Raw genomic sequence first — 57,671 nt, forward strand, 5'->3', positions numbered from 1 at the left:
GAAGAAAATGGAGCGTATGTCGGACGATCAGGTTATCGAACGGATTTTGACTGAATTTGAAGGACAGGCGCTGAACATCCTGGCTCCAGTGGTTAAGGGGCGTAAAGGCCACTACCGTGAGTTGTTTGAACAAATCCGCAAGCAAGGCTATGTGAAGGTACGTGTGGATGGAGAAATATTGGACCTTGTTCCTAAAATGCAGGTTGACCGCTACAAAATACACGATATTGAAATCGTCGTAGATCGTCTGAAAATAGAGCGTGAAGATAAAAAGCGCTTACAGACTTCCGTGATGCAGGCGATGAAAACAGCGAAAGGTATCATCAAGGTCTCCACCAAAGATAATCAGGAGCAATTCTATAGCCGTTATCTCATGGATGCCGAATCAGGGATCTCTTATGATGAGCCACAGCCAAATACCTTCTCATTCAACTCCCCATATGGTGCGTGTCCTACATGTGATGGTTTGGGCTATATTTTTGAAATTGATAAGAATGCCGTTATCCCGGATAAAAAACTAAGTATTCAAAAAGGTGGTTTGGCCCCTTTGGGACCTACCCGGGAAAATTGGACTTCGGAAGTATTGAAAGCTGTCGCAAAAAAATTAGATTTTACCATTACAACACCGCTTGAAAAACTAACTGAAGAACAGATTGACCAGCTTTTATTTGGCAATAAGGAAGAGCCTATCGTTGTCACGGTATCTTATGGAAGTTATGGCACACGTGAATATCGTGTTGAATTTGAAGGAATCTTTAAGATGCTGGAAGAGTTTTCGGGAAAATCATCGGATGAAGCGCCCTCTTTAGATGACTTCAGAACGAAAGTGACCTGTCCAACCTGTGCGGGAGCACGTCTGAAAAAAGAGTCTTTACATTTTAAAATTGCGGATAAGAATATCCATGAGCTCTCAACGATGGACATTACATCCATCAAAGAATGGTTTGATCAGGTAGAAAGCAAACTTGATGAACGCCAGCTCATTATTGCAACGGAGATATTAAAGGAAATCCGTGCACGTTTGGGCTTCCTGCTGGACGTCGGCCTAAATTACTTGACCTTGGACCGTACAGCTAAAACACTTTCGGGGGGTGAAGCACAGCGGATCCGTCTGGCCACACAGATTGGTTCTCAACTGGTGAATGTACTTTATATTCTGGATGAACCGAGTATTGGGCTCCATCAGCGGGATAACGAACGTTTGATCAATGCGCTTAAAAACCTACGCGATATTGGCAATTCGGTCCTTGTTGTAGAACATGATAAAGACATGATCCTACATGCCGACCATGTTATCGACATGGGACCCGCTGCAGGCGTTCATGGTGGTACTGTCGTTGCCGAAGGTACACCAACAGAAATCCTAAAATCCGACTCTTTAACAGCAGCTTACCTCAACGGGACAAAAGAGGTTAAGATTCCTGAGAAACGCCGTGAGGGCAATGGAAAAAAATTGTCATTACACGGAGCAACCGGACATAACTTAAAAAACCTGTCTGTCTCTTTTCCATTAGGAAAACTCATTGTTGTATCGGGTGTTTCAGGTTCGGGTAAATCAAGCCTAATCACAGGTACTTTATACCCGATTTTGAATAAACATTTTTTCAGAGCCAAAGCAACCCCACTGCCTTTCAAAAAAATTGAAGGGCTAGAACATATTGACAAAGTCATCGAGATCGACCAGAGTCCTATCGGCCGCACACCGCGGTCAAACCCTTCGACCTATACTGGTGTATTTTCGGATATCAGAACCTTGTTTGTTCAGCTTCCAGAAGCTAAGATCAGGGGCTATAAGCCCGGAAGATTCTCCTTTAACGTCAAAGGTGGTCGTTGTGAAACCTGTCAGGGAGCCGGATTGAAAGTCATTGAAATGAATTTCCTCCCCGATGTACAGGTTCCTTGTGAAACATGTCACGGAAAACGCTACAACCGAGAAACTTTAGAGGTACGCTATAAGGGAAAATCCATTTCCGATGTACTTGATATGAGCATCAACGATGCTGTGGATTTCTTCGAAAATGTACCGAGTATTTACCGAAAGATCAAAACTCTGCAGGATGTAGGTTTGGGATACATCACCTTAGGACAGTCCTCAACAACCTTATCGGGAGGTGAGGCACAACGGGTAAAATTGGCTACTGAACTTTCTAAAAAAGACACTGGAAATACATTCTATATCCTTGATGAACCGACTACAGGCCTTCACTTTGAAGATGTCAATGTTCTTATGGGCGTTATCAATCGCCTTGTCGGGCGCGGGAATACCATTTTGATCATTGAGCATAACCTTGATGTCGTTAAGTCGGCTGACTGGGTCATTGATATCGGTCCCGAAGGTGGCAAAAATGGTGGTCAGGTTCTATTTGAAGGAACACCTGAAAACTTAATTAAAAATAATAAAAGCGAAACAGCACGTTTCTTAAAATTAGAAATGTAATGTCTTCGAAACAGCAGTCTTGAGATATTATATTTCGAGGCTGCCGTTTTCCGGGGATGGCCCGGTTATTGCAAAGGGAATATTTCTCAACTCATTAAGCTTTGGCTTGCAGGAGCAACAGATAGCACACGCTGACTTTGAAGGCCAAGGAGTAGGCCACAACAATGACCAATGTCATCCTTTTTCATTTGTATAAATGAATACATTAAGGGCTTTTATCTTTAAAGAACATACGGAATGTCCAATTGATTTTCATCGGTGTTTATACCCTGCAAATATGGATATTTCTTAACTTTGTATTATATGTCGGATATTATTCAATTACTTCCAGATAATGTTGCTAATCAGATTGCGGCGGGAGAAGTGGTGCAGCGACCAGCGTCTGCCATTAAAGAATTGATTGAGAATGCTATTGATGCTGGAGCTGACAAAATAAAACTTATTGTTAAAGACGCAGGCAAGTCATTGATCCAGGTCATTGACAATGGCTGTGGCATGAGTGTAACTGATGCTCGTCTTTGTTTTGAGCGTCACGCAACATCGAAAATTCGTAAGGCTGAAGACTTATTCGCTATCCGCACCATGGGTTTCCGTGGAGAAGCAATGGCTTCCATTGCTGCGATTGCACAGGTAGAGCTCAAAACACGCCGCATCGAAGATGAACTGGGTACTGTTGTTGAGATAGAGGGATCAAAAGTTGTCAACCAATATCCGGAAGCTGTTGCTGCCGGAACAAATATTTTAGTTAAAAATCTTTTTTACAATATTCCTGCACGAAGGAACTTTCTAAAGAGTAACTCCGTAGAAATGCGTCATATTATTGATGAATTTCAACGTATTGCTTTATCAAATCCACAGATTTTCCTAACCTTACATAGCGACGGAAATGAGATCTACCATTTGCCGGCTGAGACGCTGAAACAACGTATTGTCCATATTTTCGGGAACAATTACAATCAGCGACTTGTCCCTGTGGAAGAAGATACGTCCATCATCAAGGTAGAAGGTTTTGTTGGGAAACCTGAATTTGCAAAAAAAACACGTGGTGAACAGTTTTTCTTTGTCAACAAACGCTTTGTACGTGATCCATACCTGCACCATGCAGTCATGAATGCTTATGAAGATATTTTACAGGCTGAAACATTCCCTTTCTATGTCTTATTTATCGACATAGATCCTGCACGCATCGATATCAACGTACACCCTACCAAGACCGAAATTAAGTATGAAGACGATAAGGCTATTTACGCCATTATCCGTTCAGCCGTAAAAAGATCGTTGGGACGGTACAATATCATGCCATCTTTGGATTTTGAACAGGAAACGAGCTTCACCAATCTCATCACAAAAAAGGCATTGGATGAAATTATCGTTCCAACGGTAACTTTTAATCCGGACTTCAATCCATTTGATACAGACAAATCAAAATCTGGCTCGAGCTACACGCGCTCAGAAAGCTACGCTGAAGGACTCAGTAAGAAAACAGGTGGCATACCAAGCAATTGGGATTCCTTGTACCAAATCGTCGAAAAGGAGGAATCTGTTCAGCTGCCACTACACGCGGAGCCGGAATTGCATACGGATAGCTCACAGGCCATTCAGGTCGAAGATAAGTCATCCTCAAAGCTCTTTTTTCAGCTCCATAATAAATATATTGTTTCTCAGATTCACTCTGGATTTATTCTAATCGATCAACAGGCTGCACATGAACGTATTCTCTTTGAACAATTTCTTGCGCAACTGGACCAACATAAAGGGCTGAGTCAACAAAGTTTGTTTCCACAGACTTTGGACCTAAATGCTGCAGATAATGAATTAATGAAAGACCTCCTGGAGGACATTAATGGCTTAGGCTTTCAAATTCGTGAATTTGGAAAAAATTCCTATATTATTGACGGAATTCCTGCAGACTTAGGGACAGGATTTGACGAAATAAAGATGATTGAGAAAATATTGGAGGATTACAAAAACAATCAATCTGAGTATAAGCTCGCTAAGCGCGAAAATCTTGCTAAGAGCCTTGCCCGTAATGCGGCCATTAAACCTGGTACCGCGTTGGACAATACAGCAATGGCAGAGCTTGTGGACAGACTTTTTGCCTGTCACTCACCCAATATCTCCATCTATGGGAATCCTGTAATTGTAACATTTACATTGCAAGAATTAGCGGAAAAATTTGGTAAAAACTAGAAGATAAAATATATGTTTCCACAATTGACACCTGTTATCAAGAATTTATTGATCATCAATATCATATTTTATATTGGATCACAACTTGTACCTGTAGCATATGATTATCTTGCGGTCTATTATCCGGACTCCCCTTATTTTAAAATCTGGCAGGTGATCACGCATATGTTTATGCACGACAAGAACAGTATTAGCCATATTTTCTTCAATATGTTTTCCCTGGTTATGTTCGGTCCTATGATTGAGCAGGTACTTGGGTCAAAACGTTTTTTAAATTTCTACCTGGTTTCAGGAATCGGTGCCTGGTTTCTTTATACAGCTGTAAATGGTATACAACTCTATAATGCGACAGGTTCTTTCGCTCCACTTCACGGCATAAGCGGAAACGAACTTATTGCGATGGCCAATACCGGAAATAATGAAGCCCTAACTTACCTCATTCCGATGTTGGGGGCCTCAGGAGCCATTTATGGTGTTCTATTGGCATTTGCCTACCTTTTTCCAAACATACCGCTTCAATTTTTGTTTATTCCTGTACCAGTCAAAGCAAAGTATATGATCGGTGGATTTATCCTCATCGAAATTTATATGAGCTTGTCTAGACCAGGGGATTCTGTGGCTCACCTGGCTCATGTCGGTGGTGCACTATTTGGCTATCTACTGCTTAAACTGTGGAAGATTAGAAAAGGAATTTATTAATATCGTGCGCAATGAATAACATCGGTTTAAAAGATTTTTGGAGACAAACCTATAAAACTGGATCGCCCGTACCTTTGGTGATCAGTATTCAGGTCTGTTTATTTGTCCTCATTTATTTTTTAGATCTACTCTTCGAATTAAAAATTGTACCACAAAGCTTTCTGGAGCCTATTGTACGTCGATTGAGTTTACCGAGTAATTTCTCAGCATTTATTGCACAACCTTGGTCATTAATCACATCGAATTTTGTTTACGTCAAGCTTCTGACCATACTTTTTGATAGTCTTTGGCTCTATTGGGTCGGTCAGATCTTTTTTACCTTCTTAAACAAGCGGCAATTTCTATTTGTCTATATCGCTTCGTGGCTGCTCGGCAGCGTTCTTTATGTGGGCTTTGGGTCACTTATTCCCGTTTCTGACAGCGTTCAGCTCATGGGCGGCTCTCTCCCGTTGGCAGCAGTATTGGCGGCAATTGTCACTTTGGTTCCCAAATATGAATTACGACTTCTGCTGATTGGTACGGTGAAACTAAAGTTGGTGGCTATCATTTATTTTGGATTGGAATTCCTTGCGCTTACCCTGACTAATCGACCAGCAGCCATTTCGTATTTTGCAGTTATACTTTTTGGAATGGGATTCACTTATGCGCTAAAATCGGGGATGGACTGGTCTACAATTTTTCAAAAAAAATTAAAGAAGCCTGCAAAAATGAAAGTCGTTGTAGGTAACAATATTCCGACAAATCGGAAACATCGTTATGACTTACCCAATCAGGACGAAATCGATGCTATCTTAGATAAAATTTCTGTTTCTGGCTACGACAGTCTAACGAGCCATGAAAAAGAAACGCTCTTTAGGGCAAGCAATAGTGGTGACAAGGTTGATGGATAAAAGGACATTTTTAAGAAGAAAACTGGGCTTTATAAGTAAAACAATGTTCCTGGCAAATGTGCTTGCGATCGTTGCATTACTTATGAGCTATTCGGCGACCTTCATTAATCCTAAATCTTTTTGGCCCATTGCATTTATGGGCTTAGGCTATCTTCCGATCCTCCTTATCAATATTGGATTTATCTTTTATTGGCTACTCCGCAAACGGAAAATTGCTCTTTATTCACTCGTTACAATCCTCATTGGATGGCCTTTTTTAACTAAACATTGGAACATTCGCAAAGAGAATTCCCCTGTTTCTTCCGAGACACGTACCCTTCGCATCATGACTTTCAACGCCCATTTGTTCAAAAAAGTAAACGATGAGAAAAAAAATTTTAAAGCCGATGTCGTCCGTATTATTGACAGCATATCTCCCGATGTGATCTGCTTTCAGGAATATATTAGCAAGATTAAAGGAAAACATGTGTTCTCCGAGGAATTCAAAGATAAACTGGGCTATGATTATTTTTTCTTTGAACCTAGTTCTAAAAACGATTACGAGGCGTATGGAATGGCTGTCCTGTCCCGCTTCCCAATCTATGATTCAGGTACCATCAGAGACAACGATTACGGAATCAACCGGATTAGTTATGTCGATATCAAAAAACAGGATACACTGATTCGCATCTATAATATACATCTCCGTTCTTTTGCGCTTCAAAATGAAGACAAGGAATTTATCCAAAATCTGTCCAATACGAATGAATCGGATAATTCGAGGACACGTAAATTGAGCCGTAAACTTAAGAATGCCTTCGAGCTTCGTAGCGAACAGGCGCATTCGTTAAAGAAACACATGAATGAATGTCAATATCCTTATATTGCGGTAGGTGATTTCAATGATACGCCAATGAGCTACTCGGTCAATCTAATTGGAGACGGGCTGTACAATGCATTTAAGGAGAAAGGTAACGGCTGGGGAGTAACCCATCATGCCCTCCTTCCAATATTCCAGATCGATTATATTTTTGCCAGCCAGAAATTTCAGGTGATGAACTATCAGATTGTCAAACAGAAATTGTCGGATCATTATCCTGTATGGTCTGATCTTAGACTTAAACCTTAGGCATCTGATAGCCCAACGTTTTAAGACCTATTTCAATAAATTTATCTCTTCGGTTTTTGATTTTGTAATACGCTTCACGACCAAAATAATACCGACCTACCAAGGCCTCAATATCGGATTGAATTAAATCATGTAAGTTTTTTGCTTCTTTGGCTGTGACCGCGATCCGCTTTTGGCTATTAAGATATGAAATGAATAGATCAAATTCTGTTGCTGGCAAGTGATAGCCACTAATGAAATTCTCGATAGAATATGCCGGCAGATGTTTCGTGAAACGATCATAAACAAACTCTTCGATTGCATTGGAATGAAATATCTCACGGTACTTGGCACTGGTTTCATTGGTGTCAATCGGGATAGTCACGTCCGGAAGAATACCGCCACCACCGAATACAAGCTTTCCTTTGCTGGTTGTAAACATTTCCTTTTGGCTGAATTCGGTATCCATTGTCCATAGATCAAAGCCTGTCATGTATTTTGCTGCATCAAAATTCGCCCGTGCATATTTTCGCTGAATACATCTTCCAAGTGGTGTATAGTAGCGAGCCACTGTCAGGTTGATTGCAGAACCGTCTGAAAAATCAAATTGCTCTTGCACCAAACCTTTGCCATAGGATCTGCGGCCGACAATAGTTGCCCGATCCAAATCCTGAAGAGCACCGCTCAGTATTTCGCTCGCTGATGCTGTGCTTTCATTGATCAGCACAATGACCCGGCCATCACCAAAATCGCCCGCCTTCTCAGAATAGAAATCCTGGCGCAGTTCATTCGCACCCTCGGTATACATCAACAGTCTCTTTTCTTTGAAAAATTGACCAGCCAGATCAATTGCCGTATGTACAAATCCGCCACCATTATTACGTAAATCCAAAATAAGATCTTGAGCTCCGCTTTTTCGTAAGTCAATGAGTGACTGGCGGAATTCATCTGCTGTCTTATGTCCAAATCTTCGAATTTTCACATAAGCTGTTTTCGGAGCGATCATATACGATGCATCTAAACTCGAAACATTTACCTGATCACGAATGACTTTTATTGGATTGCCCAATACTACTCCATTGCGTTGAATGGTGATCAATACAGCTGTTCCTTTCTTTCCGCGGATCAGTTTTTCAATTTCGGATTCGGCAACCTTTCTTCCGACAAGATCCTTATTACCGATCTTTAAAATGCGGTCGCCGATACGCATACCTGCTTTCTCCGCGGGACCAGCTGCAACCATCCCAACAACAAGTAGCGTATCTTTCAGGCGAAAGTACTCTACTCCGATACCATCAAATGTTCCCTCAAGCGTTTCCTGCTTTGCTAGCACTTGATTGGGTCTCAAAAAGGTGGAAAAAGGATCCAGGCGGGAAACAACATGCTCAATGGCTTCATCCTGCACGGTGTCTATACTGACATTATCGACGTAATTCTCGGAAATTAACTGAATGAGATATTGTAATTTATCGGAATTGCCATTGGAGCGCAAGCTTGAAAAGGTGGTTTTCTGGTTACTTCCCTGTTCCTCGGCATAATTTTGTCCCAACAGCAAGCCGAGAAGCAATACTGCAGCATATGTAGCGGCTACAAAAATATTTCGTTTAATACTTTTCTGCATGGGAGATCTTCATGAATTACCGAAGATGAGACAAACTATTCAACAATTAATTACTTTATCAAAAATAGCAAGTTTATTCGGTTAAACGAGTTTTTGAACCCATATTTTTACATTAAAAACAAAAAGTTCACGTCCTTGTTTTGGTCAAGGAACAAAGCTGTCCATGATTAAAAGTCTTTATCAAAAATCATAACCAAACAGCTCGTCGGAGTGCCAAACATTTAATTTCAATACGTGACAATGATCGCTATAATTTAACTTGCAAATTCGCGTAAATTTATCTTAGTTTGAATTAAAAAGATTCCACTTTATGCACGAAATCGAACCTTATTACAATTGGCGGGACTATTACATTGCCGCTGAAGATGAACAATCCCCATTTTATGGTACAGTCTACAGCGAATTCGATTTTGACAAACAGATCTATAATTTTCTTTTGCACCCACAATGGGATGAATTCGGTTCGCTTACCTTATATCTGAAAATACTGTTTGTAGACTATGAGAAACAGTACTGTATTATCGAACTGATTGGTGAATGGAATGATGCAATCTACAATGACATCATGTTGCTCAAGCGAGAGATTATTGATGTATTGATCAGTCAAGGGATCAAGTATTTTATTCTAATCGGAGAGAATGTACTGAATTTTCATGCTTCAGACGACTCTTACTATGAGGAATGGTTTCAGGATATCGAGGACGGATGGATTGCGGGCATTGGTTTCCGTGAGCATGTTATTGAAGAATTCCAGCAGCAAAATATAGATTATTACATTAATTTCGGTGGTGCTTTGAATGAGCTCCCCTGGCGGGCATTAAAACCGAAACAGGTTTTTCACCACGTGAATGATTCCTTGACAAAACGTCTTGGTTTTTAAAACCTGCTTATTGTGTCTTTATGCTTTAATCCTTGTTCTTTACTGTATTATCCTGTAACTTTGTGAGTGATGTATGATGTGCTTTGCACATATGCTTTTAATTTTTACGTTTTACTTATACTTACATACTATGTCATTCAGAATTGAAAAAGACACAATGGGTGAAGTTCAAGTACCTGCAGACAAATACTGGGGTGCACAAACAGAGCGTTCACGCAACAACTTTAAAATCGGACCGGCAGCTTCAATGCCACACGAAATCATCGCAGGCTTTGCTTATTTGAAAAAAGCAGCTGCTTATGCTAACCACGAGTTGGGGGTATTACCTGTAGAGAAACGTGATGCGATCGCTACAGTATGTGATGAGATCTTAGCGGGCAAATTGGATGATCAATTTCCATTGGTTATTTGGCAAACGGGCTCGGGTACACAATCCAACATGAATGTGAATGAGGTTGTCGCAAACCGTGCACAAGTATTGGCTGGACATAAAATCGGTGAAGGTGAACCTGTGTTAAAAGCAAATGATGATGTAAACAAATCACAATCATCTAACGATACTTTCCCTACAGGAATGCATATTGCCGCTTACAAAGCTGTTGCTGAAGTTACCATTCCAGGAGTTGAAAAATTGCGTGACACATTGGCAAAAAAAGCTGAGGAGTTTAAAAACGTAGTTAAAATTGGCCGTACACACTTAATGGATGCCACTCCGTTGACTCTAGGTCAAGAGATTTCAGGTTATGTCGCTCAATTGAACCATGGTCTGAAAGCTTTAAGAAATACACTTTCGCATTTGTCAGAACTTGCATTGGGAGGTACTGCTGTCGGTACAGGATTAAATACACCAAACGGCTATGACGTTGTCGTTGCTAAATATATCGCTGAATTTACTGGCCTACCTTTCGTAACCGCTGAAAATAAATTTGAGGCATTGGCTGCTCACGACGCAATCGTTGAAACACACGGTGCATTGAAGCAATTGGCTGTTTCATTAAATAAAATTGCAAACGATATCCGTATGTTGGCTTCCGGCCCACGTTCAGGTATCGGTGAAATCTTGATTCCTGAGAACGAACCAGGATCATCGATTATGCCAGGTAAAGTTAATCCAACGCAATGTGAAGCATTGACAATGGTTGCGGCGCAAGTGATGGGTAATGATGTGGCTATTACGATTGGTGGAACGCAAGGTCACTATGAACTAAACGTGTTCAAACCATTGATGGCCGCAAACTTCTTGCAGTCTGCTCGCCTATTGGGTGATGCTTGTGTTTCATTTGAAGAGCACTGTGCAGCTGGTATCGAACCGAACTACAAACGTATCAAAGAATTGGTAGACAACTCCTTGATGTTAGTAACGGCACTAAACACAAAAATTGGTTACTACAAATCAGCAGAAATCGCGCAAACAGCACATAAAAATGGTACTACGCTTAAGGAAGAAGCCGTACGCTTAGGTTATGTGACTCCTGAAGATTTCGATGCTTGGGTAAAACCAGAAGATATGGTTGGAAGTTTAAAATAAGCTGTGACTTTTATTTCAATAAAAAACATACGAACAAAAACATACCTATTGGCACTTGCCATAGGTATGTTTTTCTTTTTTACTGCCTGCAAATTCAATTCGGATATGCAGAGCGAAGGCGCCCCCTTTTTACAGGGAGAATGGGTGCAAGACAGTATTCCAGGGCAACAGCAGATGATGCAATATACCTTGACCGATTTCAAGTTTACCTGTGATTCTGTTTACGCGACCATGCACGTCAACAATAAAGTACAAACAATCCCGGATAGCTGTTACAAAAATGGATCCTGGACAGAACATGCAAAGGGTATTTATGTTCTGCGTGGTGACTCCATCATTGTCGATGGTATTTATACCAAAGAAAATGGCAAGCAGAAAATTTCAGGCTGTTATCTTTCCGGACAGTATATCCCCCGCTTTAAAGTCGTTTATCATGCTGCGGACTCGGTGGTACTGGAAAGCAGGTTAGATCAACGTCAGATCATCTTAAGGAAGACTAAAAATATTACGTGTATCCCTCAAAAAAGATATCAATAATTTTTAGTACAATCTATTTATTATCTTCGTACCATTATCGTACAACCTCAACCTTAAACTACAATGAACAAAGGAATTATCGCTTTGGCATTTGGCGGACTTGCCATCGGAATGACCGAATTCACGATGATGGGTATCCTGCCTGATATTGCCAAAGATCTTCATATCGAGATCCCTACTGCCGCGCACCTGATTGCACTATACGCACTAGGTGTTGTTGTAGGTGCACCAACATTAGTCCTATTTACGGGAAAATATCCACCAAAGAAGGTATTACTTTTTTTAATGTTGCTCTTTTTTATTTTCAACGGACTATTCAGTATTGCGCCAGGCCAGTTTTTGATCAGCCTCTCCCGCTTCATGGCAGGGCTTCCGCACGGTGCTTTTTTTGGTGTTGGGTCTGTTGTTGCTGCTCGCTTGGCACCAAAAGGAAAAGAAGCCCAGGCCATATCCATTATGTTTACAGGAATGACCATTGCCAATTTGGCTGGCGTACCGTTAGGAACCTATCTCGGTCATCATTATTCATGGCGTTTGACCTATGGAATTATCAGTATATTGGGATTAATCACTTTTGCAGCAATTTATGCTTGGATGCCAAAAATTGAAGCTTCCAAAGGGAATAATATCTTTAGCCAGCTCAACTTCTTCAACAAAAAGATTGCCTGGCTATTAATGGCTATTATCGCCATCGGTACCGGTGGACTTTTTGCCTGGATCAGTTACATCGCGCCTTTAGTGACGAATGTGTCGGGCATCGCTGCTGATCGTGTACCACTGATTATGATCCTGATCGGTGTTGGTATGTTTTTCGGGAATCTTATCGGCGGAAAATTGGCCGATACAATCTCCCCAACCAAAGCTGCGATCGCTAGTTTTTCCGCCATGGCGCTATGCCTTGTGATGGTTTACTTTATATCGCCCTTGGGCTGGACAGCGTACCCTTTAGCCTTTATTACTGGACTGGTATCCTTTACCATTGGTTCGCCGACACAACTGATGTTAATTCGCGCCTCAAAAGAAGCTGCAACGCTGGCTGCGGCAGGTGGTCAGGCCGCCTTTAACCTCGGGAATACCTTAGGTGCATTTTTAGGTGGAATTCCAATAACCTTGGGTTTAGCTTATAACACACCGTCGCTTGTTGGTGTGGGTATGGCGAGCATTGGCGCACTCCTAACCCTGCTGTATTTGAAAGTCTACGACAGCAAAAGTCAATAAAAATAGCAAAATCAAATGGCGCGAACCAGTTATATCAGTGTACTTCGTATTGTTGCGATATTCCTCGTTATCTTGATTCATTCCTCTTCGGGCTACCTAAACAGCAATGAATTTGAGTCATTCGACTGGAGTTATGCCAATTGGCTCAATAGCTTCTCGCGCTTTGCAGTACCCCTGTTTGTCATTATTTCAGGCGCCCTGCTGCTACAGAAAGACGAAAGTACGGGACAGTTTTATCGGAAACGTCTGTTAAAAATTGTCCCGCCTTTTCTTTTTTGGACGATCGTCTATCTTCTCTATTATTTTATCCGCTACATTGATTTTGACTACATCGGTTTTCCACAAGTTATTAACATTGTGTTAATTCGCTTAAAGTCAGGAACGAATGCACACCTTTGGTATCTATATATGATACTTGGGCTCTACCTCGCAGTTCCTTTCATACGCAAAATTGTGGGCAACTGCAGTAAAAGAGAGCTTGAGATCTTTTTGGGGTTGTGGTTTGCAGCGTTATTTTTTACGAATAAATGGTTCAATAGTTACTTACCAAACTTTGATCTGACCTTTTTCTCTGGCTATGCGGGATACCTGGTCTTGGGGCACTATTTACGTAATTATCCAATCCCCATGGTCAAATTATCAAGTTTTACATTTTTTCTGATCTGCTGTATAATTACAGCTTTGGGAACATATTATTTAAGTGTGTCACGAAGGGAATTTGACCCAACACTTTACAACTATCTTTCACCAAATATCGCATTGAGTGCGGGCTTTTTATTCATCTTCGTGCAAGGCCTTAAACTCCCAGAACAACTCAACGCCTTCTGGGAATTTATCGACATTCACAGCTTTGGCATTTACTTATGCCATATTTTATTGCTGAATTATATCCATCCTTTACTCCCCTTATCCACTTTGTGGAAAATCCCGGCAGCAACGGTTCTCACCCTGTTGGCGAGCGCCTTACTGACGTATCTTCTCCGAAAAGTTCCCTACGGTAAATACGTCAGCGGTTAATTCAGTTATCGGAGCTTCGTTTTACAGTTTCTCTCCTTCGACCTTATTGTACACATAGAGATGTGCATTGGGACCATCAATCTCATGGCCTTCCTGATCTAGTCCAATCAGCTTATTTTCGCCGACCTTCAATTTCATATTTGTGTCTTTCCCTGTGAGATGAACAACGGATCCGTTGTCATGCCACATGACTTTGCCAGTATCTTCAACCTTGGTATTTTTATTAATATATTCACTGACAATGGCAAAGGTATTATCATTCTTCAAGGTGATATTGGTTTTGATACCTTCACAATCTGCACAGGGAATAGTAGCTTCATAGGTACCAGCCCAATCCAGTGAGTTTTGTGATGTATGGGCAGTATCTACTGCCGCAGTCTCATGTACTGAAGAATCTGCTGTAGCATGCGGACTCTCTTTTGACGTTTGATTGCATGCACTTAGCGAAACTGCTGCTAAGCAAAGAAATAATACGGATAATTTCATATCTATTGTTTTTTGATGTACGACACCGTATAGCAAGCAATTTCAGCGCCAAGAAAAATCAGGTGCCCATGCTGATGCTATGAAAGAAAAAAGGCTTCGTGAAGAAGCCTTTCTATTGTAAAGAACTGGATTGTTTACAGTTCAAATAATCTAATCTATTGGCTACCGCAAGGGCGATAGTGCATAAAATCCTATTCAGATTAGAATGGTAGATCATCATCATCTGATGAACCAGCCAAATCTACAGGAGCAGGCATATCTGCGTAACCTGGAGAAGATGGTGCTGGAGCAGCATTACCCAATTTTGTTACACGCCATGCGACCAATGAATTGAAATAAGTTGTTACGCCATCTTTATTAGTCCAAGGACGACCACGAAGATTAAAAGATACTTCTACCTCTTCACCAATTGCTAGGTTATCAAAAATTGACGTTCTGTCTTGTGTTGATTCAAAACGGATATACTCAACAAATTGTGGGTTTTCGGCATAAGCTACAATCATATCGCGTTTTTTGAATGATTCTGTCACTTGTTGTGTCGCTCCTATCTCGTGTACTTTTCCTCTAATTTCCATAATCAAAAAAATAAATATTAAAGCGTAAAATTAAGCAATTTTTGAGGAAGAGTTTAATTAACTTTGTACAAAATATGATGGAAGTTTTCAACACCCCCAATAAAGTTATTATAACGTGCAATAAGCGCTTATCTCCTTATTTGCAACAGGAAGTTAAAGAGTTAGGTTTTGACATTGTCAGGGCATTTCCGACAGGAGTAGAATTAAAGGTCAGTATAAACGATACGATCAAGCTCAATCTGAACCTGCGCACAGCATCTCAGATTTTGTATTCGTTAAAAGAGTTTAGGGCCAATAATCCGACGGAGCTCTATGACGAATTGAGTCAAATCGCATGGGAAGAACTCATTCAATTTGACGGATACTTCTCTGTCAGCTCCAATGTGGACAATGAGACAATCAGCACACCATTATTTGCAAACGTCAAGGTTAAAGATGCAATCGTGGACCGAATCAAGGAAAAAAAGGGTCTGCGTCCTAACTCAGGTCCGGACAATAATAAAGCGGTTGTGCACTTGTACTGGAAAGATGACCGTGCTGAAATTTTTCTCGATACATCAGGTGAGACATTGGCGAAACATGGCTACCGGAAGATCCCTGGAAAAGCGCCAATGTTAGAAGCTCTGGCAGCCTCTACTATTATTGCGTCCAAATGGGATGGTCATTCTCCTTTTGTGAACCCGATGTGTGGATCCGGAACTTTAGCTATCGAGGCAGCTCTCATTGCGACAAACAGAAAACCTGGATTATTACGCATGAACTATTCATTTATGCATTTTATTGGTTATGATGAAACAGTTTTCTTCCAGGAGCGTCGAATACTTAAAGATCAGATCAATAAAAAAGCAGCTCCGCAAATTATCGCAAGCGATATTTCGGAAGAGGCTATCAACGTCTCCAAGATGAACGCAAGAACTGCCGGTGTGGAGCAATTAATTTCTTTTGAAGTATGCGATTTTGCCGAAACACACGTTCCTAAAGAAGCAGGTGTCATTTTATTCAACCCTGAATATGGTGAACGTTTGGGCACACACAGCAAGCTAGAAATTACCTATAAGCGTATGGGAGATTTCATGAAACAGGAATGCAAAGGTTATAGAGGCTATATTTTTACTGGAAATCCAGATCTGGCAAAGAAAATCGGGTTGCGCGCATCCCGACGTATAGAATTTTATAACGGTAAATTAGATTGTAGATTATTAGAATACGAATTATACGAGGGTACTCGCGAAAAAACAAAAGTATTGTATGAATAACATTATTGAGCGCACAGTAGCATTTGTGCAAGACCGGTTGAAATTTGCAGAAGCAGGCCACGATTGGTCGCATATTCAACGCGTATGGAACAATACGAAGTTAATTTTAGAAGATGAAGAAGCAGATGTTATGGTGTGCGAATTGGCGGCGCTATTACATGACATCGCTGACAGTAAATTCCATGATGGCGACGAAACAATCGGCCCTCGTGTTGCCGGAGAGTTTTTGGCAAGTCTAGAAATTTCGCCTGAGATCATTGACCATGTCAAGAAAATCATCTTCAACATGTCTTTCAAAGCAAGTTTAGGTGAAGTTTCATTCCATTCAAAAGAAATGGAGATCGTGCAAGATGCTGACCGTCTAGATGCTATTGGCGCAATAGGTATTGCCCGCGCGTTTAGCTTTGGCGGAAACAAAGGCCGTGAAATGTATAATCCCAACGTTCCCGTTCAGGAATATAAGGATAAGGAAGCGTACAAGCATTCGGAAGCTCCCACAATCAATCACTTCTACGAAAAGCTACTATTGTTAAAGAATAAGATGAATACAGAAGCCGCGAAAAGAATCGCAGCGCATCGCCATGAATATATGCTCAGCTTCCTCGATGAGTTCATGGCCGAATGGAACGGTAAAAAATAAATTACACTTAACAATTCCTAAATATAAAAGTGGTACTTTAGATCTTGTACATCGAGATAAAAAGTACCACTTTTTTTTGTCCTATGTAAAATCAGCTTTTAAACAGCTTTGTAAGAAACGATCCTATCATTAGGGGTCGATTTTTTACCATAAACATCTTAATCGGTAATATAAATGCCCAAAAAGAGAAATAGAATAGGAATAAATCAACGAGTGAAACGTGCAAATTATGCCGTTGAAAACAAACACTCATACATAATTATCACATGAAAAAACATATTTTTAGCTGTCTGACACTAGCCATGGTGATCTCATCTTCGGCATTATTTGCACAAACTAAGGCCATTGCACATCGTGGCGTATGGAAAAACAGCCATCTCCCGCAAAATTCCATTGCTTCTTTAACAGCAGCCCACGACCTTAAGCTCTTTGGATCCGAATTTGATGTGCATTTGACCAAAGACAATATTCTTGTGGTCAACCATGATAATGATTTCTATGGGATCGATATTGCCACAGCAACGTACAAAGAGCTCTTAGAAAAGAAGCATCCTAACGGTGAATCCATTCCCACCTTGGAAGAATATCTTAACGCTGGAAAAAAATTGAAAGGTTTACGTCTTATCCTTGAATTAAAAATCAATAAACTAGGCGTAGAGCGTACACTTGAAGCGACAACAAAAACGGTGGAAATGGTTAAAAACTTGAAAGCAGAGAAAGTCACTGATTATATTTCCTTTAGCTTTGAGGCTTGTCAGAAGATTCACGAACTTGCGCCTAAGGCCAATATTCAATACCTCACAGGTGACAAAACTCCTGCTGAGGTGAAGGCTGCAGGAATAAATGGTTTGGATTATCACTTTTCGGTTTTCAAAAAGAATGCGACATGGCTGAAAGATGCACATCAACTTGGCATGAAAGTGAATGCGTGGACAGTAAACACAGAAGAGGAAATGACAAATCTAATTAATCAGAAAATTGATTTTATTACAACTGACGAACCTGAATTGTTGCTCCGTGTATTAAAGAAATAACAATACGGTTGAAATAATCATGGATCCCAATCAGTCGACAACTTATCAGGCCGACTTAATGAGCATGACCGTTTCAGTACCTTTTTAAAAACTAGATTCTAAATGAAAAAAAGTATTATTCTCGCTTTAGCGCTCTGTCTATCCTTTCTGTCTTATGCACAGGAATTTATTGCAGCCAGCTATAATATCCGTCAAAGAAATACCGTCGATGTTGACAACATGTGGAACGACCGTAAAGTTCCGCTAACCAATCTGATTAAATACCATGGCTTTGATATCTTTGGTATCCAAGAAGGTTTTTTTGATCAGGTTGAAGATCTTAAAAAGCTCCTCCCTGGATTTGATTACGTGGGTGTTGGTCGCGACGATGGTGCACAAGAGGGCGAACACTCAGCTATTTATTACAATACAAATCGCTTTAAAGCAATAAAGAGCGGAACTTTCTGGCTTTCGGCAACAGATACCCAACACCCGAATAAAGGCTGGGATGCAGCACTACCGCGGATCTGTACCTGGGGTATTTTTGAAGACAAGGCCAACAAAAAACGCTTCATCTTCATGAATACGCACTTTGACCATATCGGCCGTACTGCACGCACCGAGAGTGCCAAGTTGATTCTGGCGAAAGCAAAAGAGTTTGCCAAAGACCTACCTTTGATTTTAACCGGCGACTTCAATGTGGATGAAAAAGATGAGGCTTATTTCACATTAGCCAACAGCAAAGTAGTCACTGACGTACATGAACTGGCAACATTCAAATATGAGCCCAATTCTTCCTTCAATGGCTGGGGCAAAAGCATCAGACCAACAGGCCGCATTGATCATATTTTTATTACCAAACCTTTCCAGGTTAAAAAATATGGTATCCTGACGGACACGTATATGAATAAATTCCCCTCAGATCACTTTCCAGTAGCAACGACGCTCTCCTGGAAATAATATCATGTTAATTACAACAACCCTATAACACAAACAGCAGGTTCGCTTAGAATCTGCTGTTTTATTTTGTGGAACAGCTTTTTATTTATACCGCATCTGGGATAGCGATTCAGCACAATGTAGCGCATCTGCTACGATTCTTTACAATAGCTATGGTTCCTAGCAATTGCTTTAAACTTTCACATAAATTAACAGTCGATATGTTTAATTTTGACAACAAAACAATAACATGATGAAATTCCCACTATTATATTGCACACTATTTGTCTCAGGACTACTTTACTCCAATGCAAGTGAAGCGCAGATTTTTAAGAAAATCAGTGAAACATTGACAAAAGCAAATCAGGGTCAAACTGACAGTACTAAAACGACGACAGCATCAAATACTAAAGCAACAGCATCAAAATCCAATACCTTGACGTCTTTATCCAACAAAGATGCTTCATTGGGGATCAAACAGGCTTTAAGCAATGGTTTAAATCTGAGTATCGAATCTTTAGCCAAGAAGGATGGTTTTTTGGGCGATGCGGCAGTAAAGATTTTGATGCCTGCCGAAGCACAGAAAGTAGAAAAAACGCTTCGCGCTGTTGGTATGGGAAAATTATGCGATCAGTTTATACAGAGCATGAACAGAGCTGCTGAGGGAGCCGTTAAAGAGGCTGCCCCCGTATTTGTCAATGCACTTTCAAAGATGACAATTACAGATGCGACCAATATTCTTCTAGGCAGCAAAGAAGACGCCGCGACAACGTTTTTTAAAACAAATACATCGACAGAATTAACGAACAAATTTAGTCCAGTTATCAAATCTGCCATGGGTGCAAACAATGTGGACCAGTATTGGACACAATTGACCTCAGCTTATAACAACCTCCCATTAGGCAATAAAGTGGAGACAAATCTTACTGCCTACGTCACGCAGAAAGCGATAGACGGCCTGTTCATCAAAGTTGCCGACCAGGAGTCAAAAATAAGGCAGAACATAGGTGGCAGTAGAAATACCAATATTTTACAGAAAGTATTTGGTTACGCAGACGAAAAGAAATAGAGAACGATACAATAAAAAGAGGACCTGTCAACGATTTGATAGGTCTTTTTTTTGATGTGGGATCATCCAAGATTTTTTTTTCACATAGCTATGGGTAAAACTTACTGTTCAAAAGCGCTACTGCACATTATATGTAGCAACAAATTATAGTTAACAATAAATTATATATAACAATAAATTCCTTTCAGCGGGAATTAGGATCGTCCCCCTTCTATACGTTTCAGTTATTGTCAGTTTGTTTACAAATAGAATTAAACCCTTGGAGTAGGGACAAATTGTTTGTAAATGCAACCAAATTAAATTGCAAATAAAAAGCAATTTATCTAAGTTTGACCACCCTTATCACATTAAGGTTATTAGAAAATGAGCACATTTGAGATCAACAACATACGTGATTTTTCGGTATCCGAAAGATTTCAACGCTATGTACAGATTGACACACAATCTGATGCAAATTCACCAACATGTCCTTCTACGGAAAAGCAAAAGAACCTTGGAAAGTTACTTGTAGCGGAGTTGCTGGAGTTGGGTATTTCGGACGCGGCAATGGATGAAAATGGCTATATCTATGCAACTATTCCATCCAATACTACAAAGCAGGTTCCTGTTATCTGCTTCTGTTCTCATATGGATACATCTCCGGACTCTTCTGGAAAAGATGTTAAACCACTGGTTCACCCTAATTATCAGGGCCAGGATCTTGTGCTTCCTGACGACAAGAGTATTATCATCAAATACGCCGAACATCCCGATCTAGCCAATCAAATTGGCAATGATATCATTACAGCGAGTGGCACCACTTTGTTGGGTGCAGATGACAAAGCAGGTGTGGCCGAAATCATGGATGCTGCCCGTTTATTAATGAAACATCCTGAAATCAAACACGGCGATATCAAAATTCTTTTCACACCAGATGAGGAGATTGGCAGAGGTGTGGATAAAGCAGATTTGAAACGTTTAGCAGCAGATTTTGCTTATACAATGGATGGCGAAAAAGCGGGAACCATTGAGGATGAAACATTTTCAGCGGATGGAGCTACATTGACGATTCATGGTGTATCCGTACATCCGGGCTTTGCTAAGGGTAAAATGCAAAGTGCCATCAAAATCGCCAGTGCGGTAATTGATGCACTCCCAAAAGATCGACTTTCACCTGAAAGCACCAACAAAAAAGAGGGCTTTGTACACCCTGTTCATATCAGTGGATCTGTGGAAAAAGCTGAAATTCAATTTATCGTACGCGATCACGTTACAGCCAATCTAAAGAAACATGAAGATGAGCTGGAAGGCATCGCAAAATCGATTGTCGAACAATATCCAAACTGTACCTATACTTTTGTCGTAAAAGAACAATACCGTAATATGAAAGAAGTGCTGGATCAGCATCCTGAAATTATGGAAATCGGCATGGAAGCTATCAACCGTGCAGGAATGGTGGCCGAAAGAAGAAGTATCCGTGGTGGAACAGATGGCTCCCGCCTTTCGTTTATGGGCTTACCTTGTCCAAATATTTTTGCTGGAGGGCATGCTTTCCACGGAAAACAAGAGTGGGTAGCTGTACAAGATATGGAAAAAGCCGTCAAAACAATTTTGCATGTTGTATCTTTATGGGAAGAAAAAGCATAAAGGAAAAATAAATTATAATGAAAAACGACGTATTAAAAGCAATACACTACAGAAGATCCGTATTTCAAGCTTCCTTTACTGAAGAAGAAGTCAGTAAAGAAGATATCTTGAGTATCTTGGAAGCGGCCAATGCTGCTCCGACACACAAAAGAACACAACCTTGGCGTTTTGTGATCTTCCGCAAAGAGGGACTAGAACGTTTGGGCACCGAATTATCACGTATCTACAAGTCAGTAACACCCACAGAGAAATATACTGAAGCAACAGAAATAACAATGGGCAAAAAAGCAACACAATCAAACGTTGCCATTGCGATTGTTGTCAATTATACGGGTGAAGTTCCTGAATGGGAAGAATTGGCTTGTACAGCTGCTGCAGTTGAAAACATGTGGTTGGCTGCACACTCGCTAAATATTGGTGGATACTGGGCGACTCCAGGTTTAATCAATCACTTGGGTGGTTTCTTAAATCTCGAAGAAAATCAAAAATGTATCGGTCTATTTTACTTAGGACACCACCAATCTGAGGCGCGTGAACCTATCCGTACCCCTATTGCAGATAAAATTCGTTGGGAAGAGTAAATCTCTATATAGAAATACAGAGCGGTCTAGCCACACTTCTAGGCCGCTTTTGATTTTTTCTTGCTACCATTTGTATCAAATAGTATACTATTAATATAAAAAGCCAAACAACCATAGCGGAACCTTATTTTGATGACCAAACTCGATACCATCTGCTGCAATGTAGGCATTGTTCATTCCTTTAATTTGTTTATTGGATTTGTCTCTCCCTCCTACCTCAAAGGTGTACTTTTCATCGACAATAAAATCTCCTTGCTCCGCATAGTTCACCTGATGTTGAAATGCAAGTTGGTTAACAAAAAATGTTTCCCTTAGATTTCCAGGGTTAACATTTTCATGTGCAAATAAGAAGGAAAGGTTGGTATTGTCTAGAAAAATTTTCGATGGTTTTTGTAACTGACTTATACCTTCACCCACTTTATAGAGATTATGCGTTAAACTAATTTCATCCAAATAGTAGAGATAAGATAACAGAGTTGTCCGGCTAATACCAATCTTTTCACTGAGCTTACTGATGTTAGGCACAAAAGGGACAGATTCAGCAATGATAACAAGCAATTGCTTAATCTTAGTAACATAAGCGATATCTACATTTCGTAAGAGCGGCAATTCAATTTCCAGAATCATATTAATGACCTCCATTACTCGCATCTCATATAAATCAAGCTGTTCTCGGTAATAAGGATAATACCCATATTTCAAATATTTCTCAAAATACTGAAAAGGTTTAACCATGGCATTGATTTTATAGTCCACTTTGCTATGCTCTTCTAAAATTTGATCCAGGCTAAATATTGGGAAAGTAGTTTTTGTTTCCAATGAAAGAAATTCACGAAAGGAAAATCCCTGCATTTTGTAAACTACTGCCCTACGACTTAAATCAGTACGGGCATTCAAAATTTCTAAAAGGGAGGAGCCAGTAAAGATGATCTTCATCTCGGGGTAGTCGTCGTAAATATTTTTTAATATTTGGGCCCAGCCTTCATATTTATGTACTTCATCCAAAAATAGATACTTTCCTCCTTTTTGATCGAATTCATATACTAAATCCAGCAAAGACCTATTATTGAACCACACTGCATCCAAACTGACATAAAGCACTTCGTCCAACCTGTCGAACAAATTTAGCTTAATGTATTGAAGCAATAAGGTCGTCTTACCGATTCCCCTTGCTCCTTTAATTCCAATTAAACGAGCGGACCAATTAATTTCATACATTATATTTCGCACAAAATTCATATCCACAAACCGTATACGTCGTTTAAATTGTTGAACTAGTTCTTCCATATGATATCGTTTATTTTGTTTGAAAAATATCTATTTTGTTTATTATAAAAAACAAAAATATAAAAAATCGTTCACTACACTGAACAAAAACAACATATATTTATCTATTTAAAGATATTCTAATAGTAAATGGCTCGGATTCTTCCGAGCCGCCCGTTCTGTGTATAGGTTAATTAATTATACGCAATAGGCAGCTAAAATCCATTTTTATTAAATATTTAATAATGCACCCTTAACCATTTAACAATCTTGCAGGGATAATTTCGCAACATACTTGTGACAGACACTAATCAACTAAAAAGTGAAATTATTATGCAAAGACACATCATTTGGTTAATCTCATTAACTATCATTACATTTTTTCAAATTCCAACCAACAGCTGGGCTCAGGGTACCGAGGCAACCATTACAGGCCGCATCATGGACAACAACGGCCCTGTAAAAGGGACGTCCGTATCGGTAAAAAACGAATCTACCGGGTTTAAACAAACAACACTGACAAACCAAAACGGTATTTATACCTTTCCACAACTACCCTTAGGGTCACCGTACAGCATATCGGTAAACCATGTTGGCTATGCCGAACAAAAAAAGACCGACTATAAATTAAGCTATGGTGATGAGCTCAATGTGGATTTCACCTTATCATCAGCTGAAAATAAATTGGATGAAGTTATTGTTCAAGGAACTGCAGCTGATTTAAAAAACAAGATCAAGACATTGGGGGCATCTACAGCCATTACGGCCAATGATCTCAAAAAAATGCCTGTAAATGGGCGTAATTTCTCCTCACTCATAGATCTATCACCTGTTAGCAGTGGAACAAATCTAGCTGGACAGCGTGCTTCCTCGACCAATTTTACGGTAGACGGTATGAATTCACGCAGTACAGTCGCCGGCGGGAACAGCGGTGGTGCCTATTCAATCTCCATGGAAGCGATCCGGGAATTCAAAGTAGTGACCAATGACTACGATGTTACGTTCGGCCGCAGCGGTGGCGGCAGTATTACCACAGTAACCAAATCAGGTACAAATACTTTAACAGGAAGTGCGTTCACTTTTGCTCGTGCAGGCTGGCTTTCGAGCAAGTACAACCTGAATGGAACGGCACGTAAACAAAAATTTTCCACCTATCAATATGGATTCTCTTTGGGTGGGCCAATCATCAAGGACAAAGCCCATTTCTTTGTAACCTGGGACCGTCAGATGGATACCCGCCCACTTCAGATCGCTGATATTCAAACAACGGAAGATATTGCACGTTACAAAGTAACGCAGGCTACTTTAGATGAATTTACCCGCATTGCAGTGGGCAAATATGGCGCTAGTGCCGATCGTCTGTTTGGTTCTTTCGACAAAAAGAAAAAGACCGATGCTGCCTTTGCCCGCATTGACTGGCAGTTGAACGATAAAAACCTATTGACAATCCGTAATAACTTTGTCTACGACATGGACAATCAACAGGAAGGGGACAATACAGGGATCAATGCTTTTGAATCCTATACCAACAGAAGGTACATAAACAATAGCCTAATGGCCTCCTTGCGTACGTCTATCAACTCCAAACTGACCAACGATTTGAAGATACAACATTTCTATGAACGTTCAGAAGCACAACATAATGTTGCTGGATTTGATCAATCACACAGTATTCCGCGTGCCATCGTTGAATCCGTTCAATCTGTAGACGGTACAAATAAATATACCAATTCAATACAGCTTGGTGGTCAGCGTTATGCGCCAGAATGGTTCAACGGAAATATGTTACAATTGGTCAACAACCTATATTATAATACAGATAAAATCAAATATACCTTCGGTGCAGATGTCATGTATACCAACATGGACTTCCGCTACGGAAGCGAAATGAATGGCCGTTTTTATTTTACCGGTTTACAAAATTTCGACAACCTGACTCCTTATCGCTATGCCCGTGATGTATATATGACCGACAAAGAAAACACCTTGGTCAACAATCTGGCTGTAGGTCTTTATGGACAGATGGAAGCTAAAATCGCAAGAGGTCTTGATGTTGTCGGCGGCCTACGTCTGGACAATACGAAATACCTAAAGAAGGCAACGTTCAACCAAACGGTCTATGACGAGCTGGGTCTCTCGACCGATAATGGGATCAACACTTTTCAGATACAGCCCCGTGTGCAGTTCAACTGGGATATCAATGAAGAAAAGAAAAATATCATCCGTTTTGGCGCTGGTATATTCGGTTCGGCCCTCAACCCCTATTCTATGTTAAACAATATGTTGTTTGATGGTTCACGCATTGCCGGTGTAGATATTACTGACCCGACCTTAATTCCCAAGCCAAATTTTGCAGGATATCGTAAGGATCCCGATACAGCTCCGGGACGTGAATTGTTGGACAACCCAAAGATCGAAAAACTTGTCACCATCAACACCAATAGCAAGGATGTGAAAGTACCAACAGTATATAAAGCCAATGTTTCCATCAATCACTTTTTCACACCTTCATTACGTATCGGGTTAAGTGCTTATGGAACTTGGGGACGCAACAATTATATGTATGTAGATCGCAATATGGTAGAGGACCCTTACTTTAGGCTGACTGCCGAAGGTAACCGTGGGGTGTATGTTCCAGCATCGAGCATCAACACGACAAATGGCGCCGCCAACTGGACCAATAGCCGTAAAACCAAACAAATAGGCCGCGTACTGGAAATGAACAGCGAGGGGAAAAACAATTCTTATACCGTTGTACTGGACGGAACTTATCGTTATTATAAGGACGGTCAGATCACGATGTCTTACACCTGGAACGATACAAAAGACAATACCTCCTATAACGGTAATGTTGCCAACTCGGCCACCCTTTCCCTGATGGTCAAAGATGATCCTCGCGACTTGAGTACGATGACATATTCGGACAATCAATTCCGCCATAAAGTCGTCTTTTATGGTACCATGCCATCATTATGGGGTGTTTCGATGGGTTTACGTTTCAGCGGAATTGCAGGAACACGCTATTCTTTAGCAGTCAATGGAAATGTTAATGGTGATTTTGTAAATTCTAATGATCTTGCCTTTGTATACGATCCAAATAACAAAAATACACCCGATTACATCAAAACCGGCATTCAAGCTATTTTAGATGATCCAAATGCAGAGCAGAGCATCAAAAAATACATCAATGGAAACCTCGACCGCATAGCCGAACGTAACGGTGGCATCAACGGTTTTTACGGCGTATTTGACCTGCACTTGGCCAAAAATCTAAAAGTTTACAAGAAACATGGCATTGAAGCTTCAATAGACATTTTCAATGTAGCCAACCTTTTGAAAAAAACTTGGGGTGTAGGACACAATCTGGGTAAACAGAATCTATATGCCATCAAAAGCTTTGATGCAGCGAATCAACAATATGTTTATAATATGAGTTCCGGCGTTGGCGTATCTAACTTAAATGGTAATCCTTATCAAGTACAGCTGGGCCTGAGATATGCATTTTAAGTAATTCAGACCCTATAAAAGAGCGGCGAGCCATTTCCTATAAAAGAAATGGCTCGCTGCTTTTATCAGATCACTTTTATTTTTTTTCAATTCCAAAACAATGCGGAGGTTTAATGACAGCTGCTTGTGTTGGATTATTTTCCACTTTGGCAGGGAAAACAATCTTTAAACGTCCTTTTGTTCCCTGCCATTTTGGTCCGTTCTGTAGCAGGCGAACCGTTTCATTAAAGAGTGACTGATCGGGTTGCCCTTCGGCACTAATATCATTGGGCACTCCATTTTTGTCGACCGTAAAATTGACAGTAATTTCGCCACCTCCTGCAGGCGCTCCAGACTTCTGATTGAGGTACTGTTCAAAGGTTTTCCATCCTTCGCGGGGTGTTGCATCCCCCCCGTCCAGCAAAGGTTGAACAGATACCCTATTTTCAGGTTCACTTAATTCTACATCCGTTGTACGCTCAGCTTTACCGTTAAAATGTTTAAAATATAGCAGGGCCAATAAAGTCACAAACAGTACACCTGCGGTTGCACCTATGGCCAAACGCTGCCATGTGAAATACTGGGCGTGTCTTGTTGCAACAGTATCTTCCACCCTACGATTGAGGCGCTGTTGCAACAGGCTCAATTGCCGGGCATCCACCCCATTTTGTAATCGGTAACCATCGATGGCATCTTGTAAAAAGGGGTCTTCCAAGGCTTCACGTTCCAACTGAAACATCTCCTCCTTACTCATCAAACCATGGATGTAATTATGGATCCTTGATAACTGATAATTATTTTCCATTTTCTTTCCTTTCCATACAGATTTTCAGATTGCGCTTTCCATTTTGAATGGCACTTTTGACCTTATTCAAGTCATATCCAGTCAAATCTGAAATATCTTTATAACATTTTTGCTCGAGATAGAACAAACGTACACATTCCTCTTGTTCGCGGTTTAAAGTTTGCATACAGCCTTCCAGTTTCTCGAAATCCTTTTCTTCCCACTTCGCTTCACTGGTATCATTTAGCTTTTGTTCGCTTTCAAACAAATTGTTTTCAATATCAACCTGCGTCGTCCGCTTATCCTTACGTAATTGCATAAGGCAATAATTTTTACTGTAAACGTGTAACCAGCTCTTAAAATTATCGACTTCATATTGACGAAGCTTCGGTATCAGTTCTTCAAATATCTGCATCACAGCATCCTGACTACGATCGGGATCCTGTAAGTATTTAAAGCACACACCATAAAGCAAAGACATATAGGGCGAATATAGTTTCCCCAGTGTAGACAAGTCGCCGCTTGTTTTATAGTGTTGTAAAAGCTCTTTTTCGTTCATGCGCAAATCATTCACCTTAATGATGATTTAATATACAAATTTCCATATATAATAAAAGGAGCTATTGAAAATTAGTAAAAAAACAAAAAAACCGTCCCCATGATGAAATGGAGACGGTCGATAAGAATATACTATGAATTACGGATTTAATTCCCTTGTTTCCAATTGTATCGCAGTGTAACGCCATAAGTCCTTGGATCCGCAACTACACCTGCGTATTGCCCATAACTTCCCGGTGCCGCCAGCAACTGCTCGTAGTAATCTTTATTGGTTAGATTTCTACTCCACACAAACACCGAAATACCATTCGATCCCCTGAATCCTAGCCTGGCGTTCAAGACCGAATAGGCATCAATATTTAGGTATTGGGATGGTGAAGAACTGGACGAAAATTTAGAACGGTGAAATAGGTCTGCACCTAAAAAGTAAGATCCATTAATCCCGATCAGTTTACCGCTTTTATTCGCTTCGCCACCCAGCGACCAAGACCATTTGGAAACACCAGGAAGGACGCCGCCAGAGATATCTTTAAAAGCCTGAGCTCCGCCAACCTCTTCTAAAGGGACAGGTGCATTGGTAAATTTGACATACTTGGCATCTGTATAGGCCAGTGCTCCATTCAATCGGAGAAAATGTCCGATGTTGATGTTTCCATCCAATTCAACTCCCTTTACACGCACCTTCTCGGCATTGGCCAGATAACCACGGTTTACCCCCGGTTCAGGAGTCTGCACTTGGGTCTGATAGTCTTTGATATCTGTTTGGTAGACGGTCAGATTGAGCAGCGAATTGCGTGTTGGATTCGTCTTCACACCAATTTCCTTATGGCGGACAGCCTCAGGTTTTACTTCAGCGAGATCCAGCAACACTGCTCCATTAGCTGTCGGCAATCCACCGACGTTGATACCGACAGGTTTATAGCTGATGGAATACGTTGCGTAAGCATTTATCTTCGGATTGAAACGATATCTTGCGGAGAGTTGACCAGAGAAATTATCGGCATCCGCATTGACATCAAAAGTCTGATTGGTATATACACCGTTCTTTAAGGCAAGCAGTGCGGGGTCTGACGTCTGCAAACCACCATAGGTCTGCCTATCGTAGTTAGCCACCTTTTTATCATAATTATAGCGCAACCCTGGGAGGATATGTAATTTTGGAGTCACAGCATAATCAATCTGTGTATAGGCTGCCAAGCTTGTGCTTTTAATTCCGTAAACGGTCTTGATTCCAAAATTGTCAAATAATCCCGGTGTCTGCCACAAAGCACTGGTAGAGCTTTTTTGAAAACGCCAAAAGGCAGACCCTGTTTCTTCGGTATGTACGGGATCTGTACTTAGATCCTGCCAGAGGCCAAATAGTCCAACAACTCCGCTGACCTTTTCACTGATCTTTCCAGAGTATCTGAATTCCTGCGACCACTGGTTATGGACAGAATTACCTGCTGAAACAGTGTATACCGGAAGTCCCAAGTAATCGCGGTCATTGAGCGGAACCCATGTCCATGTCCGCCACGCAGAAGTTGAGGTCAGTGTCCCCTCCCCAATCTTGATATCGGCATTCAAGGCGACCCCACCCAATTTATTGTCAGCTTTGGATTGCGTATCCAAATCTATCTTACGCTCGAAAGCACTTTTATAGGGTAGCTCGTAGCCAAGATCCTTAATAATTGCATCAAACTGTCTGTAGTCCGCACGCTGTGTTTTTACGACTCCGGCAACCGCCCAGCCGTAACCATCGGGTTTTTGTGATGACACATCACCCGAAAGCACCAGTTTGATATTTTCGGTTGGAGTAAACAGCAATTGCCCTCTAAAGCCCAGGTTGTTGATATCATTGATCTTCCTATTGGTATGTACATTAAACAAGTTTCCATCCCGTTGTGTGCCGGAGAAAGAAGCTCTCGCAGCCAGGTTTTTGGCCAATGGCCCTGAGATGGACGTCTTCGCCTGAATAAAACCTTGGTTTCCGTAGCTGACTTCCACATTGGCCTCTGGTGTGAATTGTGGTAAACGTGAGGTTATATTAAATGCACCTGCTGTTGTATTCTTTCCAAAGAGTGTACCTTGAGGTCCACGTAGTACCTCTATCTGGTCAATATCAATAAAGTCCAGCCAAGTTGCGGCAGGGCGGGCAATATATACACCATCAAGATAAAATCCTACACCCGGATCGATCCCATCATTGGTGAGGCCATAAGTTGAGCCCAGTCCCCGGATATTAAGCGTCGTATTACGTGCATTCGATGCATATAACTGAACTGTAGGTACAAGCTCTTTTAGTCGATTGACATTAAATGCCCCTGCATCCTCCAATGCCGCGCCACGAATAATCGATACGGGAATCGGAACATCCTGTAACTGCTCCTTACGACGGCGTGCAGTAACCACTACTTGATCCAATGCTTCCAATCGTGGGGTAAGCTCAATCACTGCCGGAGAATGATCCACCACGATATGACGGGTTTGATAACCAACAATGGATACGATCAATGAAAACGGCAATTTTTGTCCAGTTACAAACTGGAAAACGCCTTTACTGTCTGTTTTCACCTGGTGTGTAACGGCCTCCAGCTGAACCGTTACGCCTTGCAGGGGTTCTTTTGTTACGGCGTCAATTACGGTACCTGTTAATGAGGCATTTATAATAGGTTTAGGGTTTTCTACTTGCGCGTAGGTATGGTAAGAACCTGTTAAAAGCAAGCTAAAAATGACGCTAATTCGAAAAATAGCATTTTTTTTCATAAATTTATTCAGTTTAATGGTGAATCTAAAACAAGTGCCAACGCCAATCGATACTTGCTTCATTGTTAAAACTTTGTAAAAGGGAAGCCTCGGCTTCCCTTTTCTAATATAAGAGAGTGTAAGAGAGAAATTTTAACAACACATTCGTTTCTTGTCACTTTTTAGGGTAACAACAGCTTCTTCTACCGAAGCAACCAATAAACTTGTTTTTAGAGAGTAATTTTGTTTCATTCTTTTTATCTTGTTATTTTCTTTTATTTCCTGCTGCATAAACGAATCAGTATATGCACTTATCAAGCGGCAATTTCAAACAACCTTAATCACATGTCTTTTTTATAAAATCAATGTCATGGCTAGTTCGATTCATAATCAAGTCAGTCCTTTTTGCTCGCCTTCCTATTTACCTGTAAATCAGATAACGATACAAATATATAAATATTTTTTAAAAGACTACCAATTTGATAGATTTAATAATATTTTTTTTTCAAAACCCAATTAACACTTAACTAACAGCTATTTAAATCAACAAAAAGGCTACTCGTAGTTCCCTCAGCATACAAAAGTCACGAAGCTAACCATCCTAATCACCAACTATCCAGCGAAAATCAAAAAGCAAAGCAATTTTATAAAAACGAAGATCTATGCCACGAATCTGAAAACAAACGCTACTCATAGCCCCTTGATGAAAAAGCATAAAAAAAGCCGTCCTAGTTGGACAGCCTTCTTTACAGTCATATAAAACGATCTATTTCACATTGAAACACTTAGCATCTTAGCGAAATAGCATCAGTGCAATCAATAAGGTAATAATAACATTAAAAGTCTGGGCAATCAGAAAAGCATATAGCGGTTTCTTGTTATCTTGCACAAAAAGATCCTTAAAGTTCGTTTCCAAACCAATGGATGTAAATGCCAAGGTAAACCAGAGGCCCTGTAAATTTTTCAAACTTCCTTTGACGGCATCAATCTTCTCGGGAGATATCACGAAGGAAAAGAGCAGCGATGCAAATACAAATCCCAACACAAACTTCGGGAAACGTTCCCATATAATTTTGAGCGTAGGCTTATCACGCTTGGTTTCATCATCAACCGATTTCGCATAAGTCCAATAAATACTGATTGCAAAAGCAGCCAGCCCCAACAATACGTTTTGTGAAAATTTCACAATGGTACTGATCTTCAACGCTTCTTCTCCTACCAGGGAACCTGAAGCCACAACAGCACCTGTTGTATCAATACTCCCGCCGAGCCAAGCACCGGTAACTTGTTGCGACAAGCCCATCCACTCCGCCATATAAGGCATGAAAATCATCATTGGAATCGCCGTAATAAGAACCAACGAAATGACATAGGAAAGTTTTTTGCTATCGCCTTTGATTGCTCCCGAAGTTGCTATCGCTGCGGAAACACCACAAATAGATACTGCACTCGACAGCATTAGGGACATCTCCTTGTCAATCTTTAACTTTTTACAGATCCAGAACGCAAAGTACCAAACAGACAGTACGACAGCCAGTGCTTGAATAAGCCCCAAGGATCCAGCTTTCAGGATATCCCCGAAGATCACTGTAGTTCCGAGCAGAATTAGGCCTATCTTGACATACAGCTCGGTACTGAGCGCCTCTTTAAACCAATTAGGCAGTTTAAAGCAATTGCTGATGACTAAACCGATAATCAAACTAAAAATTACAGCTTCGAGATTGTATTCTTTAACCGTTGCATTCCCTGCCAGCACCAATGCAAATACGGTAAGGATAAATACAACAGGAAATACAACGAATAAATATTTTACAGATTTCCCTAAAAGAAAAGCGCCCAATATCGCGGTAACGAATACAAAAATAAACTGCTCAAAAAGCTTCATTAAATTTGTCGGGTCGAAAACCGTTGCAACGAGTTCGGCGGAATTACTCCACGAAAAACTAGGTACCGGCGCAACAACTCCTGAGAGTGCGAGAAATATGGTAGCGATCCCCAAAATGACGACTACCCAGTCTTCTGTAAATGTAAATGATCTTGAAGATGTCATATAATGGTTAGGGTTTAAAAGGTTAAATTTAGCATAATTACAGTGACTTTCTAGGATTGTAACACAAAAATGGCCGAAGATTTCTCTCCGGCCATTAACCAAAACCAATAATCTATTATCAATCAAAAACAATATTTATTCTCATATATCAATTTCTTAGCGATTCGCTGACGTGCATCTTTCACATTAAATGGCTGTGCTTTCGTGAATCTGCGCAAACCAACCAACATCATATTCAGTTCATCACCTTCACCAAACGAATATAATGCTTCTTTACCGGCAGCGCTGATTTTATCAATAGCACCATACAGATAGATCTTAGCCATATCTTTTGCATAGTCTGCTTTATCAGATCCTGTATGCAGCAATTTTTCTGCACGTAACAAGACTGACTCGGTGATATAAACATACCCGATAATATCCGCAATATTCATGAGGATTTCCTCTTCTTTGGAAAGAGACATCATCAATTTTTGCACTGCTGCTCCCGCAATCAATAACCCAGCTTTTTTAAGGTTTGCCACAATTTTCTTTTCTGCAGCGAAAGGCGCATCGTCCTCTTCACCAAAATCCGGAATAGCGAGGAGCTCTCCAGCTACGGCTTGCGCAGGTCCCATTAGATCCAATTCACCTTTCATGGCCCGTTTTAACAGCATGTCAACGACAAGCAATCGATTCACTTCATTGGTACCTTCAAAGATCCTGTTGATCCGTGAATCCCGATAAGCGCGTTCCATTGGCGCATCTGCCGAGTAACCCATTCCACCATAAATCTGCACGCCTTCGTCAACCACATAATCCAACATCTCCGAGCACCATACTTTGATGATAGCGCACTCAATTGCAAACTGCTCCACAGACTTCAACTTTGCTTTTGCTTCATCCATACCGCCAGCAATCAATGCATCGTAGGCATCATCAATATTTTGACCGGCACGATACGATGCCGACTCCACAGCAAACAAACGTGTTGCCATCTCAGCCAGCTTATAACGAATGGCGCCAAATTTGGAAATCGGCAGATTAAACTGCACACGTTCATTGGCATACTGCACCGCATGGTTGATCACCATCCGTGCCGAACCTATCGTGGCAGCGCCTAGTTTTATACGACCAATATTCAGGATATTTACAGCAATCTTAAATCCATTTTCACGATCAGAAAGCATATTCTCTACAGGAACGGCGCAATCATTGAAAAAGATCTGTCGTGTTGAAGATCCCTTAATACCCAATTTATGTTCTTCGGGATTCATCGTGATGCCACCAAAGTCTTTCTCAACAATAAATGCTGTCAGGTTTTTATCATCATCGATTTTTGCAAATACGATGAAGATATCTGCAAAACCGCCGTTTGTAATCCACATTTTTTGTCCATTGATCAAATAATGTGTCCCCTCGGCATTTAATTTTGCGGAAGTACGACCCGAATTTGCATCCGATCCAGCATTGGGTTCCGTCAAACAATACGATGCCTTCCATTCACCGGTAGCAAGCTTTGGAACATATTTTGCCTTTTGGGCAGCATTACCATAATACAAAATAGGCAGCGTACCGATTCCCGTATGAGCAGACAATGCGACAGCAAAAGAAAACCCGCCACCTACCGCATCGGCAACAAGCATAGAAGTGTTGAAATTCTTGCCGAAACCACCATATTCTTCGGGAATAGAAACACCCAACATGCCCAGTTCACCGGCCTTATCCATCAAACTAGGCATAAGTCCTTCTTCTTGGGCATCGATACGGTCGAGCTTATTTAGTACTTCGGTATCCAGGAAATCCAAGCAGGTCTGACGAATCATTTTAGCTTCTTCATCAAATTCTTCCGGAATAAAAACGGCTGTATAGGGAGTCTCTCTAATCACGAACTCTCCGCCTTTAATTGCTTTATTTTCGCTCATTGTCTTTTTAGATTTATAGGGATCAGCAAATCACTGCTACGTGATGCTGCTGGCCACCATGTTTTTAAATACTTCTATGCGTTATGAGATCAGAGATCCATATTTCGTTTATATTGCTATTCTTAGCGGCTAATTTTAGTCCAATAACTCAAAAATACCAGCTGCTCCTTGACCAGTTCCGACACACATCGTCACCATGCCATATTTTTTGCCTCTGCGTTTCAACTCGTTTAAGACTTGGACCGTCAATTTAGCTCCTGTACATCCAAGAGGATGACCTAAAGCTATGGCACCGCCATTGACATTTACTTTCTCTTCGTCTAATCCAAGTTCACGAATAACGGCTAGCGATTGAGAGGCGAAAGCTTCATTCAACTCAAAGAGATCAATATCTTCCTGTTTAAGACCCGCTTTTGCCAAAGCCTTGGGTATGGCATAGATAGGTCCGATACCCATAATGCGAGGTGGAACACCTGCTACAGCAAAACTAACGAGCTTTGCTATAGGTTTTACACCAAGCTCTTTCACTTTTGCTTCAGACATCACCAAGACAAATGCAGCCCCATCAGAAGTTTGTGAGGAATTCCCTGCTGTCACGGAACCATTCGCTGCAAAAACTGGTTTTAATTTCCCTAAAGCCTCCAGGGAAGTATCGGCTCGAGGACCTTCATCCGTATCAACGACATATTCACGCGTTGCAATCTTGCCGTCTTTCAAATAATTTTCTTTTACGGTGATAGGTACGATACCATCTTTCAAATGACCATTTTGAATAGCTGCAACTGCCTTCTGATTTGATTTAAGGGCAAAAGCATCCTGATCTTCACGTGAGACATTGTAATCTTTGGCTACAGCTTCGGCAGTCAATCCCATACCCCAATACCAATCGGGATGCTCTTTTGCCACGACAGGATTAGGCACAATTTTCCAACCTCCAAAGGGCATTCCGGACATCACCTCTACCCCGCCGGCAATAATAACATCTGCCATCCCGGTCTTGATCTTTGCGACTGCTGTTGCAATAGTCTCCAAACCTGAAGCGCAGTACCGATTAACGGTTACCCCTGGGACCTTATCCGTATCCAATCCCATCAGTGAAATGAAACGCGCCATATTGAGTCCCTGCTCCGCTTCCGGCATGGCATTCCCAACGATGACATCGTCTATATCTTCTTTATTTAAATTTGGCACAGTGGATACAAGATGTTTAATAACATCCGTGGCTAAATCATCCGCCCGCATAAAGCGGAATACTCCCCGCGGCGCTTTGCCTACTGCTGTACGAAATCCTGCTACTATATATGCTTCCATTATTTTTAATTTTTTCGTGAGTAGTGATTTTTAGTTCCGTAAAGGCTTACCCTTGGTCAGCATAAATTGAATTCTTTCAAGCGTTTTGCGCTCGGCACAAAGCTCGAGGAAAGTTTTACGCTCTAGATCCAATAGATATTGTTCAGACACTTCGGTCGGTGACGATAAATTTCCACCACACATCACCCAGCCTAGTTTTTCTGAGATCTTTCGATCATAATCAGAAATATAATTACCTTCACGCATCGATGAAGCCCCCACATACACAATCCCTAATCCTTGGTTTCCTAAAACCTTGATATCATTGCGTGGAGCAGGCTGAACATAACCCTCATCAGCCAGTTCCAGTGCCTTTGCTTTGGCATCTGCCAAAAGGCGGGCACGGTTCATAGTAATTGCAAATTTATCTTTCTGCAAATAGCCGAGTTCATAGGCTTCATAAGCAGAAGTCGAAACTTTCGCTTGCCCAATGGTCAGGAATTTATCTTTTAAGGTGTTCTGCACAATCTGATCGTCCTTAAATTCCTCCGAGGCACGCAGTGTAAATTCTTTGGTTCCACCGCCACCGGGAATAACACCAACGCCAAGTTCAACCAAGCCCATATAGGTTTCGGCGTGAGCCTGCACAAAATCAGCATGCATGGAGAATTCACAGCCCCCACCGAGGGTCATTTGAAATGGCGCAACGACTACAGGTATTGACGAATAGCGTAAGCGCATGGATGTATTTTGAAAGGCACGAACGGCCATATTCAATTCATCAAAATCCTGTTCTACGGCCATCATGAAAATCATTCCAATGTTGGCGCCAGCAGAAAAGTTTTTTCCATCATTGGACACCACTAAACCGCGATATTCCTTTTCAGCGAGATCAATAGCTTTATTCAAGCCCTGGATAACATCACCGCCGATGGTATTCATTTTGGTATGAAATTCACAATTAATGATACCGTCGCCAAGATCAATAATAGAAACCCCCGTATTTTTCCAGATTGTTTTACTTTCCCGAATATGATCCAATACGATCAGATCTTCCGTTCCCGGAATAGCTTTATAAGATTTGGTTGCAATATCATAATAGTGACGTACACCATTTTCAATTTTATAGAATGATTCACATCCCGCTTCCAACATCTCGTGTACCCAGGAAGCAACCTCCCCATCCTGACCTGGAAGTCGTTTTTCTTCGGCCTTAATTTTAGCCAAGGTTTCGCGGACACCTAGCGCATCCCATACTTCAAATGGTCCTAACTCCCAACCAAATCCAGCACGCATGGCATCATCAATACGGAAGAAGTCATCTGTAATTTCGGGAACACGGCGCGATACATATTCAAACAAAGGATAATGCATGGCACGGAAAAGTTCCGCCGCTTTATCGCTTCCTTGTTCATAGACTTTCATCCGCTTGCGGATATCCTCCACAGGTTTGGTGGCTTCCAAAGTAGCTGATTTCACTTTTTGCTGTGAGCCAAATTCCAGTGTTTTTAGATTTAGAGACAAAATCTCCGAATTACCATCGGCAGCTTTTACTTTTTCATAAAACCCTTTCTTGGTTTTCTCACCCAACCATTTATTCTCTACCATCTTACTGATGAATGTTGGAAGTTGAAAGACACCCTTGGCTTCATCTTCAGGCGCATTCTGCGCCAGCCCATTGGCAACATTCACCAGGGTATCAAGCCCTACAACATCAGCCGTACGAAAAGTTGCCGATTTAGGATGCCCCATTGCGGGACCAGTATATTTGTCGACCTCTTCCACTGTCAACCCAAGAGGTTCCACCAAATGAGTAACCGCCAACATCGAATAAACACCGATACGGTTACCAATAAATGCAGGAGTATCTTTACATAATACAACCGATTTTCCCAGCATCTTATCGCCAAAGTGAAGAATAAAGTCAACGACCTCGGGCTTGGTGTGCGGTGTGGGAATAACCTCCAATAAAGGAAGATAGCGTGGCGGATTGAAGAAGTGTGTACCGCAGAAATGATCTTTAAAATCTTCACTTCTGTCCGCTGTCATTAAATGAATAGGAATACCAGAAGTATTGGAAGTAATCAATGTTCCAGGTTTACGAAATTGCTCAACACGCTCAAAAACAGACTTTTTAACATCAAGTCGCTCAACAACGACCTCTATGATCCAGTCCACATGAGCAATGTCTTTTAGATTATCATCAAAATTACCTGTTTTGATACGTCTGACAAATGACTTGCTATAAATTGGCGAAGGGTTTGTTTTTAAAGCCGTTTCTAGGGAGCTGTTGACAATTCGGTCCCGAACGACCTTACTCTCCAGCGTGAGACCTTTGGCTTGTTCCGCTGGCAGCAGTTCACGTGGAACGATATCCAACAATAAAACTTCAACACCAATGTTAGCAAAATGACAAGCAATTCGCGAGCCCATAACACCCGAACCGAGAACCGCCACTTTTCTAATATTTCTGTTCATCATAACATATTTATTATGCACTTCTGTACATTTGGTTTAACTTCTAAACGACTACTTCTTCCTTGTAACTGGTTGCAAGCTCATTGAGTTTCGCTAAAGAAGCAATCAATTGATCACGTTCATTTTCTGAAAAATTATCCGCTAAGTATTGATTGAAATTACGCACCACATCCTTGGCAATTCTTCTTTTCTCCCGACCCAATTCCGTCAGGTATACTTTTACTGACCGCTTGTCGGTCTCACTCGTCTCACGGTATATAAATCCCAATGACTCCAAATTATTCAACACCCGAGACAAACTAGTTGTTTTAACTCCTGTCAAATTTGCAATCTGAGAAACAGGTGTACCCTCTTTATGGATGTTAATCAAAATATAACCCGCAGCCTGGGTAAAACCGTACTGCGAAGCAATTTGATTATATTTATTGGCAATTGTCTGCCAACCTGTTTTTAAAAAATAGTCGATTGTCTGATTTTGGTTCATAAGCGTACTCACAAGCTATTTATTATGCTTGCATAACAAATATACCAGTTAGGAATCAGAATAACAAGATCCAAAATATAAATTTTGTCATATATTCGTCAGCATGACGCTGCTCTACATTTTTTAGCCGAAACGACCAATTATAGAAAATGTGGAAAACTTTTAAGCACTGAAATACAACCAAATAAAACAAAACACAAAACTTTTATTAACAGCTCCTGTTTAATAATCAAAATTAATTCCGTTAACTTTGTCCTGAACAAATATCAACATCGTATGGCTTTAGTAAACATACCTCGCTTGGACTTGCTACATTATACACAAGGAACCCAAGAACAACGAAATCAATTCATCCAAGATATTGGCAAGGCATTTAACGAAACAGGCTTTGTAACGATTGCAAATCATGGCTTATCAAAGGAGCTGATTGAAGAGTTATATCAGGTCGTTCCTGAATTTTTTGGTTTGCCGACCGAGACGAAGGAAAAATATGAATTTCCAGAACTTGCAGGTCAACGTGGCTATACAGCAAAAGGAAGAGAAAAAGCGAAAGATGCGAAGACTCCTGATTTAAAGGAATTTTGGCAACGTGGTCAAACGATCGTTGGTGAAGAATATTCCAAGACTGATTTTCCGGATAATCCTGAAGTAGCAGAGATCCCACGCTTTAATGGTGTGACCGCTGAGGTGTATAAAAAATTAGAAGATACAGGCCGGGAATTATTAAAAGCGATTGCTACCTACCTCGACCTGGAAGAAAATTACTTTGAAAAATATGTTATCAACGGTAATTCTATTTTACGTGCGATACATTACTTTCCAATCAGCGATCCTGACGCTTTAGCTCCTGATGCAGTACGTGCAGGAGCACACGAAGATATTAACCTCATCACCTTATTGATTGGTGCCAGTGCAGATGGACTTGAAGTATTGACAAAAGACGGAGAATGGTTCCCTATCAAAGCCAAAGGTGAAGATATTGTCATCAATGTGGGGGATATGCTGCAACGGTTAACAAACAATAAGTTGAAATCGACTACGCATCGTGTTGTAAACCCGCCGCGTGAAAAAATGGGCACTTCCCGTTTTTCTATTCCATTCTTTTTACATCCAAAATCCACCATGAGTCTGGCTTCATTGGATTCCTGCATCGATGCAGAACACCCAAAGGTCTACGAAGATTATACCGCTGGTCAGTACCTGGATGAACGTTTGAGAGAAATCGGATTAAAAATGTAAAACTCCGCTTCATTTAAATGAGCATAACAACATATAAAAAAGAAATGGCCGATCCTGGGATCGGCCATTTCTTTTTTATAGCTCGCTAAACTATTTCAATTTATATCCTATGCCAACATTCATAAAGATATTATGCAATCCGAAACTAATACTTTCAAATCCGGTTTTCATAATATTATTGAAACCATAATCTAACTGTGCTAACGCAAAGAACTTTTTGTCGATACTATAATGGGCTCCCAGACTCATGCCAACATCAATACTCCTTACGCTCTCCGAGAAATCATAATCGGCATTATCCACAACAATCTTATTCCCGGTGGGCTCTTCATGTCTAAGATAGCCATTGTAGGCCTCGCCATAGAATTGCTTTCTTACCGCAAAAGAAATATAAGGACCTGCCTGTACATTCCAACGATCTGAAAGCTGATAAGTCGCTTGAATCGGCACAGATAGATACAGATTATGTACTTTGGTTGTAATGTCGCCTGTATAATAACCTCGCAGCTCCTCTTTAGAATCGTTCACGGCGTTGAATGTCGTCTTGTATCCCTTCACACTCGCTTTTGTATCCATTCCCTTTCCTTCAAAGACGAGTCCCAAAGACACTCCCCATTGAGGATCAATACGATAGTTTGCCCTTGCTCCGACAAAAAAGGGAACATTCGGATTGTAGCTTTTAATTTTTCGGATTTCACGTGGCAATGAAAGCGGTGCGGCTCCGCCGATCTTACCGCCAACCATGACATCAAAACCCAATTTACCTTCATCCGCTGTATTTTCCTGCGCATTTGCAATAGATCCTGTCAAAACCAGCGCAAATAGTGCCATTGTATATTTTATCATTTTCATTATTTCTTCGTTACAATTTTGAGATCATCCACCGTCAGCTTACTACCGACAGCACCTATAAAATTATCACCATATTTACTCGAAGACATTACAATAGCAATGCTATAATCCAAATTGGCAACGTCAGCTTCGTTTACTTTCGCCGTGTACTTAAATGGCAATGTAAACTTGACAAAACCATCAGTTGTGGTTGCGCCCCCATTTTCCAGCCTAGCAATAGCCACTATACTTTGATCTTTCAGAATATTATGTCCCGTCAAATAGGAAACTTTCTTGTTGGGATCAGGCTCCGAATCCATCAGCTGCTTGCGGTTATAAAAAACCGCATAGATATCACAGGAATCTTTGGTATTGACAGGTTTCATGTTTTCATCCGTCACCGTCGCGCCAGGACTATATTTATAGTAACCTTCCAACGCCAACGGTATCTGATTGAAAGGAAGACCAAACTGTGTTGCCGAAAGTGGATCTGTCAATACAGGCCCCGTATCAAACGACCCGATAAAAAGATTTCCCGCTGCAATAGGCTTCTTGAACATCGCCCCAAAAGCACCGGTTAACTTCGTTTCCAATAAAGCTGCTTTCGATCCCGAATGTGCATCCGAACTCGTTTTAGTAGGATATGATTCAGGCTCCTTTGCACCTCCCCCTAAGCTCAATGTCAAGGAGAAACTTGGATTTCCGGAAGCCCAATTATAGAAATCCTGACCATCAATTTTATTGTAAAATATGGTGTATTTATCATCCTTATCGATCTCCGTATCTTCAAAACCATATTCTGTTGGAACAAATCCACCATCTGTTTTCACAATTTTAATCAGGTAGTTCTTTGTAAACTGACGATCTTCGGACGTAACTTTGTAATACACGCCGTTTTTTAACAATTCGTCGACAATCCCTTTATTCAGATCCTGTGTTCCGACGGGCATTTTCAAAGAATCTTTCAAAAGCTCAATGGAAGCTCCCGGAGTCAGATCAAAAGTCATATTCAACTTGGTAAGATCATGAATTTTGGGCTGGAGGTAAAGTGTAACTTGCGTATTTGAGATGACCGGATTTAGCAGGAAGACATCTTCGTCGGCATGAACACCGACAATATCCGCTTCCATATTGAGCGCTTCTTCCTTTATACAACTTCCCAAGCTGAAAAGAAGCATAAAACAGATTACCCACGAGTAATTTCGTGTTCGTTTCATAAAAATAATATTTAGTGTAAATTTAATGATCGTTGTATTGAGCAACACATCGATTTTGCAAAGCTAGCATTCCTCGCTCCAAAAACCGCCCTTTGAACAATTTTTCTCACCAAGCAACTAATTCTTTACACGTAAAATACATTTAACCCCTAATAATTTCCTGTCTGATCCTCGCGGGCAGACTTTCGACAATAAGTTGATAGCTATGCAAAATCAATTCTTCAAGCTTTCTATCGTCAAGTTCCCGGTTGGCAATAACGGTATTCCAATGCTTTTTATTCATATGATACCCTGGAAGTACCGTGTGTTCGTGCCTCTCACGCAGTTCAATTGCCCACTCCGGATTACACTTTACATTAAACCGCAGCTCATCAATCTGATCCAGCCCCACCAATAAAAAAATCTTGCCGCCAACCTTAAATACCAGTGTATCCGGACCAAATGGTGTCTCTTCCATAACTGGTCCAATAGATAAACAATACTCCCTCAGATCTTCAATGTTCATATTTTTCTAGTTTTAGTTATTGATCAAGCCAAATTAAATGTCCTCCATAAAATGGACAATAATTCATATAAAGCTAACAAAAACAGCGGGTCGTTTTACTTAAAATCTTTTAATCTTTCGCAAAGGTGATATTAAACCTATTGCCAATAAAGCAATACGGATACATAGAAAAACAATAGCCGAATAAACTGGACTTAGACAAGGAAACAAGTATAGGCCAACTTCAGCATTTATAGGGAGTATCGACGGATATGAAGCGGTGCTTGTTCGGATCTTCTTCGCTTGCAACCGAAGAAGCACCGAACAAGCACCGAGGAAGTACCGAACAAGCACCGAACAAACAGCGATAAAAGGCAGAATGTCTTATACTGTAATAGGCTTACATATACCGAAGTTAAACGCGGCTTGTTATGGCGAATTCTTTCACTTTTTCAAACCATGCTCAGGAAAGACCAGGTCTACTCCTGAGATGATTATCTGGTTAAACTTAAAAATCGCCAGTCTATTAAAAAGATGTATTTTTTCTTATTTTTCAAGCAGCGCCTGGATTTCCTTTTGGATTTCGGTTCCTTTATCGGCATTGTACCACTTTTGAATCTCCTCTTTGATTTCGGAGAAATCTGCCCCTTGCGCTTTCATAGCTAAAAACAGTTCCTGGCAGGCTTGCGGTCGTGGACCCCAGACAGCCAGATCCTGCCCCTGCTCATTCCGTATCACTAGAATTGGAATGGATTTACCGCCGTTGGTTAAATAAGAATCGATCAGAAACGGAGCGCTGTCACGCAGTTGGATATCCACCGTGACATTGGGATTTTTTGAGGCCATCTTTGCTAGCATAGGCACCGAATGCGCTGCGTCCCCGCACCAAGGTTCAGTAATAATGATCCATTGTTGCTTTTCAGTAATTGAATCCACAAACTGTTCAAAAGTCGACGTTGGTTCAAAGCGTTTTAACCAACGGCCCATTCTTGTCCAATTCATTTTTGTGTACTGATAATATTCATCATCTTGATAGGTAGGGTGATTCTCAGGATGATTTAAGATATCTTCGAATTGTTGTAGATAATTTTCAAACGTCATAATACCAATTTTGTGCAAAGGTAAATTTTACTTCTAACTTTCTCAAACAACCTTCCGCCAACAATCTGTATTGAATGCAATAAAAAATAGGGTGCTCAAAAAGCAGATATATAGCACGAAAAAAATGTGATTTCCTCTACCTTATATACCAAAGATTTTACATTCAGAAGAGATGTTTTACATTTATTAACGATTAAGTAAATTATATTTGAAAGATACAACCCGTACATGAAAAGATTAGTTCAATTAATACTTTTACTATTTATCGTCATCAACAGTGCTTACGCCCAAATAAACATCAAGGGGAGGATTCTGGATAAGGCAGATGACAAGCCCCTGACCAATGCTTCCATTATTTTACTGAACCGCGATTCAGTCCTCCGTTATTTTAACCGAGCCAATGAAGAGGGAAAATTCCAGGTCAAAAATATCAAACCCGGGAGCTACATTATTTTGGCCACGTACCCCAAGTTTGAACTCTACAGTGATACGATCCAAATTGCAGACAAAGATCTCGATCTGCATGATATCAAAATAAATTCCCAAAGAAATGTTTTGCAGGAGGTGATTGTCACCCGACGTCTTCCAATTACACTGAAAGGCGACACCATCGAATATGATGCGGCGAGTTTTGCAACAGAAAAGAATGCGAAGTTAGAGGATTTACTACGCCGTCTACCCGGTTTTACGGTTACGGGAGATGGAAGTATCACTGCCCAAGGGAAATCAGTACAGAAGGTTTTTATTGATGGGGAAGAATTTTTTGGTTATGACCCCAAGATAGCCATTCGAAACGTACGGGCAGATGCCGTTGACAAGGTGCAGCTCTATGAGAAAAAATCGGAGGAGGCAGAACTGTCAGGCATCGATGATGGCGTAAGAATCCAGACAGTTAACGTTGTACTCAAAGAGAAAGCAAGAAAGGGTGTCTTTGGAAACATGGAAGCATTGGCTGGATCAAAAGAACTGTATGCGGGAAATCTCTTTGCGGCCAAATTTAATAAGACTGAGCGGATTGGCATCACCGCGAGTCACAACAACATGGGCAGTTCAAGCGGCCGTGAGGGCTCTCTACGCATGAACAACCAAATTACGGGCGAACCACTGAACACCAACCTTGGTGCCAACTATGAAAATCAGTTCTTCAAAAAAGCCCTAAAAGTCAATGCCAACTATGGTTACGACAACAACAGCAACAGGAACCACTCCGAGACTTACAATAAAAATGTGCTGCCAGACGAGTCCATTCAGGAAAAAAACAGCAAAAACGATAATGAAAGGCATAGTCGAAGCAATGGTTTAAGGTCAAACCTTAACATGCGACTGGATTCCACGCAAACTATGGAACTTCAATCCAATGCCAATTGGGCAACCAACGCTAATCTAACCTATACAGACAGCAAAACGGGCGATGAATCAGGCAATCCAATAAGCGACTTTAGGGAGAACAATCAATCCAATTCTTCAAGCTCCAGCAGTAATTTCCGTCTAAATTATAGAAAACGATTGAAAGCGGGTCGTTCTGTCAACCTAATGATCGGAAATAACCACAAAGAGTCAAATTCAGACAGCAAAGTCTATTCGCGAACCTATTTCTACAAAACAGGAGATAGCACAATTATTGACCAGGATCGGCACGGACGAAATAAAGGAAATGACTTCAACTCGTCAATTAACTTCAACAACCGAATCAGCGATTACATTAATTTGGCGCTGGGGTATAGCTTTAATCATTCGAAGAACACCAATACACAAAATTCAATAAACAATATCACGCAAAAGTTTGATTCGCTGTATTCTCAAAATCAGATTGACAATAATACCAATCAAGGTGTTAATATTAACTTTTCTTACCGTAAAGAAAAGCTGGAAATCAATTTTTCAAACCGTACGTTCTACAAGAATCAAAAGTTAAATGATAGTTACAGGTCAATTGATCTTGCCCGGAATTTTTGGGACAACAATTTAAATGTGGATGCGAATTATCGCCTTTCAAATAGCAAAAATATACGTTTGGCTTATCAAAGTTCGAATATCATCCCATCCTTTGATCAGCTACAACCACTGCAACCTCAGACCAACCCTTTGTTTCAACAAATTGGTAATCCTGACCTGAAACGTGCGGTGAACAATAATATTTCGGCCAATTATAATGCTTTCAGTTTATTGAAAGGAACCAATATCAATATCAACGGAAACTTATCTTTCGTCAATAATCCGATTGTCAACAAAACAACCATACTGGACAACTCTGCCCAGATCAGTACTTACGAAAATCTATCCGGTAAATCCAATTGGAATGGCGGTCTGAATATCAACCATATGCAGCCTTTGGCCAATCGCCGTATCAACTTTAACAAAAGTGCAAATGTTAGATTTAACAACAGCTATAGCTATACCAAATTTGAAGGCGGACAGTCCGGCGGCGAGTTTTTGCTGAACAATGCAAAGAATACCAACTTTAGCCTAGGTTCAAGCTTAAATGAACAAGATTCAGAAGGCTTCGATTTCGACCTTTCTGCAAACGCCGGCTTTAATATCCAGCAAAACTCGATCAACACACAATACAACGCAACAAGTTTTCAAGGTGGGACTTCAGCCTATGTCAAATACTTTCTACCGAAGAAGTTTAATATCATGGCCAACATTTTCTATAGCTATACAGGACCTACAAAACTTTACAAGAAATCAATCAATCAATTTTATACCAATATCGAATTGGAGAAAAAAGTACTGAAAGATGAGAGCATGACACTTAGCGTAAAGGCCTTTGACCTTTTCAATACCTTTAACAACACACGCCGTAATTCAAATGACACCAACTATTCCGAATCTGTTCAACAGGTATTGACGCAGTATTTTTTGGTCGGTGTAAAATGGGATTTCAACAAATATCTAGGGAAAGGAAATGATTAAAAAAATATATTTAACACTAATCATCTGCTGCTTGTATGGTTTATCGCTTCAGGCGCAATACGCCTATTTTGGAAGTAGGGGTACCATTAGTTTTGACAAAGTCACCTACACAAAAGCACGCCTGCGGCAGATGTCCAACGACATGAACTCGAAAGGAATGGACAGGGGTATGGGAATGATGGAATATCTCGACAAGGTACCGGATTCACATACAGAAAAGTTAAACTTTTACTTTGATGAGAATTCTACCGTGTTGATGCCCGAGGAAAGCCAGGGTACCGAAAAACAACGTGCTGAAGTAAAAATGGCAGCACCTACAATAACTTCGGCAAATGGCCGAGGGGGCAGATCTCAGGGCGCGGCCAGAAGCGGAGGAAACCAAAGAGGACAATTTAGAGGTGGGGCCAACAAGAACGGCAAAGTCCTCTACCAGGATCTGAAAGCTGGTACAGCAGACATCCAGCTTGACATCGACGAAAAATACATTCTTTCGGAAACATTGGACAGCATCACTTGGCGTTTCACGGAGGAGTTCCGCAATATTGCTGGTGTAAACTGCCGCAGAGTCAACGGTGCCACCAAAGACTCACTCTATCTGATTGCTTACTATTCCGAAGAAATCCCAGTATCGGCAGGACCAGCCTTGAGCCACGGCCTTCCAGGAATGATATTGGGGCTCGTCATCCCAGAAATGCACATTCAATATTGGGCTACAAATATCGCCTATACCAATAAACTTGTTCCTTCTGATTGGCGGGATAAGAAATCAAAAAAAATGAAACTTGCTGAATTCTCGGAAATCTTTGGCAGATATATGCCACGCAATCGCCAAAACGAGTCAGCAAAAAAAAGGATATTAGAGCAACTGGTGTATTGAAAATGTCAGTTTGGCAGTACCTAAAGACAAATTGATGACAAATAGTGTTTTTTTTACAAAACTTTTGGATTGGCATAAGGGTTGATAATAGACTGATAGAATTTATTTAAGTAAAAAATTAAAACACAAGATATGTCTAAAATTATAGGAATTGACTTAGGTACTACAAACTCATGTGTTGCCGTAATGGAAGGTAACGAGCCTGTAGTAATTACGAACAACGAAGGTAAACGTACAACTCCTTCGATCGTAGCTTTCGTAGAAGGTGGCGAGCGCAAAGTTGGGGACCCAGCAAAGCGTCAAGCAATTACTAACCCGCATAAAACTATTTATTCCATCAAACGTTTTATGGGACTTTCATACGATGAAGCTGTGAAAGAAGCTGAACACGTACCTTATAAAATCGTTAAAGGTGACAACAATACACCTCGTGTAGAAATTGATGACCGCAAATATACACCACAAGAGATCTCTGCAATGATTCTTCAAAAAATGAAGAAAACAGCTGAGGATTTCTTAGGTCAAGAAGTAACTGAAGCTGTTATTACAGTTCCTGCATATTTCAACGACGCACAACGTCAAGCAACAAAAGAAGCTGGTGAAATCGCTGGTTTATCTGTAAAACGTATCATCAACGAACCTACAGCTGCAGCTTTAGCTTACGGTTTGGACAAAGCACACAAAGACATGAAAATTGTTGTGTTTGACTGTGGTGGTGGTACACATGACGTTTCGGTATTGGAATTAGGTGACGGTGTATTTGAAGTTAAATCTACTGACGGTGATACACACTTAGGTGGTGATGACTTTGATAACGTAATCATCAACTGGTTGAACGAAGAATTCAAAAGTGAAAACAATGGCTTTGACTTGAAAAAAGACCCAATGGCGTTGCAACGTTTGAAAGAAGCTGCTGAGAAAGCGAAAATTGAATTATCAAGCGCAACTTCTACTGAAATCAACTTGCCATATATCACTGCTGATGCAACTGGTCCAAAACACTTAGTTCGTTCATTATCACGCGCTAAATTTGAGGCTTTGGCAGCTGACTTGATCAAGAGAACAATTGCTCCTTGTGAGTCTGCATTGAAAAATGCTGGTTTCAGCAAATCTGATATTGACGAAATTATCTTAGTAGGTGGTTCTACGCGTATCCCTGCAATCGTTGATGCTGTAAAAGCATTCTTCGGAAAAGAGCCTTCTAAAGGTGTAAACCCGGATGAAGTTGTCGCTTTAGGTGCTGCTATCCAAGGTGGTGTATTGACAGGTGAAGTAAAAGACGTTTTATTATTGGATGTTACTCCACTTTCATTAGGTATTGAGACAATGGGTGGCGTGATGACTAAATTGATCGAAGCAAATACAACAATTCCAACTAAAAAATCGGAAACGTTCTCTACTGCTTCAGACAATCAGCCATCTGTAGAAATTCACATCTTACAAGGTGAGCGTCCTATGGCAAACCAAAACCGTACAATCGGCCGTTTCCATTTGAATGACATTCCACCAGCTCCTCGTGGCGTTCCTCAAATCGAAGTTACTTTTGATATTGATGCGAATGGTATCATCAAAGTATCTGCAAAAGATAAAGCTACTGGAAAAGAACAAAATATCCGTATCGAAGCATCTTCAGGTTTGTCTGACGACGAAATCAAACGCATGAAAGAAGAAGCTGAAGCAAATGCTGATGCTGACAAAAAAATGAAAGAAGAAGCTGACAAAGTAAATGCAGCTGACGCTTTAATCTTCTCAACTGAAAAACAATTGAAAGAATATGGCGATAAAATTTCAGCAGATAAAAAAGCGCCAATTGAAGCTGGCTTAACAAAATTAAAAGCTGCTTACGAAGCGAAAAACTTTGCTGATATCGACGCTGCTTCTGAAGAATTGCAAAATGCTTGGAATGCTGCCTCTGAAGAAATGTATGCTGCTTCTCAAGGTGGTGCACAACAACCTCAAGGTGATGCAGGTCAAGCTCAAGGTGGAAACCAAGGTGGTGATGATGTAACTGACGTAGATTACGAAGAAGTGAAGTAATCACTCCTCCTCATAAAAAAAGCTCCGGGATTGATCCTGGAGCTTTTTTTATGTCTATCATTTTCACGATCTCACTTCACATTCAGCGCGATCCTGCTTATGGATTTCTAGCTACTTCTTCTTCTTATAGTGACTTAATATCCCTTTATCCAATGTCGCCCATATACCTGCTGGCATAGCCGCCTTCTTTAAGGCATTATTTGTCCAGGTATTGCAAGAATAAAACATGCTATAGGCTCCCTTTGCTTCATAAAAAGCGTCTGAGTCACCATACTGTGCATCTGTTTTCACCAAAATAGTTTCCGCTTGATTTCGATCCAACGAATCTTCTATATATTTTATCAGATCCCGGTATTGGGATCTACTGATTTGATAAGCAAAACATAACTCATCCTGCTGAACCGAATTGTAATAGGTCACATGAATGGCAGACTCCCCCAATCCAAAGGCCGCAACAAAGGCCGTCGATGCTTTTAAATCCTTCCATTCTGGTGTATCCAGATAGAATCCTTTATCACCCCAACCGATCCCCACATACCGATATCCGCTATGTTTCCCAACCGTATTCCCATAAGGAAATAGTTGCGACCAATCCATATCTTCGTTAACGACAGGCAATACAATATCGGTATGAATACCATTGGACTGAACAAAAACCTGAATCGTCTTCTCTTCGTCTATATTCTTCTTTGGAGCCGAAATTCTTGACAGACTGTATTCAGCAACAATATAGAGCACACAAAAAGACAACAATCCTAAAATAATATAACCAAACACCTTAAGAATTTTTTTCATCTAAGATCTATTTCCGCTCAATTAATCTAGCGCACAGGTCAAAAAAAAACCTGTATTGCTTGACAATACAGGTGAAAGATAAGCTATTTCTTTTAGCTCTTAAAATAACTTTTCAGGATATATTCCATCAGCTACTAATTTCGAAATCGATTCTTGTACGATAGGTTTATCTTCTTTATAAGTTACGCCAAACCATTTCGAAGAAGTTGGGATCACTTTAAAATCAGCCAACTTATGTTTCACCATATAATCCGGTACGGAAGGGATGAAAAATTCTGCTTTTAAATTCTCCTTATTTTCCTCAACAAATGCAGGGAACATCGCCTGCGCCACTTCGAAAATCTTTGGTGTAAAACCCCAAAAATTCATCGAAACGCGGGTTTTTGGATCTAGGTCTGTTTCAACACCATTTTCTTCATAAACGATTTTGCGATCGTCACCTTCACCTTTGTAGTATATATTTGTACGTTCAGTCACACTTTCCATGTGACCAGAAGGGGTAACCTCACATACTCCGCGTGAAACATAACCATAATCAGACATGGTATTTCCAACCTGGAAGCCCATCAATGACATTTGCTCATCAGAAACTTCGGTTGTTAAGAATTGGGCCATTTTTTGAAAAGAATCCGAACCATAGAAATCGTCAGCATTGATCACACAAAAAGGTTCATGCACTTTATCCTTAGCGCTCATCACCGCATGGGCAGTACCCCAAGGTTTAGTTCTTTCAATAACGTGGTTAACACCGAATTTCGTTAGGTCAAAATCTTGAAAAGCGTAATCTACTTCTATTTTACCTTTCAATTTTTCATCAAATACCGATTTCATCTTTTCCAGAAATTCTTCCCGGATAATGAACACAACTTTTCCGAATCCTGCGCGAATGGCATCGTAAATTGAATAGTCAATAATTGTCTCGCCGTGTGGGCCAAAACCGTCTACTTGTTTTAAAGAACCATACCGGCTAGCCATACCTGCTGCCAAAATCAAAAGGGTTGGTTTACTCATATTTAAATTGCGTTAATAGAATTTTCTTTTCGTCCGCAAACTTAGCTAAATTTGCCCTTAAAAGCAAATTTAGCTAAGTTCAGCTCCACCTTCAAAGGTATAGTATTGAAACGAAAAGAATCAAAAAATTAGTATTATTTCTTTTTTAAGAATGCGTTTAATAATCCCGTCGCTAGTTTGCCCAAAAACTTAACTCCTTCCCGTGCGAGAGTCGTTGTCGCAGTTCGTTGTGCAGCCTCCAAAGGCGTCTGTCTCCGGGAAGAGGGCCGACTTGCCTTCTCTGCTTCTTTTTCCTGCGCCGCACGTTGTTGCTCCTGCTCCGCAGCCTGCATTCTTTCGTCTATGATTTCAGCCGCAGAACGATTTTCCTGTCGCTCCTGGTACTTAGCTTTCAAATCAGACTGATTGATAATCTGGCTGATTGTTGCATCAGCTGCAGGCCCCATAATGGCACGTGCCGGCACCAAATGCGTAGCAACAACCTCTGTCGGAATACCTTTGTCATTCAATACGGTAATCAATGCCTGTCCCGTCCCCAAAGCGGTCAACACCTGATCAATTTCATAAAAATCAGATTTTGGATAGGTTTTAACTGTCTTCTTTAAGTTTTCAGCATCGTTGGGTGTAAAGGCACGCAATGCATGCTGCACCCGGTTTCCCAATTGCGCCAATACAGACTCCGGCACATCGGTTGGAGACTGTGTACAGAAGAAAACACCTATCCCCTTCGAACGGATAAGACGAATAATCTGATCCACTTGTGTCAAAAAGGCTTTAGGAGCTCCGTTGAACAGCAGATGGGCTTCATCAAAGAAAAAGACCAGCTTCGGTTTATCCAGGTCGCCTACTTCGGGCATATTTTTAAACAATTGTGCTAACAAACTCAATAAGAATGTAGAATACAGTATGGGTTGATCTTGCACATCGGAAATATTCAACAGGCTAATCACGCCTTTCCCATCCACTTTTTGAAACAAATCGTTGATATCAAACTCTTTTTCGCCAAAGATGTGAGCCAAACCTTGCTGCTCCAAGGCGACGATCTTACGCAGGATAGTTCCCGAGCTTGCGGAACTAATCTTACCATAATCGCTTTTGATTTCTTCGCTACCAGGTCCTTCTGAAAGGTAGCTTAGCAGTTTTTTGGTATCTGAAAAATCGATCAATGGCATTTGATGATCTTGCGCATATTTAAACATTGCGGCCAATACCCCTGTTTGTGTTTCATTGAGCTCCAGGATCCGGCCCAGCAAGACCGGTCCGAAATCTTCTATGGTAATCCGCATAGGAATCCCCTTATTGCCAGAAAGTGAATACAGTTCAACGGGAAACGACGACGGCTCAAACGGCACGCCCACGGCGTTTCCCCGATCAATAAGGGCTTGATTGGTGACACCTGGTTCTGCTAAGCCTGATAAATCGCCCTTGACATCCAGCATAAATACAGGTACAGAGGCATCCGACAACTGTTCGGCGATCAATTGTAGCGTCCGCGTTTTACCGGTTCCGGTAGCCCCGGCAATAAGTCCGTGACGGTTCATCATTTTCAAGGCTAAATTCACTTTTGCCTCTGCCAAAATTTCACCATTGAGCATTCCCGCCCCCAGATAGATAAATGCTCCCTTGGGATTATAGGAGGCCTGGACCTTCTCAATAAATTGTTCTTTATTTGCCATACGAAAGGCTTAATATTTATAAATCAAAAAAAATTGAAAACTTTTCAAAAAATAATCTCTTCGTCACAATTTCGTGCCAAATTTTATTTTTAGTGCACTATTAATTTGAATTTAACATAGAATTGCTATTTTTACGATGTAAAACAGTAAGATTAAAGGTAATAAAAAATGTTAAATAAGCGGTTTAGATTTGTGGCAGCATTCTTTTGTGCTATCATCTTTTTCACAAAGATGGCCATCTCTATTTCGCCTATTTTTTCCAACAGCTTAGATCAAAGCACCATCTTACAGGTCGTTTTACAACTGGAAATCGAAAACAATAACGGTGCAAGTAACGATACACTTGAGACCGCCTCAAAATTTTTCAATACAAAAACAGAAGAACCTATTGTATTTGAAACTATAATCGTTGAGAACCAAGGAAAACAGAAGAATTATCTTAAAAATGAGAAAAGCATTTTAGCTTTCCATCCTACGGTTCCAACACCGCCTCCTAACTGTTAATAAAGGCATCCCTTGGGGATGTACTTCCATCGACCCGCATGCAAAAGATAAAGCATGTGCGGTATCCTTGATTTTTCTGAAGTAATCGATCTGCTTTAGTTCGGTTGAATCTTATCGTTGAGCTTTCTCAGCAAGACACTTTGTCAATGCTCTTGAAGGTCATAGGATATAACGATACAAAGCTATAGCTCACTAAAGGTTACCTGATGAAAACTTTATTTATAGATAAACACAAATTTTATGTTTGGAACTCGTACGTCGGCTTTTCTGAAACTATCGAAAAGAGACTTAAAATATGACTTCCCTGCTAGTGTTGTGGTGTTTTTGGTGGCACTTCCATTATGTTTGGGAATTGCAATGGCCTCTGGTGCGCCATTGTTTGCAGGATTATTGACTGGTGTAATTGGTGGAATCGTTGTCGCTTCAATCAGTAAATCACCACTCAGTGTAAGTGGGCCGGCTGCTGGCCTAACAGTAATTGTCTTAGGTGCTATTCAGAGCCTAGGCGCATATGAAACCTTTCTACTTGCCGTCGTGATCGCTGGTGTGGTGCAGGTCATTCTTGGTATATTAAAAGCCGGGATGATCGGCAATTATTTCCCTTCAGCGGTCATTGTAGGTATGCTTGCCGCGATCGGCATCACAATTATCATGAAACAGATTCCTTTGGCATTGGGCTTAGTGGAAACACATGCCTTCGAAATGGACAATGGACATGGTATTGGCGCCTATTTTGATACGATCGCCTCTGCGATCAACTTCGGTGCATTGATCATCTGTGCACTATCATTGGCAATCCTCATCTTCTGGCCATCTATTCCAAAGCTTAATAAGGTTCCGGCCCCATTGGTTGTCGTGATTCTGGGTGTAAGCTTAGCTTATTTTTTCAACGGATCAGCGCTCCAATTGCATGATAAACAATTTGTTTTGGTCCCTATTGTAGGTTCTTTTGCTGAATTCACCGGATTATTTACCCTACCGGACTTCACACAGATTGTCAACAAAGACGTGTGGATAGCTGCATTTACGATTGCAATTATTGCAAGTCTAGAAACCTTATTGAGTATCGAGGCGGTTGATAAAATAGACCCTTACAAAAGAAATACGCCAACCAACCGTGAACTCGTTGCACAAGGAATTGGTAACATGACCAGCGGACTTCTAGGCGGTCTACCCTTAACATCCGTTATCGTACGCTCATCAGCAAACGTCAATGCAGGTGGAAAAACGAGACAGTCTGCTATCATGCATGGTATGTGGCTATTGGTCGCTATGCTCGCTATCCCAACAATGCTGAATATGATTCCTTTGGCCTGTTTAGCGGCTATCCTTCTCCATACAGGATATAAATTGGCTAAACCAAGTCTATTCACCTCGATGTACAAAAAAGGCTTGGATCAATTTATCCCATTTTTTGTCACCATTGTAGCGATCGTGTTTACTGATCTCCTTATGGGTGTAGGAATAGGTATTGTCGTGGCGACATTCTATATTTTGAGAGCAAATATGAAAAATGCTTTCAAATATAATATTGAAAAAGACAATGAAGAAGATAAGGCTGTCATTACATTAGCGGAGGAAGTATCCTTTTTGAACAAGGTTCCGATCCAACAGAAATTATACAGCTTACCAAAATCGATCAGTAAGATCCGCATCGATGGAACATTCAGTAAATTTATAGACAAGGATGTCATCGAAGTCATAAAAGATTTTGAGCAGAATGCGAGAAGTAAGGGAAAAGACATCGAGCTTTTGCAGGTTGTCTATAAAAAACCCTCCCCATAAGGGAAAGGTTTTCCACGTATCGCGTAAGCCATTACCTTCCATCGTTCTACCAGCAATCCTTGGTTGAAACAAGAGGAAGGATTATTGAACATCAAGAACAGATTTTCAATAAAAAATAAGTTGTTTGAAGTAAACAATGAATTTAGACATTTGTATTATTACAATAAAATAGAAACAATGCCTTTGGGCAAGAGTGAAATAAGAAGAATATGGAAAATAAAGATTTAAAAATAGGATTTGACAATATCATAAAGGGAAATAAAGAGTGGATGGAATTCGTAAAGAATGACGCTTCGGGACGCTTCCAACAACTTGCTAAAGGTCAAAATCCGGAAATTCTTTGGATCGGTTGTGCAGATAGCCGTGTACCCGCAAATGAATTGACAGGTACAAAGCCGGGGGAAGTTTTCGTTCACCGTAACATTGCCAACATGGTCATTCACTCGGATATGAGTATGCTTTCCGTATTAGACTATGCCGTGAATGTGCTGAAAGTAAAACATGTGATTATAGCTGGTCACTATGGCTGCGGTGGTGTTGCGGCTTCTTTAAGCCGCAAGCAGTATGGTATTATCGACAACTGGTTGGGCCATATCAAGGATGTCTATCGTTTACACAGCGAAGAGATCGATGCGATCCAGGAACATGATAAAAAAGTAGATCGTTTAATCGAGCTCAACGTACAAGAACAGGTTTTCAATCTTTGTGCGACGTCGATTATCCAAAACGCATGGAAAGAGCGTAATGATCTTGCAGTACATGGAATGATTATCAATATCGGCACGGGAGAATTGATCGATCAACACTGTACCTTTACCAATAATGATGAGCTAGGTGAAGTCTTCGCTTATAAATAGAGTAGTAATAAAAATCGGTAAAAAGGGACGAAATTTCGTCCCTTTTTTGTTTCATATCCCAGCGTTATTAAGTCTCTCCATTCCAACAGATACAGCTGGCCTATTCAACCACTCACGCTAAGCCGAATATCTACGATCGCCTAGCTAATATTTCACGGCGAATAATTAACTTTGTATTATGAGTGAAGAAAAATCATTAAATTTTATCGAGGAAATTGTCGAAGAGGATCTTCGTACAGGGAAGCATGGCGGACGTGTATTGACACGTTTTCCTCCTGAGCCAAATGGTTACCTCCACATTGGTCACGCCAAATCCATCTGCTTGAATTTTGGATTAGCACAGCAGTATAATGGCAAGACTAATCTACGTTTTGATGACACTAACCCTGTGACTGAGGACACTGAGTATGTTGAAAGTATCAAGAAAGATATTCAATGGCTTGGATTCCAGTGGGCAGCGGAATTATATACTTCAGATTATTTCGAGACACTATATAGTTATGCCGTTGATCTAATTAAAAAAGGTCTAGCGTATGTCGACGACAGCACTGCTGAAGAAATTGCAGCAGCAAAAGGTACCCCAACAGAACCGGGTGTTCCAACGCCCTATCGCGATAGGTCTATTGAGGAAAATCTAACCTTATTCGCGGCTATGCGTGCCGGTAAATACCGAGATGGTGAAAAAGTGCTACGCGCAAAGATTGATTTAGCTAGCCCGAATATGCATTTGCGTGATCCTTTGTTATACCGCATCAAACATGCACATCACCACAGAACAGGGAATCAATGGTGTATCTACCCGATGTATGATTTTGCGCATGGACAATCAGATTCCATTGAGAAAATTACACATTCGATCTGTACGCTGGAATTTATTCCACACCGTCCACTTTATGATTGGTGTATTGATAAATTGGAGATTTTCCCTTCCAAACAATACGAATTTGCACGTTTGAATATGACTTATACCGTCATGAGTAAACGTAAATTGCTGCAGTTGGTCAATGAGAAGTTTGTTGAAAGCTGGG

Annotated in this window: 45 protein-coding genes (2 of these 45 running past the window's edge); 26 read left to right on the forward strand and 19 right to left on the reverse strand. The window is 40.8% G+C overall.

What is annotated here, in order from left to right; genetic code table 11:
- The 5 genes from uvrA to ACLCDV_RS23945 form a co-directional block, all read left to right on the forward strand.
- Nucleotides 1-2,437, forward strand: partial view of an excinuclease ABC subunit UvrA gene (gene uvrA, locus ACLCDV_RS23925; protein ID WP_411972418.1) — the 3' portion only. 404 nt of this gene lie to the left of the window's left edge; only the last 2,437 of its 2,841 coding nucleotides appear in the window; its start codon lies beyond the left edge, outside the window; it ends in the stop codon at nucleotides 2,435-2,437.
- Nucleotides 2,438-2,740: 303 nt separating this feature from the next.
- Nucleotides 2,741-4,627 carry a DNA mismatch repair endonuclease MutL gene (gene mutL, locus ACLCDV_RS23930; protein ID WP_411972419.1) on the forward strand — a complete coding sequence of 629 codons (1,887 nt, stop codon included), beginning with the start codon at nucleotides 2,741-2,743 and terminating at the stop codon, nucleotides 4,625-4,627.
- A 12-nt stretch (nucleotides 4,628-4,639) separates the two neighbouring features.
- A complete protein-coding gene (locus tag ACLCDV_RS23935) occupies nucleotides 4,640-5,326 on the forward strand; it encodes a rhomboid family intramembrane serine protease (RefSeq protein ID WP_317669325.1) in 687 nt (228 codons plus the stop codon).
- A gap of 11 nt (nucleotides 5,327-5,337) precedes the next feature.
- A complete protein-coding gene (locus ACLCDV_RS23940) occupies nucleotides 5,338-6,216 on the forward strand; it encodes a rhomboid family intramembrane serine protease (protein ID WP_333577177.1) in 879 nt (292 codons plus the stop codon).
- Complete coding sequence (locus tag ACLCDV_RS23945) at nucleotides 6,161-7,324, forward strand: endonuclease/exonuclease/phosphatase family protein (protein WP_333577178.1); 1,164 nt, start codon at nucleotides 6,161-6,163, stop codon at nucleotides 7,322-7,324. Before ACLCDV_RS23940 ends, ACLCDV_RS23945 begins: the two co-directional genes overlap by 56 nt.
- Here ACLCDV_RS23945 and ACLCDV_RS23950 read toward each other — a convergent pair.
- Nucleotides 7,314-8,924: a S41 family peptidase gene (locus ACLCDV_RS23950; RefSeq protein ID WP_317669322.1), complete on the reverse strand. Its 1,611-nt coding sequence runs from the start codon at nucleotides 8,922-8,924 to the stop codon at nucleotides 7,314-7,316. The genes ACLCDV_RS23945 and ACLCDV_RS23950 overlap by 11 nt on opposite strands.
- A gap of 310 nt (nucleotides 8,925-9,234) precedes the next feature.
- Between ACLCDV_RS23950 and ACLCDV_RS23955 the strand changes: the two genes are divergently transcribed.
- From ACLCDV_RS23955 to ACLCDV_RS23975, 5 genes are all read left to right on the forward strand, one after another.
- A complete protein-coding gene (locus tag ACLCDV_RS23955; RefSeq protein ID WP_317669321.1) occupies nucleotides 9,235-9,804 on the forward strand; it encodes a hypothetical protein in 570 nt (189 codons plus the stop codon).
- A 130-nt stretch (nucleotides 9,805-9,934) separates the two neighbouring features.
- A complete protein-coding gene (gene fumC, locus ACLCDV_RS23960; protein ID WP_333577179.1) occupies nucleotides 9,935-11,332 on the forward strand; it encodes a class II fumarate hydratase in 1,398 nt (465 codons plus the stop codon).
- A 48-nt stretch (nucleotides 11,333-11,380) separates the two neighbouring features.
- Entirely contained in the window at nucleotides 11,381-11,869 is a 489-nt protein-coding gene (locus ACLCDV_RS23965) for a fumarate hydratase (protein WP_317669319.1), read from the forward strand.
- 63 nt (nucleotides 11,870-11,932) lie between these two features.
- Nucleotides 11,933-13,087 carry an MFS transporter gene (locus tag ACLCDV_RS23970; RefSeq protein WP_317669318.1) on the forward strand — a complete coding sequence of 385 codons (1,155 nt, stop codon included), beginning with the start codon at nucleotides 11,933-11,935 and terminating at the stop codon, nucleotides 13,085-13,087.
- 15 nt (nucleotides 13,088-13,102) lie between these two features.
- Nucleotides 13,103-14,104, forward strand: coding sequence for an acyltransferase (locus ACLCDV_RS23975; RefSeq protein WP_333577180.1), 1,002 nt, complete (start codon nucleotides 13,103-13,105; stop codon nucleotides 14,102-14,104).
- Nucleotides 14,105-14,125: 21 nt separating this feature from the next.
- Here ACLCDV_RS23975 and ACLCDV_RS23980 read toward each other — a convergent pair whose 3' ends face one another.
- Complete coding sequence (locus tag ACLCDV_RS23980) at nucleotides 14,126-14,590, reverse strand: copper resistance protein NlpE (protein ID WP_333577181.1); 465 nt, start codon at nucleotides 14,588-14,590, stop codon at nucleotides 14,126-14,128.
- A 200-nt stretch (nucleotides 14,591-14,790) separates the two neighbouring features.
- On the reverse strand, nucleotides 14,791-15,165 hold the full coding sequence (locus ACLCDV_RS23985) for a DUF3127 domain-containing protein (RefSeq protein WP_075994416.1): 375 nt from the start codon (nucleotides 15,163-15,165) through the stop codon (nucleotides 14,791-14,793).
- A 77-nt stretch (nucleotides 15,166-15,242) separates the two neighbouring features.
- On the opposite strand from ACLCDV_RS23985, the gene ACLCDV_RS23990 reads away from it, so the two are divergent.
- From ACLCDV_RS23990 to ACLCDV_RS24020, 7 genes are all read left to right on the forward strand, one after another.
- Nucleotides 15,243-16,421, forward strand: coding sequence for a THUMP domain-containing class I SAM-dependent RNA methyltransferase (locus ACLCDV_RS23990; protein WP_411973956.1), 1,179 nt, complete (start codon nucleotides 15,243-15,245; stop codon nucleotides 16,419-16,421).
- Nucleotides 16,414-17,061, forward strand: coding sequence for an HD domain-containing protein (locus ACLCDV_RS23995; protein ID WP_075994417.1), 648 nt, complete (start codon nucleotides 16,414-16,416; stop codon nucleotides 17,059-17,061). Before ACLCDV_RS23990 ends, ACLCDV_RS23995 begins: the two co-directional genes overlap by 8 nt.
- A 266-nt stretch (nucleotides 17,062-17,327) precedes the next feature.
- Nucleotides 17,328-18,095 carry a glycerophosphodiester phosphodiesterase gene (locus ACLCDV_RS24000; protein WP_088163159.1) on the forward strand — a complete coding sequence of 256 codons (768 nt, stop codon included), beginning with the start codon at nucleotides 17,328-17,330 and terminating at the stop codon, nucleotides 18,093-18,095.
- A 102-nt stretch (nucleotides 18,096-18,197) separates the two neighbouring features.
- Complete coding sequence (locus tag ACLCDV_RS24005; RefSeq protein ID WP_317669315.1) at nucleotides 18,198-19,034, forward strand: endonuclease/exonuclease/phosphatase family protein; 837 nt, start codon at nucleotides 18,198-18,200, stop codon at nucleotides 19,032-19,034.
- A gap of 229 nt (nucleotides 19,035-19,263) precedes the next feature.
- Nucleotides 19,264-20,082, forward strand: coding sequence for a DUF4197 domain-containing protein (locus ACLCDV_RS24010; RefSeq protein WP_317669314.1), 819 nt, complete (start codon nucleotides 19,264-19,266; stop codon nucleotides 20,080-20,082).
- A 363-nt stretch (nucleotides 20,083-20,445) separates the two neighbouring features.
- On the forward strand, nucleotides 20,446-21,708 hold the full coding sequence (gene pepT / locus ACLCDV_RS24015) for a peptidase T (protein WP_411972420.1): 1,263 nt from the start codon (nucleotides 20,446-20,448) through the stop codon (nucleotides 21,706-21,708).
- A gap of 17 nt (nucleotides 21,709-21,725) precedes the next feature.
- On the forward strand, nucleotides 21,726-22,289 hold the full coding sequence (locus ACLCDV_RS24020; protein ID WP_227550060.1) for a nitroreductase: 564 nt from the start codon (nucleotides 21,726-21,728) through the stop codon (nucleotides 22,287-22,289).
- Nucleotides 22,290-22,379: 90 nt separating this feature from the next.
- Here the strand turns inward: ACLCDV_RS24020 and ACLCDV_RS24025 are convergent, their stop codons facing one another.
- Entirely contained in the window at nucleotides 22,380-23,576 is a 1,197-nt protein-coding gene (locus ACLCDV_RS24025) for an ATP-binding protein (protein ID WP_411972421.1), read from the reverse strand.
- 312 nt (nucleotides 23,577-23,888) lie between these two features.
- Between ACLCDV_RS24025 and ACLCDV_RS24030 the strand changes: the two genes are divergently transcribed.
- A complete protein-coding gene (locus ACLCDV_RS24030; RefSeq protein ID WP_411972422.1) occupies nucleotides 23,889-27,062 on the forward strand; it encodes a carboxypeptidase regulatory-like domain-containing protein in 3,174 nt (1,057 codons plus the stop codon).
- A gap of 76 nt (nucleotides 27,063-27,138) precedes the next feature.
- Here ACLCDV_RS24030 and ACLCDV_RS24035 read toward each other — a convergent pair whose 3' ends face one another.
- The 8 genes from ACLCDV_RS24035 to ACLCDV_RS24070 form a co-directional block, all read right to left on the reverse strand.
- Nucleotides 27,139-27,846, reverse strand: a complete 708-nt coding sequence (locus ACLCDV_RS24035; RefSeq protein WP_411972423.1) for a hypothetical protein — start codon at nucleotides 27,844-27,846, stop codon at nucleotides 27,139-27,141.
- The gene (locus tag ACLCDV_RS24040; RefSeq protein ID WP_411972424.1) at nucleotides 27,836-28,384 is read right to left on the reverse strand and encodes an RNA polymerase sigma factor; all 549 of its coding nucleotides are present in this window, start codon (nucleotides 28,382-28,384) and stop codon (nucleotides 27,836-27,838) included. Before ACLCDV_RS24040 ends, ACLCDV_RS24035 begins: the two co-directional genes overlap by 11 nt.
- A gap of 146 nt (nucleotides 28,385-28,530) precedes the next feature.
- Nucleotides 28,531-31,128: a TonB-dependent receptor gene (locus ACLCDV_RS24045; RefSeq protein WP_317669308.1), complete on the reverse strand. Its 2,598-nt coding sequence runs from the start codon at nucleotides 31,126-31,128 to the stop codon at nucleotides 28,531-28,533.
- A 772-nt stretch (nucleotides 31,129-31,900) separates the two neighbouring features.
- Entirely contained in the window at nucleotides 31,901-33,157 is a 1,257-nt protein-coding gene (locus ACLCDV_RS24050) for a YeiH family protein (protein WP_411972425.1), read from the reverse strand.
- Nucleotides 33,158-33,279: 122 nt separating this feature from the next.
- Complete coding sequence (locus ACLCDV_RS24055; protein ID WP_411972426.1) at nucleotides 33,280-35,061, reverse strand: acyl-CoA dehydrogenase family protein; 1,782 nt, start codon at nucleotides 35,059-35,061, stop codon at nucleotides 33,280-33,282.
- A 135-nt stretch (nucleotides 35,062-35,196) separates the two neighbouring features.
- Nucleotides 35,197-36,372 (reverse strand): acetyl-CoA C-acyltransferase, encoded by a 1,176-nt coding sequence (locus ACLCDV_RS24060; protein WP_294185297.1) that lies wholly within the window; start codon nucleotides 36,370-36,372, stop codon nucleotides 35,197-35,199.
- A 30-nt stretch (nucleotides 36,373-36,402) separates the two neighbouring features.
- Complete coding sequence (locus ACLCDV_RS24065; RefSeq protein WP_411972427.1) at nucleotides 36,403-38,832, reverse strand: 3-hydroxyacyl-CoA dehydrogenase NAD-binding domain-containing protein; 2,430 nt, start codon at nucleotides 38,830-38,832, stop codon at nucleotides 36,403-36,405.
- Nucleotides 38,833-38,872: 40 nt separating this feature from the next.
- Nucleotides 38,873-39,313: a MarR family winged helix-turn-helix transcriptional regulator gene (locus tag ACLCDV_RS24070; protein ID WP_120335065.1), complete on the reverse strand. Its 441-nt coding sequence runs from the start codon at nucleotides 39,311-39,313 to the stop codon at nucleotides 38,873-38,875.
- A gap of 276 nt (nucleotides 39,314-39,589) precedes the next feature.
- On the opposite strand from ACLCDV_RS24070, the gene ACLCDV_RS24075 reads away from it, so the two are divergent.
- Entirely contained in the window at nucleotides 39,590-40,552 is a 963-nt protein-coding gene (locus tag ACLCDV_RS24075; RefSeq protein ID WP_317669304.1) for an isopenicillin N synthase family dioxygenase, read from the forward strand.
- Nucleotides 40,553-40,642: 90 nt separating this feature from the next.
- Here the strand turns inward: ACLCDV_RS24075 and ACLCDV_RS24080 are convergent, their stop codons facing one another.
- The 4 genes from ACLCDV_RS24080 to ACLCDV_RS24095 form a co-directional block, all read right to left on the reverse strand.
- Nucleotides 40,643-41,398, reverse strand: coding sequence for a porin family protein (locus tag ACLCDV_RS24080; protein WP_411972428.1), 756 nt, complete (start codon nucleotides 41,396-41,398; stop codon nucleotides 40,643-40,645).
- 5 nt (nucleotides 41,399-41,403) lie between these two features.
- Complete coding sequence (locus ACLCDV_RS24085; protein ID WP_411972429.1) at nucleotides 41,404-42,600, reverse strand: PCMD domain-containing protein; 1,197 nt, start codon at nucleotides 42,598-42,600, stop codon at nucleotides 41,404-41,406.
- A gap of 142 nt (nucleotides 42,601-42,742) precedes the next feature.
- Nucleotides 42,743-43,105, reverse strand: a complete 363-nt coding sequence (locus ACLCDV_RS24090; protein WP_317669300.1) for an MmcQ/YjbR family DNA-binding protein — start codon at nucleotides 43,103-43,105, stop codon at nucleotides 42,743-42,745.
- 525 nt (nucleotides 43,106-43,630) lie between these two features.
- A complete protein-coding gene (locus ACLCDV_RS24095) occupies nucleotides 43,631-44,185 on the reverse strand; it encodes a thioredoxin family protein (protein WP_411972430.1) in 555 nt (184 codons plus the stop codon).
- A 228-nt stretch (nucleotides 44,186-44,413) separates the two neighbouring features.
- Here ACLCDV_RS24095 and ACLCDV_RS24100 point away from each other — a divergent pair, with 228 nt between their 5' ends.
- The 3 genes from ACLCDV_RS24100 (at nucleotide 44,414) to dnaK (ending at nucleotide 50,015) form a co-directional block, all read left to right on the forward strand.
- Complete coding sequence (locus ACLCDV_RS24100; protein ID WP_411972431.1) at nucleotides 44,414-47,101, forward strand: TonB-dependent receptor; 2,688 nt, start codon at nucleotides 44,414-44,416, stop codon at nucleotides 47,099-47,101.
- Entirely contained in the window at nucleotides 47,094-47,978 is an 885-nt protein-coding gene (locus ACLCDV_RS24105; protein ID WP_333577185.1) for a GLPGLI family protein, read from the forward strand. The genes ACLCDV_RS24100 and ACLCDV_RS24105 overlap by 8 nt, the downstream gene beginning before the upstream one ends.
- Before the next feature lie 132 nt (nucleotides 47,979-48,110).
- Nucleotides 48,111-50,015 carry a molecular chaperone DnaK gene (dnaK, locus tag ACLCDV_RS24110; RefSeq protein ID WP_075994436.1) on the forward strand — a complete coding sequence of 635 codons (1,905 nt, stop codon included), beginning with the start codon at nucleotides 48,111-48,113 and terminating at the stop codon, nucleotides 50,013-50,015.
- 111 nt (nucleotides 50,016-50,126) lie between these two features.
- Here the strand turns inward: dnaK and ACLCDV_RS24115 are convergent, their stop codons facing one another.
- The 3 genes from ACLCDV_RS24115 to ACLCDV_RS24125 all read right to left on the reverse strand — a co-directional run bounded on the left by ACLCDV_RS24115 (nucleotide 50,127) and on the right by ACLCDV_RS24125 (nucleotide 53,497).
- Nucleotides 50,127-50,810, reverse strand: coding sequence for a TIGR02117 family protein (locus ACLCDV_RS24115; protein ID WP_411972432.1), 684 nt, complete (start codon nucleotides 50,808-50,810; stop codon nucleotides 50,127-50,129).
- Nucleotides 50,811-50,909: 99 nt separating this feature from the next.
- Nucleotides 50,910-51,821, reverse strand: a complete 912-nt coding sequence (locus tag ACLCDV_RS24120) for a sugar phosphate nucleotidyltransferase (RefSeq protein ID WP_120335075.1) — start codon at nucleotides 51,819-51,821, stop codon at nucleotides 50,910-50,912.
- Between the two features lie 134 nt (nucleotides 51,822-51,955).
- Nucleotides 51,956-53,497, reverse strand: coding sequence for a helicase HerA-like domain-containing protein (locus ACLCDV_RS24125; protein ID WP_411972433.1), 1,542 nt, complete (start codon nucleotides 53,495-53,497; stop codon nucleotides 51,956-51,958).
- A gap of 192 nt (nucleotides 53,498-53,689) precedes the next feature.
- Between ACLCDV_RS24125 and ACLCDV_RS24130 the strand changes: the two genes are divergently transcribed.
- The 4 genes from ACLCDV_RS24130 to ACLCDV_RS24145 all read left to right on the forward strand — a co-directional run.
- Entirely contained in the window at nucleotides 53,690-54,001 is a 312-nt protein-coding gene (locus tag ACLCDV_RS24130; protein WP_317669281.1) for a hypothetical protein, read from the forward strand.
- Between the two features lie 240 nt (nucleotides 54,002-54,241).
- A complete protein-coding gene (locus tag ACLCDV_RS24135) occupies nucleotides 54,242-55,786 on the forward strand; it encodes a SulP family inorganic anion transporter (protein WP_317669280.1) in 1,545 nt (514 codons plus the stop codon).
- A gap of 209 nt (nucleotides 55,787-55,995) precedes the next feature.
- A complete protein-coding gene (locus ACLCDV_RS24140) occupies nucleotides 55,996-56,643 on the forward strand; it encodes a carbonic anhydrase (RefSeq protein ID WP_317669279.1) in 648 nt (215 codons plus the stop codon).
- Between the two features lie 178 nt (nucleotides 56,644-56,821).
- On the forward strand, nucleotides 56,822-57,671 hold the 5' portion of the coding sequence (locus ACLCDV_RS24145) for a glutamine--tRNA ligase/YqeY domain fusion protein (RefSeq protein ID WP_411972434.1). 821 nt of this gene lie beyond the right edge of the window; the window shows 850 of its 1,671 coding nt (coding positions 1-850); the start codon lies at nucleotides 56,822-56,824; the stop codon falls past the right edge of the window.

It is taken from the genome of Sphingobacterium sp. Lzh-3, assembly GCF_046764375.1.
Lineage (GTDB): Bacteria > Bacteroidota > Bacteroidia > Sphingobacteriales > Sphingobacteriaceae > Sphingobacterium.

Bases quoted from the DNA above. Each gene is read 5' to 3' on its own strand.
- dnaK (WP_075994436.1), top strand. From the start codon at position 48,111: ATGTCTAAAATTATAGGAATTGACTTAGGTACTACAAACTCATGTGTT.
- ACLCDV_RS24100 (WP_411972431.1), top strand. From the start codon at position 44,414: ATGAAAAGATTAGTTCAATTAATACTTTTACTATTTATCGTCATCAAC.
- ACLCDV_RS24080 (WP_411972428.1), bottom strand. From the start codon at position 41,398: ATGATAAAATATACAATGGCACTATTTGCGCTGGTTTTGACAGGATCT.
- ACLCDV_RS24090 (WP_317669300.1), bottom strand. From the start codon at position 43,105: ATGAACATTGAAGATCTGAGGGAGTATTGTTTATCTATTGGACCAGTT.
- ACLCDV_RS24050 (WP_411972425.1), bottom strand. From the start codon at position 33,157: ATGACATCTTCAAGATCATTTACATTTACAGAAGACTGGGTAGTCGTC.
- ACLCDV_RS24055 (WP_411972426.1), bottom strand. From the start codon at position 35,061: ATGAGCGAAAATAAAGCAATTAAAGGCGGAGAGTTCGTGATTAGAGAG.
- ACLCDV_RS23955 (WP_317669321.1), top strand. From the start codon at position 9,235: ATGCACGAAATCGAACCTTATTACAATTGGCGGGACTATTACATTGCC.
- ACLCDV_RS23970 (WP_317669318.1), top strand. From the start codon at position 11,933: ATGAACAAAGGAATTATCGCTTTGGCATTTGGCGGACTTGCCATCGGA.
- ACLCDV_RS24065 (WP_411972427.1), bottom strand. From the start codon at position 38,832: ATGATGAACAGAAATATTAGAAAAGTGGCGGTTCTCGGTTCGGGTGTT.
- ACLCDV_RS23935 (WP_317669325.1), top strand. From the start codon at position 4,640: ATGTTTCCACAATTGACACCTGTTATCAAGAATTTATTGATCATCAAT.
- ACLCDV_RS23950 (WP_317669322.1), bottom strand. From the start codon at position 8,924: ATGCAGAAAAGTATTAAACGAAATATTTTTGTAGCCGCTACATATGCT.
- ACLCDV_RS24125 (WP_411972433.1), bottom strand. From the start codon at position 53,497: ATGGCAAATAAAGAACAATTTATTGAGAAGGTCCAGGCCTCCTATAAT.
- ACLCDV_RS23985 (WP_075994416.1), bottom strand. From the start codon at position 15,165: ATGGAAATTAGAGGAAAAGTACACGAGATAGGAGCGACACAACAAGTG.
- ACLCDV_RS24135 (WP_317669280.1), top strand. From the start codon at position 54,242: ATGTTTGGAACTCGTACGTCGGCTTTTCTGAAACTATCGAAAAGAGAC.
- ACLCDV_RS24020 (WP_227550060.1), top strand. From the start codon at position 21,726: ATGAAAAACGACGTATTAAAAGCAATACACTACAGAAGATCCGTATTT.
- ACLCDV_RS23990 (WP_411973956.1), top strand. From the start codon at position 15,243: ATGGAAGTTTTCAACACCCCCAATAAAGTTATTATAACGTGCAATAAG.
- ACLCDV_RS23975 (WP_333577180.1), top strand. From the start codon at position 13,103: ATGGCGCGAACCAGTTATATCAGTGTACTTCGTATTGTTGCGATATTC.
- ACLCDV_RS24115 (WP_411972432.1), bottom strand. From the start codon at position 50,810: ATGAAAAAAATTCTTAAGGTGTTTGGTTATATTATTTTAGGATTGTTG.
- ACLCDV_RS24070 (WP_120335065.1), bottom strand. From the start codon at position 39,313: ATGAACCAAAATCAGACAATCGACTATTTTTTAAAAACAGGTTGGCAG.
- pepT (WP_411972420.1), top strand. From the start codon at position 20,446: ATGAGCACATTTGAGATCAACAACATACGTGATTTTTCGGTATCCGAA.
- ACLCDV_RS23945 (WP_333577178.1), top strand. From the start codon at position 6,161: ATGAAAAAGAAACGCTCTTTAGGGCAAGCAATAGTGGTGACAAGGTTG.
- ACLCDV_RS24140 (WP_317669279.1), top strand. From the start codon at position 55,996: ATGGAAAATAAAGATTTAAAAATAGGATTTGACAATATCATAAAGGGA.
- ACLCDV_RS24010 (WP_317669314.1), top strand. From the start codon at position 19,264: ATGATGAAATTCCCACTATTATATTGCACACTATTTGTCTCAGGACTA.
- ACLCDV_RS24025 (WP_411972421.1), bottom strand. From the start codon at position 23,576: ATGGAAGAACTAGTTCAACAATTTAAACGACGTATACGGTTTGTGGAT.
- ACLCDV_RS24030 (WP_411972422.1), top strand. From the start codon at position 23,889: ATGCAAAGACACATCATTTGGTTAATCTCATTAACTATCATTACATTT.
- ACLCDV_RS24120 (WP_120335075.1), bottom strand. From the start codon at position 51,821: ATGAGTAAACCAACCCTTTTGATTTTGGCAGCAGGTATGGCTAGCCGG.
- ACLCDV_RS23980 (WP_333577181.1), bottom strand. From the start codon at position 14,590: ATGAAATTATCCGTATTATTTCTTTGCTTAGCAGCAGTTTCGCTAAGT.
- ACLCDV_RS24105 (WP_333577185.1), top strand. From the start codon at position 47,094: ATGATTAAAAAAATATATTTAACACTAATCATCTGCTGCTTGTATGGT.
- ACLCDV_RS23995 (WP_075994417.1), top strand. From the start codon at position 16,414: ATGAATAACATTATTGAGCGCACAGTAGCATTTGTGCAAGACCGGTTG.
- ACLCDV_RS24085 (WP_411972429.1), bottom strand. From the start codon at position 42,600: ATGAAACGAACACGAAATTACTCGTGGGTAATCTGTTTTATGCTTCTT.
- ACLCDV_RS24045 (WP_317669308.1), bottom strand. From the start codon at position 31,128: ATGAAAAAAAATGCTATTTTTCGAATTAGCGTCATTTTTAGCTTGCTT.
- ACLCDV_RS24000 (WP_088163159.1), top strand. From the start codon at position 17,328: ATGAAAAAACATATTTTTAGCTGTCTGACACTAGCCATGGTGATCTCA.
- ACLCDV_RS24035 (WP_411972423.1), bottom strand. From the start codon at position 27,846: ATGGAAAATAATTATCAGTTATCAAGGATCCATAATTACATCCATGGT.
- ACLCDV_RS24005 (WP_317669315.1), top strand. From the start codon at position 18,198: ATGAAAAAAAGTATTATTCTCGCTTTAGCGCTCTGTCTATCCTTTCTG.
- ACLCDV_RS24095 (WP_411972430.1), bottom strand. From the start codon at position 44,185: ATGACGTTTGAAAATTATCTACAACAATTCGAAGATATCTTAAATCAT.
- fumC (WP_333577179.1), top strand. From the start codon at position 9,935: ATGTCATTCAGAATTGAAAAAGACACAATGGGTGAAGTTCAAGTACCT.
- ACLCDV_RS24060 (WP_294185297.1), bottom strand. From the start codon at position 36,372: ATGGAAGCATATATAGTAGCAGGATTTCGTACAGCAGTAGGCAAAGCG.
- ACLCDV_RS24075 (WP_317669304.1), top strand. From the start codon at position 39,590: ATGGCTTTAGTAAACATACCTCGCTTGGACTTGCTACATTATACACAA.
- ACLCDV_RS24040 (WP_411972424.1), bottom strand. From the start codon at position 28,384: ATGAACGAAAAAGAGCTTTTACAACACTATAAAACAAGCGGCGACTTG.
- mutL (WP_411972419.1), top strand. From the start codon at position 2,741: ATGTCGGATATTATTCAATTACTTCCAGATAATGTTGCTAATCAGATT.
- ACLCDV_RS23940 (WP_333577177.1), top strand. From the start codon at position 5,338: ATGAATAACATCGGTTTAAAAGATTTTTGGAGACAAACCTATAAAACT.